The 54,835-nt window shown below is 72.1% G+C and carries 55 protein-coding genes (2 of these 55 only partly in view); 18 read left to right on the forward strand and 37 right to left on the reverse strand.

The genetic code is table 11. The features are described from left to right. A protein-coding gene (locus ACZ4VA_RS29595; RefSeq protein ID WP_355780062.1) for an NYN domain-containing protein crosses the window boundary here: on the reverse strand, window positions 1–786 show its 5' portion. The gene continues 120 nt to the left of window position 1, outside the view; the window shows 786 of its 906 coding nt (coding positions 1–786); it begins with the start codon at window positions 784–786; its stop codon lies off the left edge, out of view. 272 nt (window positions 787–1,058) lie between these two features. Between ACZ4VA_RS29595 and ACZ4VA_RS29600 the strand changes: the two genes are divergently transcribed. Then, window positions 1,059–1,211: a hypothetical protein gene (locus ACZ4VA_RS29600; RefSeq protein ID WP_121405831.1), complete on the forward strand. Its 153-nt coding sequence runs from the start codon at window positions 1,059–1,061 to the stop codon at window positions 1,209–1,211. 97 nt (window positions 1,212–1,308) lie between these two features. On the opposite strand, the gene ACZ4VA_RS29605 is transcribed toward ACZ4VA_RS29600, so the two are convergent. The 3 genes from ACZ4VA_RS29605 to ACZ4VA_RS29615 all read right to left on the reverse strand — a co-directional run bounded on the left by ACZ4VA_RS29605 (window position 1,309) and on the right by ACZ4VA_RS29615 (window position 4,160). Further along, complete coding sequence (locus tag ACZ4VA_RS29605) at window positions 1,309–1,914, reverse strand: MarC family protein (protein ID WP_355780069.1); 606 nt, start codon at window positions 1,912–1,914, stop codon at window positions 1,309–1,311. Window positions 1,915–2,435: 521 nt separating this feature from the next. Then, a complete protein-coding gene (locus tag ACZ4VA_RS29610) occupies window positions 2,436–3,305 on the reverse strand; it encodes a PHP domain-containing protein (RefSeq protein ID WP_356238221.1) in 870 nt (289 codons plus the stop codon). 213 nt (window positions 3,306–3,518) lie between these two features. Then, on the reverse strand, window positions 3,519–4,160 hold the full coding sequence (locus ACZ4VA_RS29615; protein ID WP_356171864.1) for a DUF6758 family protein: 642 nt from the start codon (window positions 4,158–4,160) through the stop codon (window positions 3,519–3,521). A gap of 164 nt (window positions 4,161–4,324) precedes the next feature. On the opposite strand from ACZ4VA_RS29615, the gene ACZ4VA_RS29620 reads away from it, so the two are divergent. Then, on the forward strand, window positions 4,325–5,596 hold the full coding sequence (locus tag ACZ4VA_RS29620) for an MFS transporter (RefSeq protein WP_355791583.1): 1,272 nt from the start codon (window positions 4,325–4,327) through the stop codon (window positions 5,594–5,596). A gap of 20 nt (window positions 5,597–5,616) precedes the next feature. Here ACZ4VA_RS29620 and ACZ4VA_RS29625 read toward each other — a convergent pair whose 3' ends face one another. Next, a complete protein-coding gene (locus tag ACZ4VA_RS29625; protein ID WP_355791585.1) occupies window positions 5,617–6,201 on the reverse strand; it encodes a suppressor of fused domain protein in 585 nt (194 codons plus the stop codon). Between the two features lie 540 nt (window positions 6,202–6,741). Here ACZ4VA_RS29625 and ACZ4VA_RS29630 point away from each other — a divergent pair. After that, a complete protein-coding gene (locus tag ACZ4VA_RS29630) occupies window positions 6,742–7,854 on the forward strand; it encodes a magnesium and cobalt transport protein CorA (RefSeq protein WP_355791588.1) in 1,113 nt (370 codons plus the stop codon). 44 nt (window positions 7,855–7,898) lie between these two features. Next, window positions 7,899–8,444, forward strand: a complete 546-nt coding sequence (locus ACZ4VA_RS29635) for a hypothetical protein (RefSeq protein ID WP_356171860.1) — start codon at window positions 7,899–7,901, stop codon at window positions 8,442–8,444. Window positions 8,445–8,459: 15 nt separating this feature from the next. On the opposite strand, the gene ACZ4VA_RS29640 is transcribed toward ACZ4VA_RS29635, so the two are convergent. Further along, window positions 8,460–9,218: a hypothetical protein gene (locus tag ACZ4VA_RS29640; protein ID WP_356171857.1), complete on the reverse strand. Its 759-nt coding sequence runs from the start codon at window positions 9,216–9,218 to the stop codon at window positions 8,460–8,462. 188 nt (window positions 9,219–9,406) lie between these two features. On the opposite strand from ACZ4VA_RS29640, the gene ACZ4VA_RS29645 reads away from it, so the two are divergent. The 3 genes from ACZ4VA_RS29645 to ACZ4VA_RS29655 are packed head-to-tail and all read left to right on the forward strand — an operon-like array spanning window position 9,407 to window position 12,451. Beyond that, window positions 9,407–10,705: a magnesium transporter MgtE N-terminal domain-containing protein gene (locus tag ACZ4VA_RS29645; RefSeq protein WP_355791704.1), complete on the forward strand. Its 1,299-nt coding sequence runs from the start codon at window positions 9,407–9,409 to the stop codon at window positions 10,703–10,705. Beyond that, on the forward strand, window positions 10,695–11,273 hold the full coding sequence (locus ACZ4VA_RS29650) for a DUF1003 domain-containing protein (protein ID WP_355791707.1): 579 nt from the start codon (window positions 10,695–10,697) through the stop codon (window positions 11,271–11,273). Before ACZ4VA_RS29645 ends, ACZ4VA_RS29650 begins: the two co-directional genes overlap by 11 nt. Window positions 11,274–11,317: 44 nt before the next feature. Continuing rightward, complete coding sequence (locus ACZ4VA_RS29655; RefSeq protein WP_356171853.1) at window positions 11,318–12,451, forward strand: Mrp/NBP35 family ATP-binding protein; 1,134 nt, start codon at window positions 11,318–11,320, stop codon at window positions 12,449–12,451. A gap of 99 nt (window positions 12,452–12,550) precedes the next feature. Here the strand turns inward: ACZ4VA_RS29655 and ACZ4VA_RS29660 are convergent, their stop codons facing one another. From ACZ4VA_RS29660 to sigE, 5 genes are all read right to left on the reverse strand, one after another. Beyond that, window positions 12,551–13,207: a hypothetical protein gene (locus tag ACZ4VA_RS29660; RefSeq protein ID WP_355794436.1), complete on the reverse strand. Its 657-nt coding sequence runs from the start codon at window positions 13,205–13,207 to the stop codon at window positions 12,551–12,553. A gap of 263 nt (window positions 13,208–13,470) precedes the next feature. Beyond that, window positions 13,471–13,920, reverse strand: coding sequence for a sec-independent translocase (locus ACZ4VA_RS29665; RefSeq protein ID WP_356238217.1), 450 nt, complete (start codon window positions 13,918–13,920; stop codon window positions 13,471–13,473). A gap of 193 nt (window positions 13,921–14,113) precedes the next feature. Further along, window positions 14,114–16,054, reverse strand: a complete 1,941-nt coding sequence (locus ACZ4VA_RS29670) for a S1C family serine protease (RefSeq protein WP_468083244.1) — start codon at window positions 16,052–16,054, stop codon at window positions 14,114–14,116. A 699-nt stretch (window positions 16,055–16,753) separates the two neighbouring features. Next, entirely contained in the window at window positions 16,754–17,731 is a 978-nt protein-coding gene (locus tag ACZ4VA_RS29675) for an anti-sigma factor family protein (RefSeq protein ID WP_468083119.1), read from the reverse strand. Next, the gene (gene sigE / locus ACZ4VA_RS29680) at window positions 17,728–18,429 is read right to left on the reverse strand and encodes an RNA polymerase sigma factor SigE (RefSeq protein WP_355783608.1); all 702 of its coding nucleotides are present in this window, start codon (window positions 18,427–18,429) and stop codon (window positions 17,728–17,730) included. The genes ACZ4VA_RS29675 and sigE overlap by 4 nt, the downstream gene beginning before the upstream one ends. 214 nt (window positions 18,430–18,643) lie before the next feature. Here sigE and ACZ4VA_RS29685 point away from each other — a divergent pair, with 214 nt between their 5' ends. Further along, a complete protein-coding gene (locus ACZ4VA_RS29685; RefSeq protein WP_355783612.1) occupies window positions 18,644–19,342 on the forward strand; it encodes an O-methyltransferase in 699 nt (232 codons plus the stop codon). A 143-nt stretch (window positions 19,343–19,485) separates the two neighbouring features. Here ACZ4VA_RS29685 and ACZ4VA_RS29690 read toward each other — a convergent pair whose 3' ends face one another. After that, window positions 19,486–19,653 (reverse strand): DUF3117 domain-containing protein, encoded by a 168-nt coding sequence (locus tag ACZ4VA_RS29690; protein WP_003966491.1) that lies wholly within the window; start codon window positions 19,651–19,653, stop codon window positions 19,486–19,488. 365 nt (window positions 19,654–20,018) lie between these two features. Between ACZ4VA_RS29690 and chcB the strand changes: the two genes are divergently transcribed. Then, entirely contained in the window at window positions 20,019–20,825 is an 807-nt protein-coding gene (chcB, locus tag ACZ4VA_RS29695; protein ID WP_452919806.1) for a 2-cyclohexenylcarbonyl CoA isomerase, read from the forward strand. A gap of 19 nt (window positions 20,826–20,844) precedes the next feature. Here chcB and ACZ4VA_RS29700 read toward each other — a convergent pair whose 3' ends face one another. Continuing rightward, window positions 20,845–21,423 (reverse strand): DNA-3-methyladenine glycosylase I, encoded by a 579-nt coding sequence (locus tag ACZ4VA_RS29700; RefSeq protein WP_452919809.1) that lies wholly within the window; start codon window positions 21,421–21,423, stop codon window positions 20,845–20,847. Beyond that, window positions 21,420–21,767 carry a DivIVA domain-containing protein gene (locus ACZ4VA_RS29705; RefSeq protein ID WP_356171840.1) on the reverse strand — a complete coding sequence of 116 codons (348 nt, stop codon included), beginning with the start codon at window positions 21,765–21,767 and terminating at the stop codon, window positions 21,420–21,422. Before ACZ4VA_RS29705 ends, ACZ4VA_RS29700 begins: the two co-directional genes overlap by 4 nt. A gap of 156 nt (window positions 21,768–21,923) precedes the next feature. On the opposite strand from ACZ4VA_RS29705, the gene folP reads away from it, so the two are divergent. Further along, window positions 21,924–22,784: a dihydropteroate synthase gene (folP, locus tag ACZ4VA_RS29710; protein WP_356171837.1), complete on the forward strand. Its 861-nt coding sequence runs from the start codon at window positions 21,924–21,926 to the stop codon at window positions 22,782–22,784. Window positions 22,785–23,017: 233 nt separating this feature from the next. Here the strand turns inward: folP and ACZ4VA_RS29715 are convergent, their stop codons facing one another. Both ACZ4VA_RS29715 and dapE read right to left on the reverse strand, forming a co-directional pair. Then, on the reverse strand, window positions 23,018–23,776 hold the full coding sequence (locus ACZ4VA_RS29715; protein WP_355792198.1) for an LOG family protein: 759 nt from the start codon (window positions 23,774–23,776) through the stop codon (window positions 23,018–23,020). Window positions 23,777–23,886: 110 nt separating this feature from the next. After that, window positions 23,887–24,966, reverse strand: coding sequence for a succinyl-diaminopimelate desuccinylase (dapE, locus tag ACZ4VA_RS29720; RefSeq protein WP_356171834.1), 1,080 nt, complete (start codon window positions 24,964–24,966; stop codon window positions 23,887–23,889). Window positions 24,967–25,050: 84 nt separating this feature from the next. Between dapE and ACZ4VA_RS29725 the strand changes: the two genes are divergently transcribed. Together ACZ4VA_RS29725 and ACZ4VA_RS29730 are read left to right on the forward strand one after the other, a co-directional pair. Beyond that, window positions 25,051–26,034, forward strand: a complete 984-nt coding sequence (locus tag ACZ4VA_RS29725) for a VldE C-terminal domain-containing protein (protein WP_468083122.1) — start codon at window positions 25,051–25,053, stop codon at window positions 26,032–26,034. Window positions 26,035–26,377: 343 nt separating this feature from the next. Further along, window positions 26,378–26,821 (forward strand): ATP-binding protein, encoded by a 444-nt coding sequence (locus ACZ4VA_RS29730; protein ID WP_355792461.1) that lies wholly within the window; start codon window positions 26,378–26,380, stop codon window positions 26,819–26,821. A gap of 82 nt (window positions 26,822–26,903) precedes the next feature. Here the strand turns inward: ACZ4VA_RS29730 and ACZ4VA_RS29735 are convergent, their stop codons facing one another. Both ACZ4VA_RS29735 and fdxA read right to left on the reverse strand, forming a co-directional pair. Continuing rightward, the gene (locus ACZ4VA_RS29735; RefSeq protein WP_356238212.1) at window positions 26,904–27,998 is read right to left on the reverse strand and encodes a bifunctional succinyldiaminopimelate transaminase/glutamate-prephenate aminotransferase; all 1,095 of its coding nucleotides are present in this window, start codon (window positions 27,996–27,998) and stop codon (window positions 26,904–26,906) included. 142 nt (window positions 27,999–28,140) lie between these two features. After that, the gene (gene fdxA, locus ACZ4VA_RS29740; RefSeq protein ID WP_019058397.1) at window positions 28,141–28,461 is read right to left on the reverse strand and encodes a ferredoxin; all 321 of its coding nucleotides are present in this window, start codon (window positions 28,459–28,461) and stop codon (window positions 28,141–28,143) included. Window positions 28,462–28,601: 140 nt separating this feature from the next. Here fdxA and ACZ4VA_RS29745 point away from each other — a divergent pair, with 140 nt between their 5' ends. Next, window positions 28,602–29,642 (forward strand): GNAT family N-acetyltransferase, encoded by a 1,041-nt coding sequence (locus tag ACZ4VA_RS29745; protein ID WP_356171827.1) that lies wholly within the window; start codon window positions 28,602–28,604, stop codon window positions 29,640–29,642. A gap of 17 nt (window positions 29,643–29,659) precedes the next feature. Next, window positions 29,660–30,511 carry a transglutaminase-like domain-containing protein gene (locus tag ACZ4VA_RS29750; RefSeq protein WP_355784579.1) on the forward strand — a complete coding sequence of 284 codons (852 nt, stop codon included), beginning with the start codon at window positions 29,660–29,662 and terminating at the stop codon, window positions 30,509–30,511. Window positions 30,512–30,591: 80 nt separating this feature from the next. On the opposite strand, the gene ACZ4VA_RS29755 is transcribed toward ACZ4VA_RS29750, so the two are convergent. The 8 genes from ACZ4VA_RS29755 to ACZ4VA_RS29790 form a co-directional block, all read right to left on the reverse strand. Next, entirely contained in the window at window positions 30,592–31,206 is a 615-nt protein-coding gene (locus ACZ4VA_RS29755; protein WP_355784576.1) for a response regulator transcription factor, read from the reverse strand. Continuing rightward, window positions 31,203–32,399 carry a sensor histidine kinase gene (locus tag ACZ4VA_RS29760; protein WP_468083126.1) on the reverse strand — a complete coding sequence of 399 codons (1,197 nt, stop codon included), beginning with the start codon at window positions 32,397–32,399 and terminating at the stop codon, window positions 31,203–31,205. Before ACZ4VA_RS29760 ends, ACZ4VA_RS29755 begins: the two co-directional genes overlap by 4 nt. Further along, a complete protein-coding gene (locus ACZ4VA_RS29765) occupies window positions 32,396–33,136 on the reverse strand; it encodes an ABC transporter permease (protein WP_355784570.1) in 741 nt (246 codons plus the stop codon). The genes ACZ4VA_RS29760 and ACZ4VA_RS29765 overlap by 4 nt, the downstream gene beginning before the upstream one ends. After that, entirely contained in the window at window positions 33,133–34,146 is a 1,014-nt protein-coding gene (locus ACZ4VA_RS29770; RefSeq protein WP_468083128.1) for an ABC transporter ATP-binding protein, read from the reverse strand. Before ACZ4VA_RS29770 ends, ACZ4VA_RS29765 begins: the two co-directional genes overlap by 4 nt. A 177-nt stretch (window positions 34,147–34,323) precedes the next feature. Then, window positions 34,324–36,471 (reverse strand): hypothetical protein, encoded by a 2,148-nt coding sequence (locus ACZ4VA_RS29775; RefSeq protein WP_356238209.1) that lies wholly within the window; start codon window positions 36,469–36,471, stop codon window positions 34,324–34,326. Between the two features lie 159 nt (window positions 36,472–36,630). Continuing rightward, complete coding sequence (locus ACZ4VA_RS29780) at window positions 36,631–37,050, reverse strand: DUF6113 family protein (protein WP_356238208.1); 420 nt, start codon at window positions 37,048–37,050, stop codon at window positions 36,631–36,633. Then, window positions 37,047–37,955 carry an N-acetyl-1-D-myo-inositol-2-amino-2-deoxy-alpha-D-glucopyranoside deacetylase gene (mshB, locus tag ACZ4VA_RS29785; protein ID WP_389390516.1) on the reverse strand — a complete coding sequence of 303 codons (909 nt, stop codon included), beginning with the start codon at window positions 37,953–37,955 and terminating at the stop codon, window positions 37,047–37,049. Before mshB ends, ACZ4VA_RS29780 begins: the two co-directional genes overlap by 4 nt. A gap of 52 nt (window positions 37,956–38,007) precedes the next feature. Next, window positions 38,008–38,880: a helix-turn-helix domain-containing protein gene (locus ACZ4VA_RS29790; RefSeq protein ID WP_389390517.1), complete on the reverse strand. Its 873-nt coding sequence runs from the start codon at window positions 38,878–38,880 to the stop codon at window positions 38,008–38,010. Window positions 38,881–39,239: 359 nt separating this feature from the next. On the opposite strand from ACZ4VA_RS29790, the gene ACZ4VA_RS29795 reads away from it, so the two are divergent. Further along, on the forward strand, window positions 39,240–40,118 hold the full coding sequence (locus ACZ4VA_RS29795) for a helix-turn-helix domain-containing protein (RefSeq protein ID WP_356171811.1): 879 nt from the start codon (window positions 39,240–39,242) through the stop codon (window positions 40,116–40,118). Then, window positions 40,115–40,324, forward strand: coding sequence for a DUF397 domain-containing protein (locus tag ACZ4VA_RS29800; RefSeq protein ID WP_356171808.1), 210 nt, complete (start codon window positions 40,115–40,117; stop codon window positions 40,322–40,324). Before ACZ4VA_RS29795 ends, ACZ4VA_RS29800 begins: the two co-directional genes overlap by 4 nt. Window positions 40,325–40,391: 67 nt before the next feature. Here ACZ4VA_RS29800 and ACZ4VA_RS29805 read toward each other — a convergent pair whose 3' ends face one another. Beyond that, a complete protein-coding gene (locus tag ACZ4VA_RS29805) occupies window positions 40,392–40,586 on the reverse strand; it encodes a hypothetical protein (protein WP_028801953.1) in 195 nt (64 codons plus the stop codon). A gap of 174 nt (window positions 40,587–40,760) precedes the next feature. Between ACZ4VA_RS29805 and ACZ4VA_RS29810 the strand changes: the two genes are divergently transcribed. Then, window positions 40,761–42,920 carry a S9 family peptidase gene (locus ACZ4VA_RS29810; protein WP_468083132.1) on the forward strand — a complete coding sequence of 720 codons (2,160 nt, stop codon included), beginning with the start codon at window positions 40,761–40,763 and terminating at the stop codon, window positions 42,918–42,920. Window positions 42,921–43,069: 149 nt separating this feature from the next. Here the strand turns inward: ACZ4VA_RS29810 and ACZ4VA_RS29815 are convergent, their stop codons facing one another. The 6 genes from ACZ4VA_RS29815 to ACZ4VA_RS29840 all read right to left on the reverse strand — a co-directional run bounded on the left by ACZ4VA_RS29815 (window position 43,070) and on the right by ACZ4VA_RS29840 (window position 49,573). Continuing rightward, window positions 43,070–44,257, reverse strand: a complete 1,188-nt coding sequence (locus ACZ4VA_RS29815) for an ABC transporter ATP-binding protein (protein ID WP_389390521.1) — start codon at window positions 44,255–44,257, stop codon at window positions 43,070–43,072. Further along, the gene (locus ACZ4VA_RS29820) at window positions 44,250–45,224 is read right to left on the reverse strand and encodes an ABC transporter ATP-binding protein (protein WP_355793003.1); all 975 of its coding nucleotides are present in this window, start codon (window positions 45,222–45,224) and stop codon (window positions 44,250–44,252) included. The genes ACZ4VA_RS29815 and ACZ4VA_RS29820 overlap by 8 nt, the downstream gene beginning before the upstream one ends. Window positions 45,225–45,229: 5 nt before the next feature. Beyond that, the gene (locus tag ACZ4VA_RS29825; protein WP_355793001.1) at window positions 45,230–46,210 is read right to left on the reverse strand and encodes an ABC transporter permease; all 981 of its coding nucleotides are present in this window, start codon (window positions 46,208–46,210) and stop codon (window positions 45,230–45,232) included. After that, a complete protein-coding gene (locus tag ACZ4VA_RS29830; RefSeq protein WP_355792999.1) occupies window positions 46,203–47,126 on the reverse strand; it encodes an ABC transporter permease in 924 nt (307 codons plus the stop codon). Before ACZ4VA_RS29830 ends, ACZ4VA_RS29825 begins: the two co-directional genes overlap by 8 nt. Window positions 47,127–47,181: 55 nt before the next feature. Continuing rightward, window positions 47,182–48,813, reverse strand: coding sequence for a peptide ABC transporter substrate-binding protein (locus tag ACZ4VA_RS29835; RefSeq protein ID WP_356171795.1), 1,632 nt, complete (start codon window positions 48,811–48,813; stop codon window positions 47,182–47,184). A gap of 256 nt (window positions 48,814–49,069) precedes the next feature. Next, the gene (locus ACZ4VA_RS29840) at window positions 49,070–49,573 is read right to left on the reverse strand and encodes a DinB family protein (protein ID WP_355795518.1); all 504 of its coding nucleotides are present in this window, start codon (window positions 49,571–49,573) and stop codon (window positions 49,070–49,072) included. 98 nt (window positions 49,574–49,671) lie between these two features. Between ACZ4VA_RS29840 and ACZ4VA_RS29845 the strand changes: the two genes are divergently transcribed. Beyond that, the gene (locus ACZ4VA_RS29845) at window positions 49,672–50,724 is read left to right on the forward strand and encodes an amidohydrolase family protein (protein WP_468083136.1); all 1,053 of its coding nucleotides are present in this window, start codon (window positions 49,672–49,674) and stop codon (window positions 50,722–50,724) included. 98 nt (window positions 50,725–50,822) lie between these two features. Here ACZ4VA_RS29845 and ACZ4VA_RS29850 read toward each other — a convergent pair whose 3' ends face one another. The 4 genes in view from ACZ4VA_RS29850 to ACZ4VA_RS29865 are tightly spaced (at most 11 nt apart) and all read right to left on the reverse strand, a layout consistent with a single transcriptional unit that may run on beyond the window. After that, a complete protein-coding gene (locus ACZ4VA_RS29850) occupies window positions 50,823–51,971 on the reverse strand; it encodes an ABC transporter ATP-binding protein (RefSeq protein ID WP_402380147.1) in 1,149 nt (382 codons plus the stop codon). Continuing rightward, the gene (locus tag ACZ4VA_RS29855) at window positions 51,964–53,013 is read right to left on the reverse strand and encodes an ABC transporter ATP-binding protein (protein WP_355781890.1); all 1,050 of its coding nucleotides are present in this window, start codon (window positions 53,011–53,013) and stop codon (window positions 51,964–51,966) included. The genes ACZ4VA_RS29850 and ACZ4VA_RS29855 overlap by 8 nt, the downstream gene beginning before the upstream one ends. Window positions 53,014–53,024: 11 nt before the next feature. Further along, window positions 53,025–53,981: an ABC transporter permease gene (locus tag ACZ4VA_RS29860; RefSeq protein ID WP_355781893.1), complete on the reverse strand. Its 957-nt coding sequence runs from the start codon at window positions 53,979–53,981 to the stop codon at window positions 53,025–53,027. Further along, a protein-coding gene (locus ACZ4VA_RS29865; RefSeq protein WP_355781897.1) for an ABC transporter permease crosses the window boundary here: on the reverse strand, window positions 53,974–54,835 show its 3' portion. The gene runs 71 nt beyond the window's last position; only the last 862 of its 933 coding nucleotides appear in the window; the start codon falls outside the window, past its right edge; the stop codon is at window positions 53,974–53,976. Before ACZ4VA_RS29865 ends, ACZ4VA_RS29860 begins: the two co-directional genes overlap by 8 nt.

The following is a 54,835-nucleotide window of genomic DNA, read 5'->3' on the forward strand; positions in this document are numbered from 1 at the left end:
GGACCCGGGCAGATACGGATGCCCGGGAAGCAGCTCGCCCAGCGACTCCCGCCCCCGCGCCGCCAGCCACTTCGCGGCGATCTGCGCACCCACGAACCGCACGTCGTCCCGAGCAGGGCGAGCCGTCCCGGCGGCGTCGTACGTGGCGGCGGTCCGCCGGGTCACGTACGGCTTGAAGAAGTCGAGGTCGAACGTCCGCTGGCTGTCGACCTCCCAGAGCAGCGGCTCGGCCTGGTTGCGGCCCTCGGGCGCCTCGATCCCCCAGAGGTGGACCCGCGCCCCGTAGCCCTGGGCCGCCTCGACGGCCGACACCAGGTCCTCGTCGCCGCCGAGCAGCGCGGCGTCGCTGATGGCGCGGTGCCGGGCGAGTGACTCCAGGTCGCTGCGGATGATCGAGTCGACGCCCTTCTGCTGGTTGTTGGCGTTGAGGTTGCCCAGGCGGACCTTGACGTCGGGCAGCTCGGCGATCGACTGCTGCTCGGCGGTGTGGATCCGGCGCCGCGCGCCGTCGTACCAGTAGACGCGCAGCAGCCTGCTGTCGGCGAAGATCGTGCGAGCCCGGTCGATGAGCGCCTCGATGAGGCCCTCGGCGTCGAGGTCGAAGGCCCGGCGGTCCTCGGTCCCGGCGACGAGCCGTCCGGCGGCGGCGTACAGATAACCGGCGTCGACGAAGATCGCGTGGGTCGAGGGCGTCTTCGCCACCTCGGCGAGCATGCGCTGGAGCAGCTCGTTCGTACGGTCGATGCGGCCGCCGAGCGCCGCGAGGTCGTCGTTCATTGCGTCCATTGTCCCGGCCGTCACGCTGCGAACACAACTGCTCCCGGTCGGTCCCGCCGCCGCCCGCGCCGCCTTCTGCCGCCTCGCCACGCCGTCGCCCCACCCGCCGGGGCCGATCGTTTACCCGTCAGTAATTAGGTTCTCGAAAATTTTCCTTAGCGTAGGGAATGTTTGTAACACGCATCCCGTTGAATCCGTATGAAGCGGAGGGGCACTGCTGCCTCACGCCTCACACATCAGTAGTTCTCCTCAGGAGGATGACCAGACGAAGGGAGAAGCCAATGCGCTTCGAAATCATGCGACTCGACGATGTCGACGGCACCCCCGTGGACACGACCGTCGTGGACGCCGCCTCCGTCAACCGGATCGTTCAGCAGGCAGCCGCCATCGGGCAGCGCCTCTGGATCCGCCCGGCCGACTCGACTGCCTCGTAACACGCGGGTGTTTTCCACGTAACCCGCAGACGCTTCGCAGACTTCGGAGCCCCCGTACGGCACATGCCGTACGGGGGCTTTGCACGTTGCGGGCGGCTCAGGCGCCCTGGATCACCTGCGTGACGCCGTTGATGATCTGCTGGACGGCGATGGCGGAGAGCATCATGCCCGCGAGGCGGGTCACCAGCACGACACCGCCGTCCTTGATGACGCGGATGATCAGCAGCGAGTACCGCATGACGATCCACAGCACGACGTGGATGGCGAGGATCGCGGACCACACGGACAGCTGGGTCGACGCGCTGTCGGCCTTCTGGACGGCGAGGATGACGGACACGATCGCGCCGGGCCCGGCCAGCAGCGGCATGCCGAGCGGGACGAGGGCGACGTTGACGTCCTTCGTCTGCTTGGGCTCGTCGGTCTTGCCGGTCAGCAGGTCGAGGGCGATAAGCAGCAGGAGCAGCCCGCCCGCGATCATCAGCGCGGGTACGGACACGTGCAGGTAGTTCAGGATCTGGTGCCCGAGCAGACCGAACACGGCGATCACGCCACCGGCCACGCAGACGGCCTGGAAGGCCATGCGCTTCTGCACCTTGCCGGGGCGTCCGGCGGTGAGCGCGAGGAAGATCGGGGTGATCCCGGGGGGATCCATGATCACGAAGAGGGTCAGGAAGAGCGAGCCGAAGACGGCGACGTCGAACACGGTGGTGCCTTGCTGTGTGCGGTGGAACGGGATGAACAGGACGAGGTGGCGCACCGCGACGAGGGCGGACGCCATGGGGACAGAAGTCGGGACGGAACGAACGAAGGGGGCCGCGTCGCGCGCGGGCACGGCGTCTCACGGCACGGGAAGCACTGAGCACGGGTCACGGACCGGCGGCGTACGCGCCGCAGCCACGACACGGACCGGATCGAGACGGCCCCGGCGACCGGCCGGACCGAGACAGCACCCGGCACCGGACCGCATCGAGAAAGCCCCGAATCACAACCGCGCCGGGCTGGAGCCCTCCGAGAGGACCCTGGACCGCAGCAACGGAGAGCAGCCGCACGCGAGCCGCACCACGACGGAGTGAACCGACCACCCGGCGGCGCCGGGATCCCCGGCACCCAGCCGAACCAGAACCACCACCGAGCGAACCAGGCACCCGGCAGTCCCGGCGATCCCGGGACCCCGAAGCGCACGACCGAGCGATTCAGCGATGGAGCGGCCGAGCGACCCTTCGCCTAGCGGGAGCGGCGGCTTCCCCCCGCCCCCGGGACGGGGAACGCCCCGGTGGCCCGCCGGGTGATCTCCCCGTAGACCTCGGGGTCGGTGGTGTACTCGCCGAGCGCGCAGCTCTTGCGGCTGCCGTGGTAGTCGGAGGACCCCGTGGTGAGCAGCCCCAGCTCGCTCGCCAGCCCGCGCAACCGCGCCCGGGTGGCCGGCTCGTGGTCCATGTGCTCGACCTCGATGCCGTCGAGGCCGGCGGCGGCGAGCTCGGCGATGGCGCTGTCCGGCACGGTCCGTCCGCGCTTGGCGGCGGCCGGGTGCGCGAAGACGGCGACGCCGCCCGCGCCCTTGATCAGCCTGATCGCCTCGAAGGGGTCGGTCTCGTGCTTGGAGACGTACCCCCGGCCGCCGTCGGCCAGCCACTCGCCGGTGAAGGCGTCCCCGACGCTCGGTACGACACCGAGCTCGACGAGGGCGGAGGCGACGTGGGGCCGGCCGACCGAGCCGTCGCCCGCGATCCGGGCGACCTGCTCCCAGCTGATGGGGACGCCCAGTTCGCGGAGCTTGGCGACCATGGCCTGGGCGCGCGGCACCCGGTCGTCCCTGACCAGCTCGCGCTCGGCGAGGAACGCGGGCTCCTCGGGGTCGAAGAGGTAGGCCAGGACGTGCATGCTGACGCCGTCGAGGCGGCAGGAGAGTTCGGCGCCGGTGACCAGCGTCAGCCCCTCGGGAAGGGCGGCGATCGCCTCGGCGTGACCCCGGGTCGTGTCGTGGTCGGTCAGCCCGACGACGTCCAGCCCGGCGGCCGCGGCCTTGCGGACCAGCTCGGCCGGGCGGTCCGTACCGTCGGAGGCGGTGGAGTGGGTGTGCAGGTCGATGCGCACGACGCGGACTCCAAGCGGTGACGGGGACGGAAGGGACTGCTCAAGGATAACGGGAATCCCACGCCCCCCTGTCACACCCGCAACGCCCGAGCACCCCCTACGCAGGCACCCTCCCGGCACCCCTCACCCAGAGCCCCGACCGCCGTCACGCGCCACCGCCTGAACCGAACACACCGCCCCTCACGCGCCATCGCGCGGACCGTGCCTCACACCTCAAGGCTCAAGAATCCGAGGTGACAGCGCCCCGCACGGCAGCAGGTCCACCTCGGCGCCCGCGTCGCGCAGATCCGTGAGTACGAGTTCGTCGTACATGAGCAGGCCCGACTGCTCCGGCCACACGACGGCCCACAGCCACAGTCCGAGCGCCTCGCCCGCGAACACGGCGCGGTCGTCCGGGGAGCCGGAGACGAGCCAGAGCGGGGTGGGCCGGCCGGCCGCGAGGACCTTGGCCTGGGGCGGCTTCTCGACGTTCATGTACGGGCCGGGATCGGGGCCGTCGACGCCCGCGTACCGGGCGCCGAGGCCGACGCCGAGCTCCTCGGCGACCAGCACCAGCTCCCCTATGCCGCCCAGCGGGCCCGGCCCCGAACAGGCGACGACGGTCGCGCGGCCGCCGTTGCGGTCGTCACCCGCGCAGCCCACGCCCGTGAACAGCCAGCCGACGGGCAGGGGCCACGGCATCCACACCGGGACCTGCGCGCGGTGCACCACGACGCTGAGAGCCTCGACGCTGGGCGGGATCACGGGCTGCAGTGGATGCACCGTCCCGTGGACATCGCACTGCCAGGAGTCGGAGAAGAGTCCGGGAGCCCTGACCCGGCCACCACACTTCGGGCAACTGGGTTCGCCCCTCATAGGCCCCAACGGTCCTCCCCGTCCTTCGCCGCGTCAAGGACGATCACCCGTCCGGCGTGTGCCCGTCACCCCGGGACAACTAGATGGTACTTGCATTAATTAGCTGAGCTAACTTATTGTGTGTATACGTCAACGATCTCCCTGCGAGCCTCGGAGGAGCAGGCATGAACAGCAGCACAGGAGGACCCGCCGAAGCGGACCCGTTCGACTCCGGGGCCGGCGGGATCCTGCGCCAGCCGAAGGCGGTCTGGGCGACCGCGGGCGCGTCCGTCGTCGCCTTCATGGGCATCGGGCTGGTCGACCCGATCCTGCCCTCCATCGCCAAGGGCCTCGACGCCACGGCCGGGCAGGTGTCGCTGCTCTTCACCTCGTACTTCCTGATCACGGCCGTCGCCATGCTGGTGACGGGCTTCGTCTCCAGCCGGATCGGCGGCCGTAAGACACTGCTCGCCGGGCTCGCCCTGGTCGTGGTCTTCGCCGGGCTCGCGGGCACCTCCGGCTCGGTGGGCGAACTGGTCGGCTTCCGCGCGGGGTGGGGCCTCGGCAACGCCCTCTTCGTCTCGACGGCCCTCGCGGTCATCGTCGGCGCGGCGGCGGGCGGCAGCGCCGCGGCGATCCTCCTGTACGAGTCCGCCCTCGGCCTCGGCATGGCGTGCGGGCCCCTGCTCGGCGCGCTGCTCGGCGACGCGAGCTGGCGCTACCCGTTCTTCGGCACCGCGTTCCTGATGGCGATCGGCTTCCTGTGCATCACCGTGTTCCTGAAGGAACAGCCGAGGCCCGCGCGCAAGACCTCGCTGCTGGACCCGATCAGGGCGCTGGGCCACGGCGGACTGGCCTCGGTCGCCGCCTCCGCGTTCTTCTACAACTACACGTTCTTCACGGTGCTGGCCTTCACGCCGTTCGTGCTGGACATGAGCCCCTACAGGTCCGGTGCCGTCTTCTTCTGCTGGGGCCTGCTGCTCGCCGTCTTCTCGGTGATCGTCGCGCCGCGCCTCCAGGCCCGGTTCGGCTCGCTGAAGGTGCTCGGCGGCTCCCTCGTGCTGCTCGCCGCCGACGTCCTGGTGCTGGGCTACGGCGACCACGCCACGGCCGTCGTCTGCACGGTCCTGTCCGGCGCCTTCATCGGCGTGAACAACACGGTCTACACGGAGCTGGCGCTGGGCGTCTCGGACGCGCCGCGCCCGGTGGCGAGCGCCGGATACAACTTCGTGCGCTGGTTCGCGGCCGCTGCGGCGCCCTACTTCGCGCCGAGGATCGAGGAGTGGACCGACGTCCACATCCCGTTCGTGGTCGCGGCGGTCACCGCGGTGCTCGGCGCGGTGGTGGTCCTCGTACGGCGCGGCGCGCTCACCCACGAGGCCGAGGAACTGGAGCCGCGCCACGCCACCGAGGACGGCGTCTCGGTCTTCGCCGACCGGGCGACGGCCGGGAACTGACGCGGCCTCAGCCGGTCGGCTCAGTCCAGGGCCACGGACCTGCGCAGCGGATCGCGCAGGTCCGTCCCGCCGTTCAGCCAGCGCTCCTGGAGGGCGCCCGCGCCGTGCACGCGCTTCCAGGCGGCCTCGTTCGGGGTCATCGGCAGCAGCGGCAGGAACCGTACGGGGTCGGCCGGCGCGTCCAGGTCCAGGTCCTCCACCAGACCGCCCGGCTCGGCCACCAGGACGGACGTGAACGGCGCCCCGGGCCACAGCGGTTCCCCCACGTCGAGCGAGGCGCCCGGGGCCACGACCAGGCCCTCCACCTGCGGGGACGCGGCGAGCACGGCGAGGGGGCGGAGCACCTTGTCGGTGTCGGCCTCCCCGGCGCGCACCGACAGGACCAGCTCGGCGCGCGGGCCCTTGACCGGGTCGGCGAGGGCCGCGGTGGGGTCGGTCATCGGCTGCGCCGACATGCCGAGCGTCGCGTAGCGGACGACGTCGCCCTCTGTGAAGCGCAGCACTTCGATGCGGTCGGTGCCGAGGAAGGTGACCGCGGCGCGCGCGTCCGGCTCGCCGAACGCGGAGCGCAACCGGGCCTCGACCAGGGGGAGAACATCTGCCATACGCCGAGCATAGGCGGCGCTTTCACGGCCGGGGCACCCCGGACCACGCGGTCAACAACGGGCAAAGCGGGGCCTTGACGCTTCGGTGCGCTGATAGTCTTGGCCGCTGGTCGGGGCAGCACGCAGAAGCGTCGCTCTCGAGCCTCGACGCATGAGACTCCCCTACGGGGGATGGATCGTCCCTCACGGGGGACCGGCCGGAGGAGGTGGGGCTGCAATGGACCGAAGTCGACCGTGCAGTACCACCCGCTCTTCCGGCCGCTGACGTAGCTCTGGCTCTGCCTGCTGCCGCCTCTCGCGCTCGCATCTTTGTCTGTCCGGTGCACCGACGGAAGAGCACTTCGTTCCGCCTGATCCATCCGACTGATCCGTCTGATCTGAATCAGTAGCGAAGCTGCCACCGCGACGGTGCGGTGCTCCCCGCTTTGTGGACGTGCCAAACATCCCTGCCGCACACGGCCGGGAGATCCCTGGTCAGGACGTCCCCATTCCGGGCAGTTCCACCCGTCGCCGGCGGCCTCCGTTGTTAAGGAGCCTGCCATGTCGATGATCCGTGACCTCCGTGCGGCGGTCCGTCCGCGGCCCTCCCTGCGCAAGGACGGTGGCTCGTACGACGCCACCCGCGACCCCGCCACCCCCTCCGCCGTGGTCGACTGCGCGGTCTACCTCGACGGCGCCCGCGTCGAGGCCTCCGAGCAGCTGACACCGCACGAGGCGATGCGCCAGGTGCGCCGCGACGGCGGCTTCGTCTGGATCGGTCTGCACGAGCCCACCGAGGCCGAATTCGCCGGTATCGCCAGCGAGTTCGGGCTGCACCCGCTGGCCGTCGAGGACGCGGTGCAGGCCCACCAGCGCCCCAAGCTGGAGCGCTACGACGACACCCTCTTCACCGTCTTCAAGACCATCCACTACGTCGAGCACACCCAACTCACCGCCACCAGCGAGGTGGTGGAGACCGGCGAGGTGATGTGCTTCACCGGACGGGACTTCTTCATCACCGTCCGGCACGGCGGGCAGGGCTCGTTGCGGGCGCTGCGCCACCGGCTGCAGGACGACCCGGAGCTGCTGGCCAAGGGGCCCTCGGCGGTGCTGCACGCGATCGCGGACCACGTCGTCGACGGCTACATCGCGGTCGCCGACGCCGTGCAGGACGACATCGACGAGGTCGAGACCGAGGTGTTCTCGCCGGGCCGCAAGGGCACGCCGCGCGGTACGGACGCCGGGCAGATCTACCAACTCAAGCGTGAGGTACTGGAGTTCAAGCGGGCGGTGTCCCCGCTGCTGCGTCCCATGCAGCTGCTGAGCGAGCGGCCGATGCGGCTCATCGACCCCGACATCCAGAAGTACTTCCGCGACGTCGCCGACCACCTGGCCCGGGTGCAGGAGCAGGTCGTCGGCTTCGACGAGCTGCTCAACTCGATCCTCCAGGCGAACCTCGCGCAGGCCTCCGTCGCGCAGAACGAGGACATGCGCAAGATCACGTCCTGGGCGGCCATCATCGCCGTACCCACGATGGTGTGCGGGGTGTACGGGATGAACTTCGAGCACATGCCGGAGCTGCACTGGCGGTTCGGCTACCCCGTGGTGATGGGCATCACCGTGGTCATCTGCCTGGGCATCCACCGCACGCTGAAGCGCAACGGCTGGCTCTGAACGGGCCGGCCGGCCGCGTGGCGCCGCTGGATAGTCTTGCCCCCATGACGGAGAAGCTGCTCGACCAGGCCCTCGTCGAGGAGGCCACCAAGAAGTCCGGGCTGATCTGGGTGACGGGCGGCGCCGCGCCGGCGCCGGAGCACCGGGAGGGTCCCGCGGCGCCCTCGCGGCCGCTGTGGCACGTCTGGCACGAGGGTGCCGCGTGCCTGGTCGGCGACGGACCCGGCGAGCAGCCGCTGCCGGCCCTGGCCGACGGGGGCGACGCGGTGGTCACCGTACGCAGCAAGGACAAGGGCGGGCGGCTGGTGTCCTGGGCCGCGAAGGTCGTGGAACTGACGCCCCGCTCCCCGGAGTGGGAGGCGGCCGTCGCCGACCTCAAGGGCAAGCGGCTGAACGCGCCCGACGGGGAGGCCGTGCCCGAGCGCTGGGCGGCCACGTGCCGGGTGCTGCGGCTGGAGCCGAGGGGCACCACCGGCGCCCTTCCGGACGGCTCCCTCGCGGCGCCGCCCGTCCCGACCCCGGCGACCACCCGCAGAGCGGCCCCCGCCGGTCTGCCGCGCCTCCTCTTCAAGAAGCGCAAGCGCTCCTAGAACGGCCGCAGCCGGCTACGAGGCGGGGAGCTGCTGCCCGTAGTCGACCGTCTCCTTCTTCGACGGCTCCTCCAGGGCGAAGTCCTTGCCCCAGTCGGTGAGCCGCAGGGTGCCGGCGTCCCCGGCGCGGACCAGGAGCAGCGGGTACGGCTTCCCCTCCAGGGAGACGTCGAGGCTGCCGCCCGAGCCCTTGTCCGCGGTGATCCGGACGGTGCGCGTGCCGTTCACCTCGTGGCGTCCGTCCGTCGCGAGCGCGCCGTGCAGCGTGAGCAGCCCGTCGAGGAGGACGTCCTTGTCGGTGAAACCGCTGAAGCGCTTGTAGGCGGGGTCCCCGGTCGGGACCTTCACGTACATGCCCTCCAGCTTGTCGGCGGCCTCGGCGTCCGAACCGGCGTCGTCGGCCGAGCCGTCCTGGTGGCTCCAGAACTCCGCGTCGGCCTTCAGGAACAGGTGCTCCCCCACCCGCAGCAGCCGGAACGTCGCGCCCTTGGAGGTGACCGACCCGGTGCCGCCGTCGCCCTTGAGGCGCATGTCGAGCCGGTAGGTGCGCCCGTTGGTCACCACGGTCCCCGAGAGCCGCACCGCCTCGGCCGCGTCCGCCGACGTGCGCGCTCTGCTCTGGATCTTGGCCGCGGGCAGCTTGCCCACCCCGTTCGTGCCCGCGTCGGGGTCCTCACTGCTGCACCCCGTCAGCCCCGTCCCCGTCACGACCAGTGCGCAGACCGCGCTCAGCAGTACTGCGCTGCGGGTGCGGCCCTGGGGAATTGCAGTCACAGGTGGGGCTGCCTCTCGTGCGGGGGTCCTCAACGGCGTACGGCAGCGTACCGGGGTCGGGCGAGCCCTTCGGAGGCAGTCCGTCCGCACCGCTCACCAGGGCGTATCCGACCGGGACGGGCTAGCCTGAAGCCCATCCGAGCGGACATCGCGACACATAGCGTCCAGTACGGGAAGGAGGTCCGGGCATGGCGGCAGGCGCCCCCAGGATCTTCGTCTCGCACCTCTCCGGCACCGCCGTCTTCGACCCGAACGGCGATCAGGTGGGCCGCGTGCGCGACCTGGTCGCCATGCTGCGCGTCGGACGGCGCCCGCCCCGGCTGCTCGGCCTGGTGGTCGAGCTGTCCACGCGCCGCCGCATCTTCCTGCCCATGACGCGGGTCACCGGCATCGAGTCCGGCCAGGTCATCACCACCGGTGTGCTCAACGTGCGCCGCTTCGAGCAGCGGCCGACCGAACGGCTCGTGTTCGGGGAGCTGCTCGACCGGCGGGTCACGCTCGCCGAGAGCGGCGAGGAGGTGACCGTCCTGGACGTGTCGGTCCAGCAGCTGCCCGCGCGCCGGGACTGGGAGATCGACCGGGTCTTCGTGCGCAAGGGCAAGAGCGGGACCTTCCGGCGGGCCAGGGGCGAGACGCTGACCGTCGAGTGGTCCGCCGTCACCGGCTTCTCCCTGGAGGAGCACGGACAGGGCGCCGAGAGCCTCCTCGCCACCTTCGAGCAGCTGCGCCCGGCCGACCTCGCGAACGTCCTGCACCACCTGTCGCCGAAACGGCGCGCCGAGGTGGCCGCGGCCCTGGACGACGACCGCCTCGCCGACGTCCTCGAAGAGCTCCCGGAGGACGACCAGATCGAGATCCTCGGCAAGCTCAAGGAGGAGCGCGCCGCCGACGTCCTGGAAGCCATGGACCCTGACGACGCGGCCGACCTGCTGGGCGAGCTGCCCGAGGCGGACAAGGAGCGGCTGCTCGCGCTGATGCGCCCGGACGAGGCGGCGGACGTGCGGCGGCTGATGGCGTACGAGGACCGCACCGCGGGCGGTCTGATGACCACCGAGCCGATCGTGCTGCGCCCGGACGCGACCGTCGCCGACGCCCTCGCCCGGGTCCGCAACGCCGACCTCTCCCCCGCGCTCGCCGCACAGGTGTACGTGTGCCGCCCGCCGGACGAGACGCCGACCGGGAAGTACCTCGGCACGGTGCACTTCCAGCGGCTGCTGCGCGACCCGCCCTACACCCTGGTCGGCTCGCTCGTCGACGACGACCTCCAGCCGCTGGCGCCGGGCGCGGACCTGCCCGTGGTGGCCGGCTTCTTCGCGACGTACGACATGGTCGCGGCGCCCGTGGTCGACGAGAGCGGCTCGCTGCTCGGCGCGGTGACCGTGGACGACGTACTGGACCACATGCTGCCCGACGACTGGCGCGAGACGGAGTTCCACCTCGACGAGACGCCGGCCGCCGAGGGCACGGGGGCCGCTCATGGCTCCTGACCGCGAGCGGACGCCCGCCGGGACGGCCGCGGCACCACCCCGGCCGCGCACCCGGCTCGACCAGCCGCTGCCGCGGCGGCGCAGGCTGCTGCCCGAGTGGGACCCGGAGGCGTTCGGGCGGCTCTCGGAGCGGATCGCGCGGTTCCTCGGCACCGGGCGGTTCATCGTCTGGATGACCGCGGTCGTCGTGGTGTGGGTGGTGTGGAACATCGCCGCGCCCCGCGACCTGCGCTTCGACCAGTACCCGTTCATCTTCCTGACCCTGATGCTCTCGCTCCAGGCGTCCTACGCGGCCCCCCTGATCCTGCTCGCGCAGAACCGCCAGGACGACCGCGACCGGGTCAATCTGGAGCAGGACCGCAAGCAGAACGAACGATCGATCGCGGACACCGAGTACCTGACCCGGGAGATCGCCGCGCTGCGCGTCGGCCTCGGCGAGGTGGCCACCCGCGACTGGATCCGCTCCGAACTGGAGGATCTGGTCAAGGAGCTGGAGGAGCGGCACGGGGACGGAAGGGTGGTGTTCCCGGCGGAGCACGTGCGGGGACGTGACGTAGACGACCGGTGAGAGGGCTTTCCGGCCCCCCGGTCCGGCGCCGTACCATCATGCGTATGGCTACGGAAGACGCGGTGCGCGAAGCGCTGGCGACGGTGAACGACCCCGAGATCCAGCGACCCATCACCGAACTGGGGATGGTCAAGTCCGTGGAGATCGGTGCGGACGGAGCGGTCGCGGTCGCGGTGTACCTGACCGTCTCCGGCTGCCCGATGCGCGACACCATCACGAAGAACGTGACCGAGGCGGTCTCGGCGGTCGAAGGCGTCACCCGCGTCGACGTCACGCTGGACGTCATGAGCGACGAGCAGCGCCGTGAGCTGGCGGGCGCGCTGCGCGGCGGCCAGGCCGAGCGCGAGGTCCCCTTCGCCAAGCCCGGCTCGCTGACCCGGGTGTACGCGGTCGCCTCCGGCAAGGGCGGCGTCGGCAAGTCCTCGGTGACGGTGAACCTGGCGGCGGCCATGGCGGCCGACGGGCTGAAGGTGGGCGTCGTCGACGCCGACATCTACGGCCACTCGGTGCCCCGCATGCTGGGTGTCGACGGCCGTCCGACCCAGGTCGAGAACATGATCATGCCGCCCTCCGCGCACGGCGTGAAGGTCATCTCGATCGGCATGTTCACCCCGGGCAACGCGCCGGTCGTCTGGCGCGGCCCGATGCTCCACCGCGCCCTCCAGCAGTTCCTGGCGGACGTGTACTGGGGCGACCTGGACGTCCTGCTCCTCGACCTGCCCCCGGGCACCGGCGACATCGCGATCTCGGTCGCGCAGCTGGTCCCGAACGCGGAGATCCTCGTCGTCACGACCCCGCAGCAGGCCGCGGCCGAGGTCGCCGAGCGGGCCGGCTCCATCGCCGTGCAGACCCACCAGAAGATCGTCGGCGTCGTCGAGAACATGTCGGGGCTGCCCTGTCCGCACTGCGGCGAGATGGTCGACGTGTTCGGCACCGGCGGCGGCCAGACCGTCGCCGACGGCCTCACCCGTACGACGGGCGCGACCGTGCCGGTCCTCGGCTCCATCCCGATCGACGTCCGGCTGCGCGAGGGCGGCGACGAGGGCAAGCCGGTGGTGCTCTCCGACCCGGACTCCGCGGCGGGCGCCGCCCTGCGGGCCATCGCGGGCAAGCTGGGCGGCCGTCAGCGCGGCCTGTCGGGCATGTCGCTGGGCATCACCCCGCGCAACAAGTTCTAGCTCCGTACGGGGCCTCCCGCCCCGCAGGGGAGCGAGCACGCACCACGAAGGGGGCGCCGTCGTCGGACGGCGCCCCCTTCGGTGTCCCCGACGGCGTGCCTAGGCGTACGCCGCGATGTCCTTGATCATCGAGAAGCCGAGCCCGTACGCGCTCATCCCCCGCCCGTACGCGCCCACGTGGACGCCCTCCTGGGTGGAACCGGCGAGGACCCAGCCGAACTCCGACTCCCGGTAGTGGAAGGGCGTGGGGACGCCGTCCACGGGCAGCGACAGCGTGGACCAGTCGGAGCCGGTCAGGTCGTCGGCGAGGACCCAGGCGGTCTCGGTCTGCTGGTCCAGCCAGTCGTCGCGCAGCGTGTGGTCCATCTGCCCGGGCCAGGTCAGCGACAGCAGGCCGACCCCGGCGAGCCAGGCCGCGGAGGACACCGAGGTGGCCTCCAGCATTCCCGTGCCGTCGGCGCTACGCCGTACGGGGTTGGCGGCGACGGTCACGACCACCGCGAACCGTTCCTTGTCCTCGGTGGACTCGCTGCGCACCGTGGGCTCGTCGCCGTGCCCGATCGACCCGTGCTCGACGGAACCGTCCGCCGAGGTGCCGACCTGCATCAGCCAGCGCGGACCCGTGAAGGCCTCGTCGAGGCCGTACCACGGGAAGGGCGCGAGCAGGTAGCCGTCGACCGTGCGCCGGGCGGAGGGGACCTGTTGTCCGCCCTCCGCGGCCGGCGCCTGCGCGCCTACCCGACTTGTCGTCTCCATCTCCCGGACGCCTCCTCGCTCTTGTTGGACCCGAGCGGCCCGCCCCCCGCGGGCGTCCTCGCTCACACCTGGTCCGCACAACAACTGGGCAGCATAGCCACACCGTTGCGGGCAGCCGGGAAGCCGCCCGGCGCGTGGACCGCGTGCGCGGCGGGTTCAGGCCGTGAACGAGGGCGTACGTGTATGACTCATATCACGTACGCCGAGGGCCTGCGGCCCGGACGCGCGACCGGGGGACCCCGTCCGGGGCGCCGGAGTACGGCTCAGGTGGCGTCGGCGTCGAAGGGCGGGCGCTCGTCGGCGTCGAGCTTCTCGCGCTTCTTCGTCATGTCGACGGAGCCGCCGCTGCTGCCGTTCGCGGTGACGGCGGGCACGTCCGGGGACTCGCTCTCGCGGCCGTGGACGGCGTCCGTGACCTCGGCCATCTCCTTCTTCAGGTCGAAGCCGTTGCGGATCTCCTTGAGCCCCAGGTCGTCGTTGTCCAGCTGCTTGCGCAGGAACGTCTTGGGGTTGAGGTCCTCGAACTCGAAGTCCTTGAACTCGGGGCCGAGCTCCTCGCGGATGTCCTGCTTCGCGCTCTCCGAGAACTCACGGATCTTGCGGATGGTGCGCGTGACGTCCTGGATCATCTTCGGGAGCTTTTCCGGGCCGAAGACGAGCACGGCGAGGACGACGAGCGTCACCAGCTCGAGCGGTCCTATGTCATTGAACACCTGAAGCTCCTTGCGATGTCCTCGGCCCTCGGCAGGTCTTCCGTGGTCCGGGCCGGATCCACGGTACCCGGCCATCGTGTCCGTCCGGTACTGTCCCGGGCCCTCCGGCTTCGTGTACACGGCGGGTTCGCCGGGATGTCCGCCGTCGGTCGCCGTACCGGGCGGGCCGCGGCCCGCCCGTGCGCGGTCGCCGTCAGTCGCCGTCGGCCGAGCCGAGGACCAGGGTGAGCGGCTTCTCGGTGCCGTCGCGCTCCAGCGTCAGTTCCAGACGGTCGCCGGGACGATGGGCGCGGATCCTGACGATGAGCTCCTCGCCGGAGTGGACGGGCCTGCCGTCGACCTCGGTGATGACGTCGCCCGCCCGGATGCCGGCCCGGTCGCCGGGGCCGCCGGGGGTGACCGGGGCCCCGCCGCCGTCGGCCTTGGTGCCGACGCGGGCGCCGTCGCCGCCGTAGTCCATGTCGAGGGTGACGCCGATGACCGGGTGCGTCGCCCTGCCCGTGTTGATCAGTTCCTCGGCGACGCGCTTGCCCTGGTTGACGGGGATCGCGAAGCCGAGCCCGATGGAACCGGACTGGCCGCCCTCCAGGTCGGAGCTGCTGTCGGCGGACCGGATGGCGCTGTTGATGCCGATGACCCGGCCCTTGGAGTCGAGGAGGGGACCACCGGAGTTGCCGGGGTTGATGGGGGCATCGGTCTGCAGGGCGTCCACGTACGAGACGTCGCTGCTGCCGCCCTTCTCACCGCCCGCGGTGATGGGCCGCTCCTTGGCGCTGATGATCCCGGAGGTCACGGTGTTGGGGAGGTCGAAGGGCGCTCCGATGGCGACGACGGCGTCGCCGACCTGCACGTTGTCGGAGTTGCCCAGCGGCAGCGGCTTGAGCCCGCTGACCGAGCTGACCTTGACGACGGCGAGGTCGTAGCCGCTGTCCCGTCCGACCACCTCGGCGGTGGCGCTCTCGCCCCCGCTGAACGTCACGGTTATCTCCCCGCCCTTTCCGGCGGGCTCGACCACGTGGTTGTTGGTGAGGATGTGGCCCGCGCCGTCCAGCACGAAGCCGGTGCCGGTGCCCTGGTCCTCCGAGCCGCGCACGTGCAGCGTGACGACGCCGGGCAGCGCGCCGGCCGCGATCCCGGCGACGGTGCCGGGCGCCCGGTCGTTCGGCTCCTTGCCGGCCTGCGGCAGCTCGACGTCCACCATCCCGCCATTGCGTTCCAGGTAGGCACCCACGAGGCCGCCGACGCCGCCGGACAGCAGCGCGATGAGGAGGGCGCCGCCGATCAGGATCCGCTTCGCCTTCCTGCGGCGCTGGGTCCGCGACGGGACGGCCGCCCCGTTCAGCTGGAGCGGCCCGGACGCGGCCCAGGGATCGTAGTTCCGCCAGGGCGCGGGCCCTTCGGCTCCCGCCCCGGCACCCCCGTCGGCCATCGGTACGTGCGGCGCGGCCCCACCCGTCCCGACGGCCGGCAGTGGCGCGGGTGCCACACCGGTCCCCTGCGGGACGCCCTGGACGGGGGCGGGTACGGGTGCGGCGACGCCCGGATCGGTTCCGTGCGGCACGGCGGGATGCGGCACGCCCTGGGCGACCGGCGGGGGCGCGATCTGGGATGCGGCGGGGTGCGGCGCCTGGGTGACCGGCAGGGGCGCGGAGGAGGCTCCCGGCGGTACGGCGGGCGGGGTCGCGGCGGCTCGCGGGTGCTGGACCGGCGGGGCGGGCGCCCAGGGGCCGGGCTCGCCGTACGGAGGGGTGCTGTAGGGGTCGGGAGCGTGCAGCGGCCGGGGACGCTCGGCGGGGGCGCCTACGGGGGCCACGGCGGCGTCGGCGGGCGGTGCGGGGTGGGGCACGTCGGCCGAGACGGCAGGAGAGACGGGGTCCGGCACCGGCGCGGACGCGGCCTCGGGCACCTGCACGGACGTCCCTGGGTCCGCCCCGGGCCGCGCCAGTTCGAAATCGCCGTCGGCACGGGCATCCGCCGCGGCGGGACGGCTCAGCTCGAAGTCGGCACCGGAGTCGTCACCGGACGCCGGGACGCCACCGCCCGATCCGGAGTCGCTGTCGGCAACGGACGCCGGAGCGGCACCGCGCGACCCGAAGTCTCCGTCGGCACCGGACGCCGGGAGGGGGCGGCTCAGCTCGAAGTCGTCGCCGGGGTCGGCGTCGGCGTCGGACGCCCGGACGGGACCGCCCGACTCGGTCTCGCTGTCGGCACCGGCACCGGTCGCCGGGAGGGGACGGCTCAGCTCGAAGTCGTCGCCGGAGTCGGCGTCGGACGCCGGGGCAGGACCGCTCGACTCCAAGTCGGAGCCAGCGTCGAGGTCGGCACCGGCTTCGGTCGCTCTCGGCAGGGGCCGCTCCAGTTCGAAGTCGCCGTCGTGGGCGGTCGCCGTCGCGAGGCCGGTTTCCGGGGTCCCCTCCGGGTCGGAGGGCACCGGCGTGACCGGGTCGCTCTCCGCACCGTCCGGCCGGGGCCTGCTCCACCACTTCGTCCTCGCGGGCTTCCCCTGGTCCATGCTCTCCCCACACCCGGCCCGCGGCACGACGGCACCGGCGGTCACCGCAGATTGTCGACTCCGCGCCCGGATCCCTCCCACGGCGCGGCCCACCCTGGATTCAACCAGGTTCACGGACCGCCGCGCAGAGATCGGCAGGTCCCGGTGCCTGCCCGGCCGGTCGCGAGCTTCCCGGAGGCCGGTCCGGCCGTCCCCGCGCGTCAGGCTCGCGGCGGCCCGGGAGCAGGGCACGGGACCTCGTACGGGACCGCACCCGGTCCGCGCGGTGCCGGGAGGAGTAGAAGCACGCGCGCGGGGCAGGCGTGAACGGGCGGACGAGGTCTAGGGAGTGCGCGAAGAGGACGGAGAGGGCGTGGGGGACGCGGTCTGCGGCGGCGCGGTCAGCAGGCCCGGTCTCACGACGTCCCAGTCCGCCGACCAGATGGCCGGCTCGACGGTCTGGGCCGTGGCGAGCGGACGTATCAGCGGGGACATGGCGGCCGCGCCGGCCACGATGGGCGTGGTCAGCGTGTGGATGGCCTCCTGTCCCGCGGACGGAGTGGGGACTCCGGGCAGCAGGGGCGCGGACAGCGAGGTCGGTATGACAGGGCCGTCACCCGGCGTCCGCTGCCCTTGGGCGAGCACCGGGCCGAGAGTCCGCCGGCGCTGGGAGTCGGGGGTCGTCGCACCGCCGGTGCCCTGGCTGCGCAGCGGTGTCACGTTGCTCCCCGAGCCGGAACCGCCTCGCGCGTCCGCGGTGTCGCCGGGCACGCCCGTGGACACCCCGCCGAGGGCGACGGCGGCCAGTGACACCGCGCCCGCCGCGGCGAACGCGAACCGCAGTCCGCGCGAGGCCGAGCGGTCGGTCTCGTGCCGGCCGACGTCGTGGATGCGGAAGCCGCGTCCGGACGAGGGGGGCAGCACGTCGGCATGCGGCCGGGCGGGCACGTAGCCGAAGGACTCAGCCGTCACTCCGAAGACCCCGGCGACGCCTGAGTGCCGGTCGGAGCCGGGAAGTCTTCCGAAGAACGCGCCGCCGCCGGGCGGGCCGCCGTCGCCGGAGTCGCCTCCGCCGGGGAGCCCCTGAAGACGGGCCAGGAAACTCTCGGAGGGGGGCGGGGGTGCGACTTCCGCGAACACGTTCTTGAGGCGGCGCTGGGCGTCCGCCTCGGCCTTGCACTTCGCGCAGGTGGCGAGATGGGCCAGGACGCGCTCGCGCGAGTCGTGGCCGAGCTCTCCGTCCACCAGGGCGGAGAGGCGGTCTCCCAGGTGCTGGTCTGCCACGCGCCGTTCGGCGGGGTCGGGCCGGATTCCACTCACGCGGTCGCGCCCCCTCCTCCCAGCGCGGGGACTCCCGTGACTGCGAAGCCGCGGCGCTCGGCGCGGGCTTCCGGAGAGCGGTGTGCGAGGGCCTTGCGCAGCTGGGAGCGGCCGCGGTGGATGCGGCTGCGGACCGTACCGAGCTTGACGCCCAGGGTCGCGGCGATCTCCTCGTAGGAGAGGCCCTCGATGTCGCACAGGACGACGGCGGCGCGGAACTCCGGCGCGAGGGTATCCAGCGCCTGCTGGACGTCGGCGTCGAAGTGCGCGTCGTTGAAGACCTGTTGGGGCGAGGGCTCGCGGCTGGGGAGGCGCTCGGCCGCGTCGTCGCCGAGGGCGTCGAAGCGGATGCGCTGCTTGCGGCGCACCATGTCCAGGAAGAGGTTCGTGGTGATGCGGTGCAGCCAGCCCTCGAAGGTGCCGGGCGTGTACGTCGACAGCGAGCGGAAGACGCGGACGAAGACCTCCTGCGTGAGGTCCTCGGCGTCGTGCTGATTGCCGGTCAGGCGGTAGGCGAGCCGGTAGACCCGGCCGCTGTGCGTGCTGACGATCTCCTCCCAGGTGGGCGGAGTCCACGCCTGCGGGTCCGCGTCGGAGGCGAAAGTCGCGGTCTGCGCGGACTCAGCGGTGTGGGAACGGTCAGCGGTGTCAATCACGGATTTCGGCTCACCCGCCGACCTGAGAAAGCGCCGCAGCACTCCTCCCCGATCCACAGGCGCTGCCGCACCTCCCCTGTCGGCTCTGGTGGTATCCAGCGGAGCCCCTACCATAGCCACCTCGCCCGTTAGCTCCGGATAAGCGGTTTTACGAGAATTTGATGCGGCCTTCTGCGGCTGCGTCAGCACTTGCTCGGTGTCCCGATCCATCAGCGTCCCCCCACTGCCTTCCCCACTCTCCTAAACGCCTGGTCCCATCTGCGGGTTCCCGACGGCAACGGATACAGTCACGGCCAGGCAACTACGGGGACAGGAGAGGGTCATTACCGGCAACCGGCAGACGAGCTGGGCGTTCGCCGACGCCTTTGTCGCCGAGGAAGAGGCGCTGCGCTGGGCCCGGGACCGGGCCCGGGAAGCAGGGCTGCGCTCGGTGTCGCCCGGCACGGGTGCCGCGCTGCGGTTGCTCGCCGCCACCGTGGACGCGAAAGCGGTGGCGGAGATCGGTACCGGGACCGGGGTCTCCGGTATTCATCTCCTGCACGGCATGCGGCCGGACGGGGTACTGACCACCGTGGATCCGGAGCCGGAGCGCCAGCAGTTCGCCCGCCAGGCCTTCCGGGCCGCCGGTTTCGCCAGCAACCGCGCCCGCTTCATCCCGGGCCGCGCCCTGGAGGTCCTGCCCCGGCTCGCGGACAGCGGCTACGACCTCGTCTTCTGCGACGGTGACCGTCTGGAGTGCCTGGACTACCTCGCTGAATCGTTGCGCCTGTTGCGGCCGGGCGGGCTCGTGGTCTTCGAGGGCGTCTTCGCGGACGGCCGCACGGTGGACTCGGGACCGCAGCCCGCGGAGGTCGGGCGGCTGCGGGAACTGCTGCGCGCGGTGCGCGAGAGCCAGGAGCTGGTGCCCTCGCTGCTCCCCGTGGGCGACGGGCTGCTCTGCGCCGTCAAGCGCTGACATCGCACCCCGCCGCAAGGCGCTGACCAGGCCGAACGTCACATCCGGAGCCTCGGGGAGGCGGCGCGGCACCCCTCGAAACACAGTGTCCCGGCACCGCGTACGATGCCGGGACAGCTGTAAAGATAGGGTCGCGTTCCGCGTCAGCCGACGACCTTCTTGAGGGCGTCGCCAAGCGCGTCGGCCTCGTCAGGGGTCAGCTCGACGACGAGCCGACCGCCGCCTTCGAGCGGAACGCGCATGACGATGCCCCGCCCCTCCTTGGTCACCTCGAGCGGGCCATCGCCCGTCCGCGGCTTCATGGCCGCCATGCTCGTTCCCCTTCCTGAAACCAGCTCATCGTCGCCGACGGCCCCTTAGGAGGGCACGCACGTCCCCTCATAGGACACACGTCACCGGCATCGAACACATTGCTTCCAGGCCATTATCCCGCATCTCAGGACCCGATGACCAACATCAGTCGGCATCGCTTGCGCAACGCGCTTGAGCAAAACCACTCAATTCGGCGGTGTGACTGCGATACTGCGCCGCCGCACGGACTTTCCCGCCGCGGAATTCTTTGACGCAGGTCACATGTCGGGCTCGCGCCACCGTCGGCGATCTCCGCCATGCTGTCCTCGGAAGCAGTGCGTACCGGCCGGTACGACGGAGCCGCGACACCGGAGGGGACCCCACCATGGCCGACACCGTGCTCTACGAGGTGAGCGACGGACTCGCGACGATCACGCTGAACCGCCCCGAGGCGATGAACGCGATGAACAACGAGGCCAAGGTCGCCCTCCGGGACGCCGCGCAGGCCGCCGCCGGGGACGACGCCGTGCGGGCCGTGCTGCTGACCGCGGCCGGGGACCGGGCGTTCTGCGTGGGCCAGGACCTGAAGGAGCACGTGGGCGGGCTGCTCACGGCGCGGGAGTCGGGCGCCGGCGACGGCGTCATGAGCACGGTGCGTGAGCACTACAACCCGATCCTGCGGGCGCTGACCGGTGCGGCGAAGCCGGTGGTGGCGGCGGTGAACGGCGTCGCGGCCGGAGCCGGCTTCGGTTTCGCGCTCGCCGCGGACTACCGGATCGTCGCGGACACGGCGACCTTCAACACCTCCTTCGCCGGTGTCGCGCTGACCGCCGACTCGGGCATCTCGTGGACCCTGCCGCGGGTCGTGGGCCCCAGCCGGGCCGCCGACCTGCTGCTCTTCCCGCGCAGCATCTCCGCGCAGGAGGCCTACGACCTGGGCATCGCCAACCGAATCGTGCCCTCCGCCGAGCTGGCCGCCGAGGGCGCCAAGCTGGCCCGGACCCTCGCCGAGGGCCCGACGCTCGCGTACGCCGCCCTCAAGGAGTCCCTCGCCTACGCCCTCTCCCACTCCCTGGACGAGTCCCTGGAGAAGGAGGACGAGCTGCAGTCCCGGGCGGGCGCGTCCGAGGACCACACGATCGCCGTGCAGGCGTTCCTCGCCAAGGAGAGGCCGAAGTACCTGGGCCGTTAGGCCGTGCTCCCGGGGCGGCTCAGCGGCCCCGGGACGCGCAGTCGGCGAGGTGGTCGTCGACCAGGCCGCACGCCTGCATCAGGGCGTACGCCGTCGTCGGCCCCACGAAGCGGATGCCCCTCTTCTTGAGCGCCTTGGACAGCGCGGTCGACTCGGGGGTGACGGCGGGGACGTCCGCGAGGGTGCGCGGAGCCGGGCGGGACGCCGGGTCGGGGGCGAAGGACCAGATCAGTTCGTCCAGCTCGCCCGGCGCCCAGTCGGCGAGCACGCGCGCGTTGGCGAGCGTCGCCTCGATCTTGGCGCGGTTGCGGATGATGCCGGGGTCGGCGAGGAGCCGCTCGGCGTCCTCGCCGTTGAAGGCCGCCACCTCGGCGATCTCGAAACCGGCGAAGGCGGCGCGGAAGCCGGGGCGCCGCCGCAGGATGGTGATCCAGGACAGGCCCGACTGGAAGGCCTCCAGGCACAGCCGCTCGTACAGGGCGTCGTCGCCGTGCACCGGGCGGCCCCACTCCTCGTCGTGGTAGGCCACGTACTCCTCGGTCGACAGCGCCCAGGGGCAGCGCAGCGTCCCGTCGGCGCCGGGTAGGGCGGCGCTCAACGGTCGTCCTCGGAGGGCTTGCGCAGCGACGTGGCGGCGGACGCGCGGGCGCCGGCGAGGGCGGCCTCAAGGTCCGCGATCCGGGCGTCCCGCTCGGCGATCTCGGCGCCGAGGCGGCCGAGGGCGTCGTCGACGTCGGCCATGCGGTAGCCGCGGACGGCGACCGGGAAGCGCAGCAGGTCCACGTCGGCGCGGTTCACCGGGCGGTGCGGCGGGAGGGGGTCCTCCAGCCGCTCGGGCGCGGGGTCGGTCAGGGGGCCGCTCTCGCCGCCGCCCACCACGGCCAGGGTGACCGCGGCGACCACGACGGCGAGCGCGACGACCAGGAACAAGAACATGAACATCGCTGAGGTCCCCACGCTCTGGTGCCGACGCGGGGCGCGCCGACGTGGAAAGTATCGGAAGTGTCAGGGTCCGATCGTGCCATGCGACTCTGACAGCTAGGGTCGCAGGCGGTCGAACTGCGGGAACCACGAGGACACGAGGAGAGGTCACAGGGGATGCTCAGGCTGGGCAGGCGTGAATTCGACACGCACGAGCCGGTGATCATGGCGATCGTGAACCGCACCCCGGACTCCTTCTACGACCAGGGGGCCACGTTCCTCGACGAGCCGGCGCTCGCCCGCGTCGAGCAGGCGGTGGCCGAGGGCGCGGCCGTCGTGGACATCGGCGGGGTCAAGGCCGGACCGGGCGAGGAGGTCACGGCCGAGGAGGAGGCCCGCCGCACGGTCGGTTTCGTCGCCGAGGTGCGGCGCCGGTTCCCGGACGTGGTGATCAGCGTCGACACCTGGCGGCACGAGGTCGGGGAGGCGGTCTGCGAGGCGGGCGCCGATCTGCTCAACGACGCCTGGGGCGGCGTCGATCCGCGGCTGGCGGAGGTGGCCGCGCGGTACGGGGCGGGGCTCGTGTGCACGCACGCGGGTGGTTCCGAGCCGCGGACGCGTCCGCACCGGATCACGTACGGCGACGTCATGGACGACATCCTGCGGGTGACCGTCGGGCTGGCCGAGCGGGCGGTGGCGCTGGGGGTGCCGCGGGAGTCGGTGCTGATCGACCCGGGGCACGACTTCGGGAAGAACACCCGGCACAGTCTGGAGGCGACCCGGCGGCTGGGCGAGATGGTGGACACGGGCTGGCCCGTGCTCGTCTCCCTGTCCAACAAGGACTTCGTCGGGGAGACCCTCGACAGGCCGGTCAAGGAACGGCTGGTCGGGACGCTGGCCACGACCGCGGTGTCGGCGTGGCTGGGGGCGCAGGTGTACCGCGTCCACGAGGTCGCGGAGACCCGGCAGGTGCTCGACATGGTGGCGTCCATCGCCGGCCACCGGCCGCCGGCCGTGGCCCGCCGGGGACTGGCGTAGCGCGGCCGTCCGGCCGGGGGTCCCGGCCGGACGGCCGCGCCGTGGAGCTAGGGTCTGTCGTTTGGATCAGGCCGGCCGTGACAGACGGTTTGTCCCAGCCGACCCGAGCGGGGTCTGGTGCGTGCAGCTGCAAGGCGGAGGAGGGAGTCGAAGCGGAGCTTCGGCGACCGACGACAACGCCGCAGATGTGCGTGCCAGACCCCGCGACACCGGCCTGATCCAAACGACAGGCCCTAGCGGCCCGCCTCCTTGGAGACCAGGGCGACCGCCTCGTCCACGTCGTCCGTGAGGTGGAACAGGAGCAGGTCCTTCTCGGAGGCCTTGCCCTGGGCGATCAGCGTGTTCTTGAGCCAGTCGACGAGGCCGCCCCAGTACTCCGTGCCGAAGAGGACGATGGGGAACTGGGTGACCTTCTGGGTCTGGACGAGGGTGAGCGCCTCGAAGAGCTCGTCCAGGGTGCCGAGGCCGCCGGGGAGCACCACGAATCCCTGGGCGTACTTCACGAACATCATCTTCCGCACGAAGAAGTAGCGGAAGTTCAGGCCGATGTCGACGTACTTGTTGAGCCCTTGCTCGAAGGGCAGTTCGATACCGAGGCCGACGGAGATGCCCTTGGCCTCGCAGGCGCCCTTGTTGGCGGCCTCCATGGCGCCGGGCCCGCCGCCGGTGATCACGGCGAAGCCCGCCTCGACCAGACCGCGGCCGAGCTCCACGCCCGCCGCGTACTCCGGGGAGTCCGCCGGGGTGCGGGCCGAGCCGAACACGCTGATCGCGGGCGGCAGTTCGGCCAGCGTGCCGAAGCCCTCGATGAATTCCGACTGGATGCGCAGGACCCGCCAGGGGTCGGTGTGCACCCAGTCGGACGGGGCACGCTCGTCGAGCAGCCGCTGGTCGGTGGTGCTCGCCTGCACCTGGTCCCGCCTGCGCAGCACCGGTCCCAGCCGCTGCTCCTCCGGTGGCCGCTTCTTGCCCTCGGGGTTGCCGGTAGCCATGTCCGCTCCCTCCGCTTGCGGTAGTTCCACCCCAGCGTAGATCTACGCGGGTTACGGAGGGGGGACCTGCGCATGTCCGCGGTGAACCGCCGTGGCGGCGGCCGGGGCTGTCAGGCCGTCAGCCAGGCCCGCAGCCGCTCCTCGGCCTCGGGGATCAGGGAGGCCGTGACCCGCTCGTCCGTCTTGTGGGCCAGGAGGGGTTCGCCGGGTCCGTAGTTCACGGCGGGCACCCCGAGCGAGCTGAAGCGGGCGACGTCGGTCCAGCCGAACTTGGGGCGGGCCTCGCCGCCGACGGCCGCGAGGAAGGCGGCGGCGGCCGGGTGCGTCAGGCCGGGGCGGGCGCCCCCGGTGTGGTCGTCGACGACGAACTCGTCGACCCCGCAGTCGGCGAAGTACTCGCGCACGAAGGCCTCCGCCTCCGCCTCGCTGCGGTCCGGGGCGTACCGGAAGTTCACGACGAGCGTGCAGGCGTCGGGGATGACGTTCGTGGCGACGCCGCCCTCGACGCGCACGGCGTTGAGGCCCTCGTGGAAGCGCAGGCCGTCCACGACGGGCCGCCGCGGCTCGTACGCGGCCAGCCTGGCCAGGGCCGGGGCCGCCGCGTGGATCGCGTTGGAGCCCATCCACGCGCGCGCGGAGTGCGCCCGCTCCCCCGTGAACCTGAGCAGCATCCGCAGGGTGCCCTGGCAGCCGCCCTCCACCTGGCCGTCCGTCGGTTCCAGGAGGATCGCGAAGTCGCCCGCCAGCCAGTCGGGGTGCGCCTCGGCCACGTGCTTGAGGCCGTTGAGGTGCGCCGCGACCTCCTCGTTGTCGTAGAAGACGAAGGTGAGGTCGCGGTTGGGCTCGGGGACGGTGGCCGCGATGCGCAGCTGCACCGCCACGCCCGACTTCATGTCGCAGGTGCCGCAGCCCCACAGGACGCCGTCCTCGTCGAGCCGGGACGGCACGTTGCCCGCGATCGGGACGGTGTCGATGTGGCCGGCCAGGACGACCCGCTCGGCGCGGCCCAGGTTCGTACGGGCCACCACGTTGTTGCCGTACCGGTCGACCGTCAGGTGCGGCAGGGCGCGCAGCGCGGCCTCGACGGCGTCCGCGAGCGGCTTCTCGCTGCCGCTCTCCGAGGGGAAGTCGACGAGCCGCGCGGTGAGCTCGGCGGCGTCCAGCGTGAGGTCAAGCGGGGTATCGGCCATGCGGCCGAGCCTAACGCGCCGCCCCCGGCCCCACTGTCCACAGGCCCATCGCCCGTCACAGCGGCCTCCAGTACCTTGTACGACGTGCCAGAGCCGTCCCCCACCTCCTCCCGGCGCGGCCGCCTCCTCCGGTTCGGGGCGGCCGTCGCGGTGCTGCTCGCGCTCGCGGGCTATCTCGTCGTGCAGTACGTCACCGGCGGCACGGGCGCGCCCCGCTGCAAGGTCGTCTCGGGCAAGGGCGACGGCGCCTCGTACGAGTTCACCCCGGAGCAGGCGGTGAACGCGGCGACGATCACCGCCGTCGGCACCACGCGCGGCATGCCGGAGCGGGCCGTCACGATCGCCCTCGCGACCGCCCTCCAGGAGTCGGGCCTGCGCAACATCCGGCACGGCGACCGGGACTCCATCGGCCTGTTCCAGCAGCGGCCCTCGCAGGGCTGGGGCACCCGGAAGCAGATCATGGACCCGACGTACGCGGCCGGTGAGTTCTACCGGCATCTGGCCAAGGTGCCGGGCTACTCGCGGCTGCCGCTGACGGTCGCCGCGCAGCGGGTGCAGCGCAGCGGCTACCCCCAGGCGTACGCCAAGCACGAGCCGGACGCCACGCTGCTGGCGGCGGCCCTGACCGGCCGCGCGGCGGCCACGCTGACCTGCGAGGGGCGGCCCGGCGCGACCCGCACGGGCGGTCCGGACGCCGTGCGGGCCGCGCTCGTGCGGGACTTCGGGCGGGACGTGCTCCAGGTCGCCGGTGCCGAGGTGGACGGCGGGACGGATGCCGGGTCGGGACAGGCGTCGCCCTCCGCGGCGGCCTCGCCGTCGCGGGGGCCGGGCACCGCTGTGACCGTGCCCGTGCCGGAGGGGACGGCGGCCGACGGCAGCCGCAGACAGCGCGGCTGGGAGCTGGCCCACTGGGCCGTCGCCAACTCCTCCGCGCTGCACATCGCGCACGTCTCGTACGCGGGACGCGAGTGGTCCGCCGGGCGGTCCGTGAGCGAATGGACCGAGAGCGGGAATTCCCGGAAGTCGGCGAAGTCGACCGCCGAGGTCCGGATCGTCACTGGTCAGTAGTACGGGCCCTCACCCGTTGGGGGGACGGGGCCTGAGCCGGATACGGTGTCGGCGCGGGTTTTCGCACGGTCACCCCCGAATCCGCCAAAACCCTTGAGAACAAAGGGCGGTAAGGATTCGGCAGACTTTCCGACCGGGTGGTCTTTGCCCGTTTTTATCCGCAGCCGATAATGCGACGCATTACCAACTCTTTACGTCGGGCCACCGCAACCTTCGCGGTCTTCGAGCGGTAGTCACTGCGTCCGGAGCCCGGGACGATCACAGCCGTTCGGTCGACAGCCAGTCGGTCAGCCACCGGGACACCTCGGACACACCAATGTTTTTCTCCCGTCTAAGGAGCATCATGTCCCTCCCCCTGACCCGCCGGATCGCCCGTGTCGCGCTGCTCATCGCAGCGGGGGCGGCGCCCGTGGTCGGTGCGGCCGGCTCCGCCAGCGCGGCGGCCGAACTGCCGGCCACCCCGAACCTCGGTGGGCTGACCGCTCTGGACGGCGCGCAGGCCGGCAACACCGTGGACAGTGCGGCGCAGAAGACCACCGGCCTGGCCGGCGAAGCCGGCAGCAAGGCCGTCAAGAAGGCCGTGCCCGCCGCGGGCAAGACCGGCGGCAAGGTCGCCAAGACCGCCGCCCCCGCCGCCCAGAAGACGGCCGGTGAGGCGGCCGGCTCCGCGGGCGGGCTGCTCGGCGACACCGCCAAGGCGACGGGTGGCGGCCTGCCGACGGACTCCGTGACCAAGGGCGGTCTGCCCACCCAGGGGCTGCCGACCCAGGGCCTGCCGCTCGGCTGAGACCGGTACGGCACGACGAGGGGGCCCGGGGATCTTCCCCGGGCCCCCTCGCCCGTGTCCGGGAGGTGCCGCCTGCCGGCGGTCAGGCCAGCCGGGCCACCGCCGCCGCGATCCGCTCGTCCGACGCCGTCAGGGCCACCCGTACGAAGGTGCCGCCCGCGGGGCCGTAGAAGTCGCCGGGGGCCACCAGGATGCCGAGGCCGGCGAGGTGGGCGACGGTGTCCCAGCAGGACTCGTCCCGCGTGGCCCACAGGTACAGGCTCGCTTCGCTGTGCTCGATGCGGAAGCCGTGCCCGAGGAGGGCGGCGCGCAGGGCCGTGCGCCGGGCCGCGTAGCGCTCGCGCTGCTCACGGACGTGGGTGTCGTCGCCGAGCGCGGCCACCACCGCGGCCTGGGTCGGCGCGGACGTCATCATGCCGCCGTGCTTGCGGATCTGGAGCAGCGGGCCGAGGACGTCGGGGTCACCGGCGAGGAACGCGGCGCGGTAGCCCGCCAGGTTCGACCGCTTGGAGAGCGAGTGGACCGCCACGATCCCCTCGTACGAGCCGCCGCACACGTCCGGGTGCAGCACCGACACCGGGTCGGCCTCCCAGCCCAGTTCGAGGTAGCACTCGTCGGAGAAGACCAGGACGCCGTGCCGCCGCGCCCAGGCGACGACGCGGGTGAGCTCGTCCTTGGCGAGGACGCGGCCGGTGGGGTTCGACGGCGAGTTGAGCCACAGGAGCTTCAGGTCCGTGGGGTCCAGCTCGGTCGGGTCGTCGTAGACGACGTGGTCCGCGCGGGCCAGCCGGGCGCCGACCTCGTACGTCGGATAGGCCAGGCGCGGATAGGCGACCGTGTCCCCCGGGCCGAGGCCCAGCTGGGTCGGCAGCCAGGCCACCAGCTCCTTGGAGCCGACGATCGGCAGCACGTGGCGGTGCGTGACCTCGCGGGCGCCCAGCCGCCGCTCCACCCAGCCCGTGATCGCGTCGCGCAGCTCGGGGGTGCCCCAGACCGTGGGATAGCCCGGCGAGTCGGCCGCGGCGACCAGAGCCTTCTGGATCAGCTCGGGCACCGGGTCGACCGGCGTGCCGACGGACAGGTCGACGAGGCCGTCCGGATGCGCGGCGGCCGTCGCCTTGTAGGGCTCCAGCTTGTCCCAGGGAAACGTGGGAAGCCGGTCGGAGACTGCGGACACGGGCTCGGACTCACTTTCTCGTACGGGCGACCCGGGCCGGCGGGTCGCGCTCACGGCGGGTGCGGACGGACCGCGCGCCAAACACCTCGGTCCCGCACGGCAGCGAGGCCGTACGGGACCGGGGCGGCGCGATCCGGGCCGCTTACTGGTTCTGCGGCGGAAGCGCTGCGACGAAGGGGTGGTCGCGCTCGATCAGTCCCAGCTTGCTGGCACCACCGGGCGAGCCGAGCTCGTCGAAGAACTCGACGTTCGCCTTGTAGTAGTCCTTCCACTCTTCCGGAGTGTCGTCTTCGTAGAAGATCGCCTCGACCGGGCACACCGGCTCACAGGCTCCGCAGTCGACGCATTCGTCCGGGTGGATGTACAAGGACCGGGAGCCCTCGTAGATGCAGTCGACCGGGCACTCCTCGATGCACGCCTTGTCCTTGACGTCGACACAAGGCTGCGCGATGACGTAGGTCACGCTGTCGTTCCTCCTCGATAGGGCGCTGGCGGGCCTCCTCAGGCTCCGCCGCCTGGCGCGCGGGAGCGCGGCGTCGTCGATGCCCGCCCCTAGTATCTCCGTTCCTGGGCATGATCCGAACAGGAGGGGTGAACTGACCTGTGGAAATCTCCGCGGCCGGCCGCCTTGAGGTCCGCATCACCGCTGCTGACGTGGGCAAACGCGTCTCCGTGCGACGCTTGAACGAGGACGGAGACACGGAAGAGAAGTTCACCGACACGGTCGGTGTTCTCACATCATGGGACGACGGTGTGCTGCTGATCACACGACGCACCGGCGAAAGCGTCCGCATTCCGGAATCCTCGCTGGTAGCGGGCAAGGTCGTGCCGTCCGCTCCGGCGCGGCGGCGGGGCCCCGCGGCCTCGTACGGGGAACTGGCGCGGATCGCCGCCAGGGCCTGGCAGCCGGTCGAGCGCGAGCCGCTCGGCGAGTGGGAGCTGCGCGCCGCCGCCGGGTTCACCCGGCGCGCCAACTCCGTCCTGACGCTCGGTGATCCGGGCCGGCCGCTGGACGAGGCGCTCGCTGCCGTCCGCGACTGGTACGCCGTCCGCGGGCTGCCCGCGTACGTGCAGACGGCGACCGGGGCCGAGGGCACCCAGGAACTGCTGTGCGCCGAGCTGGAGGCGCGCGGCTGGTCGCGTGAGGTGACGGCCGAGGTGTGGACCGGGGCGCTCGCGCCGATCGGGGACCGCGAGGCTCCCGGGGTGCTGCTGTCCCGGGATGCGGACGAGGCGTGGCTGAGCCGCTACCGGCGCAAGGGGCTGAGCGACGTGGCGCTGCGCGTGCTGAGCGGTGGCCCGTCCGTGTGGTTCGCGACGGTGCCCGGGGAGCCGGGCGAGCCGCCGGCGGCCATCGGGCGGTGCGTGGTGGACGGGCGCTGGGCCGGTTTCGCGGCCGTCGAGGTCGACCCCGCGTACCGGCGGCGGGGGCTGGGCACGGCCGTGATGGCGGCGCTCGCCCGGCGCGCCCTGGACGAGGGCGCCTCGGCGGCGTGGCTCCAGGTGGAGGCCGCCAACGCGGGGGCGCGCACGCTCTACACCGGGATGGGCTTCGCCGCGCACCACGCCTACCACCACCACCGGGCACCGGAGGCGCCGGAGGAACGGCCCGCGCCGCACGACGGCCGTCACCGGCCCGCGTGAGAGGCCCGGAGGCTGCCATGCGTCCCCCTCACCCCCCGGAGCCGGAGCGAGCCGCCGAGGTGCGGCGCCGGTTCGCCGACGAGGCCCGCTCCGAGCGGCCCGACCTGGCCCTGCTCTGTCTGCTCGTGGGCGCCGCCGCGGACGGGACGCTGAACGAGGCCGGCATGGACGCGGCGGAGATCGAGCTGGACCGGCTGGCGGGGCAGCTCCCGTTCCGGCCGGGCGGCCCCCGGTCCTGGGCGGCCGCGCTCGCCGAACTCCTCGGCGCCCGGTGCGGTTTCCACGGCACGCCCGGCGACTACCAGCGGCTGGAGTCGTCGCTGCTGCACGAGGTGCTGCGGCGCAGGCGCGGGCTGCCCATCCTGCTGTCCGTGGTGTGGATGGAGGTCGCCCGGCGGGCGGGGGCGCCGGTGTACGGGGTCGCGCTGCCCGGGCACTTCGTGGTGGGCTTCGGGCCGCCAGGGGACCAGGTGCTGGCCGATCCCTTCGACGGGGGCCGGGTGCTGACCGGGCCCGACGCCGAGCTGCTCGTCGCGGGGGCGACCGGCGCGCCGCTGGACCCGTCGATGCTCGCGCCCGCCGACCCGCTCGACGTCGTGCTGCGCATCCTCAACAACGTCCGCGCCTGGGCGGCCACCCGTCCCGAACGCTCCGACGTCGCCCTGTGGGCCGTCGAACTGTCCCTGCTGCTGCCCTCGCACCCGGCCCGGCTGCGCTACGAGCGGGCCCAACTGCTGGTGCAGCGCGGGGACTTCCTGACGGGCGCCGCCGAACTGGACGCGTACGCCGAGGTGGTGGCCGCGGTGGACGAGCCGGCCGCCGACCGGGTACGGCGACAGGCGCACGCCGCACGGTCGATGCTCAACTGACGTGAGGCTCGCGGCCCGCCAGGGCTGCGAGGGCGGGCGCAGCACCGGCACCGTCCACGGGGGCAGCTCCCCGAGGGGGTCTACAGCCAGCCCTTCTCCCGTGCCGTCCTGACGGCCTCAGCACGGTTGCGGACCGCGAGCTTCTGTATCGCCGTGGAGAGGTAGTTGCGGACCGTGCCCTGGGACAGGTGCAGGGCCGCGGCGAGTTCGGCGTTGGTGGAACCGTCGGCCGCCGCCCGCAGCACCTCGCGTTCGCGGGCGGTCAGCGGATTGGCGCCCTCGGCGAGCGCGGCGGCCGCCAGCGTGGGGTCGATGACGCGCTCCCCGGCGAGCACCTTCCGTACCGCCTCGGCGAGTTGGGCGGCCGGGGCGTCCTTCACCAGGAAGGCGTCGGCGCCGGCCTCCATGGCGCTGCGCAGATAGCCGGGCCGGCCGAAGGTGGTGAGGACGACCAGCCTGAGGTCCGGGAACTCCGCGTGCAGCCGGGCCGCGGCCTCGATGCCGGTGAGGCCCGGCATCTCGATGTCGAGGAGAGCCACGTCCACGTCGTGCGCCCGGGCCGCGGCGAGCACCTCGTCCCCGCGCGCCACCTGGGCGACGACCTCGATGTCCGGTTCGAGGCCGAGGAGGGCGGCCAGGGCCTCGCGGACCATCGACTGGTCCTCGGCGAGCAGGACCTTGATCGTACGGCTCATGTCCCGGATCCTACGGCGTCGTCCGCCGCCGTCCGGGAGTGGCCGGCCGGTCCCGCCGGGGCGGTCGCGGGCACCCTGGCGACCAGCCGGAACCCGTGCCGTGCGCGGCCGGCCTCCAGTGTGCCGCCCGCCTTCTCCAGCCGTTCCGTCAGCCCGGACAGGCCGTTCCCGTGGCCCTTGCCCGAACCGCCCGAACCGTCGTCCTCCACGATCAGTTCGAGGATCGGGCCCGTCAGGGTCTCGCGGCGGGCCAGGGTCACCGAGCAGCGCCGCGCCCCGCTGTGCCGTACGACGTTGGTGACCGCCTCGCGCAGCGTCCAGGCGAGCGCCGACTCGCTCTCCTCGGCCACCTCGCCGGGGCCGGGTTCGGCCGGCAGGTCGGCGACGATCCCGGCGGCGGTCAACGCGACCCGCGCCCCGGCCAGTTCGCCGGAGAGCCGGGGCCTCCGGTAGCCGGTGACCGCCTCGCGGACGTCGACGAGGGCCTGGCGGCTGACGCTCTCGATGTCGGCGACCTGCTGGGCCGCCTTCTCCGGCTGGCCGGGCAGCATCCGGCCGGCCAGCTCGCTCTTCAGCGTGATCAGGGAGAGCGAGTGGCCGAGCAGGTCGTGCAGGTCGCGGGCGAGCCGCAGCCGCTCCTCGTTCGCGGCGAGCTGGGCGACGGTGGCCCGGGCCTCGCGCAACGCGATGGTGGTGCGCAGGAGTTCACGCACCCCCGTCATGGCGAACCCGCCGAGGAACGCCGGGATGAGCAGGCCCGCCAGGTACGCCCTGCCGCCGGGGACGACGAGGGCGAGCACCGCCATCAGCGCGGACACGGCCGGGACGGTCAGGCGTGCCGTGCGCAGCGGCAGGGCGGCGCCGGACGCGATCGAGACGTACACGAACAGGACCAGCCACTCCCGGCCCAGGGTGAGGGCGAGGACGGAGGACTCCGCCGCCAGCACCGCCAGGGAGCCGAGGACCAGGCGCTCGCCCTCGCCCCGGCCGGTGCGGAAGACCAGGGCCCAGTACCAGGCCACGAAGACCACCAGGCCGAGCCAGCCGAGCACGGTGACGCCGGTGCTGTGGCCGCCGTGCAGCAGGTCGCCGACGGGTGCGCTCAGGTAGACGAGCCAGATGCCCGTCCACACGGACTTGACCAGCTTCTGCCTGCGGTTGTCGGGGCGTTGCCCGATGCCGACGCCGCTCACGCCTTCAGGGTGTCCTTCCGGTACAGCCATGCCGCCGCGCCCGCGAACAGGACGAAGGAGACGGCCAGGACGGCGACGTCCGCGGCGGCCGGTGCCTCGCCCAGTTCGATGGCCTGACCGAGGGCAGCGTACGCGTGCGTGGGCAGCCAGTCGGCGATGTCCTGGAGCCAGCCCGGGAAGGTGGTGGCCGGCATCCACAGGCCGCCGAGCACCGAGAGCCCGAAGTAGACGATCATCGTGATCGGACGGACCGCGTCACCGCTCGCCAGATAGCCGATGGCCACCCCGAGCGCGGCGAAGACGAGGCTGCCGGCCCAGATCGCGGCGGTGAGCGCGAGCCACTGCCAGGGGTCCAGGCGGACGTCCTTCACGGCGGCCGCCACGACGAACACGATCACGATGGACGGCAGCGCGACGACGGCCGCACCGGCGGTCTTCGCCAGCACGTAGCCGCGGCCCGGCAGCGCGGTGAGCCGCAGCTGCCGTACCCAGCCGCTCTCCCGCTCCTTGGCTATGCGTTCGCTGTTGCCCATCAGGACGGCGGTCAGGGCGCCGAAGGAGGCCATGGACACCATGAAGAAGGTGGGCAGGGTGAGTCCGGTGCCCTCGACCACGGTGGTGGCGTCCTGGCCGCCCGCGATGAGCAGGAACAGGCCCGAGGGGTAGATCACCGAGAAGAAGAGGAACTTGCGGTTGCGCAGGGCGCGGACGATCTCCAGCTTGATGAGGCTGTTCACTTCTCCATCGCTCCTTCGGTGGCGGTGGCCGCGGTGGCCGGGTCGGCGTCGTGCTCGGCGGCGGGGACCGTGCGTTCGGTCCCCTCGGCTTCCCGGGCCGCCTCCTCGGCCGCGGTGATGGCGACGAACGCCTGCTCCAGGCCGAGTCCGGTCACCTCCAGGCCGCGCGGGTACAGCCCGAGCCCGTACAGGGCGTGCACGGTCGCGTCCGCGTCGGTGGACCGGATGCGCACGGTGTGGCCCGAGACGTCGAGGGACGTCAGGAAGGGCAGCGTCCGCAGCGCGGCCTCGTCCACCGGCTCCCGCAGGTCGAAGGAGATCCGGCGGGCGCCCGCCCGTGCCTTGATCTCGGCGGCGGTGCCGTCGGCGAGCAGGCGGCCCCGGTGCAGCACGAGCACCCGGTCCGCGATCGCGTCGGCCTCCTCCAGGTAGTGGGTGGCGAACAGGACGGTGCGGCCCTGGTCGGCCTGCTCGCGCATGGTGGCCCAGAAGGCGCGGCGGGCGGTGACGTCCATGCCGGTCGTCGGCTCGTCCAGCACGATCAGGTCGCTCGCCCCGGCGGTGGCGAGGGCGAAGCGGACCCGCTGCTGCTGGCCGCCGGAGAGCTTGTTCACCCGGCGGTCCGCGATCCGGTCGACGCCCGCGCGGGCCATGACGTCGCCGGGCCGGTACGGCTTCGGGTGCAGCGCGCAGGCGAGGCGGACCAGTTCACCGACCGTCACCTCGTCCATCAGCCCGCCGCTCTGCAGCATGGCGCCCACCCTGCCCGCGACGACGGCCTCGCGCGGGCCGGTCCCGAAGAGCCGGACCGTGCCGCTGTCGGCGTGCCGGAGGCCGAGCAGCAGGTCCAGGGTCGTGGACTTGCCCGCCCCGTTCGGGCCCAGCAGCGCCACCGTCTCACCGGGGTGCAGGGCGAGCGTCAGGCCGTCCACGGCCCGCACTCCCCCGTAGCTCTTGCTCACCTGGTCGAAGGCGACCACCGGGGAGGTGGCCGTCGCAGTCGTCGTCATGGGGCCATCGTGGCCGCCGCGCCCGCCGCCCCGGCAGTGCGAGGTGTCCTCGGTCGCGCATGACGGATGTCATGTCCGGCGCGGCGACGGCGGCCGGACGGCAACACGAAAGGGGTGCCCGGCCGTCGGCCGGACACCCCTGTCACCGGCGCGGAACCGCGCCGTACGCTCCCGAGGTCAGCTCGGGTTCGTGTCGATCACCGCGATCCGGTCCGCCGCGTTCTTGGACATCAGCGCCGGACGCAGCGCGCCGATCACGTCCTCGACGGTGACCGCGGTCTTCTTGCCGGTGCCCCGCGTGACGAGCACGCCGTCGAAGGTGTTGCCGTAGAGCTTGGTGAGCTCCGCCCGGTCGTAGAAGTCGACGAGCTTGCCGTCCTGGGCCTTCACCCGCAGGAAACGCCACAGGGAGTTCTGCGGGCTGAACGAGACCGTGTGGGCAGCGTCCGTCCGCACCGTGACGATCCCGGACATCGCCGGCTCCGCGAACTTCTTCATCATCCGGTTGACCTCGGCGTCCGAGACCGTCGGCTGCTTGATGGTGGTCGGCACCTTCACCGGGGTGCTCGTGCCGGACTCCACCTGGCTGCGGTACGCCTCCCGGACGGCCTCGGCCGACGCCCCGACGTCGATGCCCTTGCCCGCCTTGCCGTACACGGCGACGGCCTTGCCGGGCTGGAACTTGATCGTGCCGTCGCCGGCCGAGCCGGAGCCGCCCGCGGCCCGTTCCAGCGCCGCCCGGAGCTTCTCCTCGTCCACGGGCATCACGGGTTCCACCACGCGCTGCCCGCCGAACAGGGATCCGATCACGGACATCGGGTTGTAGTCGCTGCGCGCGGCGGCGCTCGCCGTGGCCTTGGCGTCGAGCTGGAGGCCCGACTGGTCCGGCCTGAGCGCCACCGTGTCGCCGTCGACCGACAGCCGCAGCGGCTTGTTCGTACGGTCCCCGAAGGCGTCGTCGAGCTTCTTGACGGCCTCGTCGCGGGTGCCGCCGCCGATGTCGACGCCGAGCACGGTGGTGCCCTTGGGCACGTCCGAGTGGTTCATCAGCAGCCCGGCGCCGTACGCCGCGCCGCCGAGGAAGACCACGCCGACGGCGAGGAGCACCAGCTTGCTGCGCCCCTTCTTCTTGGCGGGCTTGGCGGAGGCGGCCGGTTTCGGGGCGGGGTCGGGCAGCTTCGGGGGCGTGTGCGGCAGCGGCCCGTCGGGGTGCCCGCCCGGTCCGAACGGCGAGTTCTGGCCACCGGGGACGACGGGGATGCCGCTGGTGACGGTGTGCCCGGAGACGTTGTCGTTGGGCCCGTAGCCGTGGCCGCCCGGTTCGGGGGCGGGCCGCTGCGGGGTGAGGATCGCCGTGTCGTCGCTCAGACCGCCGCCGGGACCCGCGCCGGGACCACCGGGGCCCGCGCCGGGGACACCCGGACCGCCGGAGCCGAAGGGGCCCGCGCCGGGGCCGGCGGGCGGCACCATCGGGCCGTCACCGGTGACCGGGCCGCCGGTCGGGCCGGCGGGTCCGCGCCGTCCGTCCGGGGCGCCCTGGCCGTTCTCCGCGAAGTAGGGCAGGTCGTCGCGGCGGGACTCGCCGCCGGACGGGGGGCCGGTGAGGGCCGCGGAGACGTCGAAGGAGCCGGTGCCGCCGCCGTGGCCGGGAGCCACGGGACCGGCGCCGGTGGCACCCGGCAGCCCCGCGCCGTTCGTGCCGCCGGGGCGGGCCTGGCCGCCCATCGGTCCGGGGCCGCCCGCTCCGGGGGGAGTGCCGGGTCCGCCGGGACGCGCGCCCGGGCCCTGCGGACCCGAGGACATGCCGGGGGTCGGCGCCGGGACCGCGGGTGCGCCGGCACCGGCGGGGGCCGAACCGGCGGGCAGACCCGCTCCGTTGGCCGGGCCGCCGCCCGATCCGCCCTTGGGAGGGCCGGACTTGCGTGGCGCGAACCAGTCGCTCGTCTTCTCCTCGGCCGACGGGGGCTCACCGGGGCCCTCCGCGGCGGGCGCGGTCGGACCCGAGGCGATCGCGGGCACGCGGACGGAACCCGTCGTCTCGGGGTCGGTGTCCGCGCCCTCGGCACTCTCGGCGGAGGTGTCGGCGTCGGCCATCGGCGTACGCACCACGACCGGCGGGATGGGCCGCGATCCGGGGATGTTGATCCGGATCCGGGTCGTCAGTGTGGTCTCGGTCTTGCGTTCCTCCGGCTGCGCGGCCGAACGGCCCGCGGCGGTGCCGTCTTCGGAGGCCGTGGGGGTCCCGTACGGCGGCGTCCCCGACGGGTACGCGGCTCCGCCGCGCCCGTTGGGCCCGGAGGACGAACTGTCAGTTTCACGACTCAAGGCAGGTTCTCCCGGTTGGCTCCGCCGCCCGTTTACTCGACCTCATCTCGGGCAGCTCGGCGGCGCGCACCACCATACTGGCCGTCTCACCGCCCGGACGGCGCCCGCCGGGGAAACCCCCACGGGACCCGCACCTGTCCGATACGGCGAAGTGGTACGTCATTTCCCAAGTCGGACGGCGGGACCGTCCGGTTGCCGCCCGAGACCGAGGGTGGCGCACATCACAGCGACCGCCATCCCGCCGAGCAGGAACAGGTAGGAGCCGATCCCCGCGCCGAAGAGGAAGTCCCCTTCGGGACGGCTGGCGGTGAGCAGCACGACGGCGACCGTCCAGCCGACGGCCGGAGCGACGGCCCCGGCACGGGTGCCCAAAGCACGCGAACCGCCCAGGAAGAGTCCCGCCGCGCCCGCCAGGGACAGCAGCAAGCCCCCGGGGAACCAGGCCGCTTGCAGCAGCGAACCGGCCACCCCGACCACGGCGCCCAGCACGAGGAGCCCGAGGCCCGCCGCCATGCGCCCGCCCGAAGGCCGCTGCAACGGCTGGGCCAGCGCGCTGCCCTGCCTGCCCGTCGTACTCATCGGCTCTCCGTCTCCCGCTGCCCGGTCCGGGTGTCCGCGAGGCCCGCGAACAGGTCGGTCTCCGGCGTCCCGCCGGGTTCCCCGCGCACCAACTCGTAGTACTCCGTGGTGAAGAGGGGCTGAGCCAGCTCGTTCGACAGGACGAACCAGGGCTCGGTGACCTCGATCTGGGTGGCGTGCGCCCGCATCGCGGCGGCCTTGGCGGCGGCGAACGCGGTGCCGTCGATCACCGTGGTGACCACCGCGTCGTCGACCACGCCCGGCACGTCGCCGGTGTCGGCCGCCTTCGCGTAGGGCAGGTCCGGCAGGGCGGCCCGGAGGCGGGCGAAGGCTTCCTCGGCCACCGAGCGCGGTACGCGGTTCCAGTACACCTTGGCGATGTGCCAGGGCTCGCCGAGGTCGGGGCGGAAGGCGGCCCGCCCGGCCAGTTCGGCGGCCCGGGTGGCGACCCGGTGGGTCTGGATGTGGTCGGGATGCCCGTAGCCGCCGTCGGGGTCGTAGGTGACGAGTACCTGCGGGCGGACCTCGCGGATCACCTCGACCAGGCGGGCGGCGGCCTCGTCGACGTCGGCCCGCCAGAAGCAGTCCGGCTCGTCGTTCTCGGGGCCGCCCATCATCCCGGAGTCCCGGTAGCGGCCGTCGCCGCCGAGCCGCCGGAAGTCCTCGACGCCGAGCGCGGCCATCGCCGTACGCAGCTCCCCCAGGCGGTGTTCGCCGAGGGCGGCACCGGTCAGGTGCGCGAGCCGCGGCGGGATGACCTCGCCCCGCTCACCGAGGGTGCAGGTCACCAGCGTCACCAGGGCGCCCTCGGCCGCGTACCGCGCCATGGTCGCGCCGTTGTTGATCGACTCGTCGTCCGGGTGCGCGTGCACCAGGAGCAGACGCCGGTCGGGCAGTTCCGTCATGGGCTCCACCCTACGAGGCGTCCGCCGCCGGGGTCGCGCCGCGGGCCCGCCGTCACTCCTCGCCGCCGGGCGGGGCGGCTCGCCGGCAGTCCCGGCAGCGGCCCGGTTCCGGGGCGCGGAAGGCCCGGTCGCAGTCGTCGCAGTTCCGCAGGGGGTGCCGCACGACGGGCAGGCGCCGGGCGGGCGGGCCGAGCGGGGGCGGGGGCGGCAGTTGGGCGCTGAGCCGGTGCGCGAGCAGGGCCGCGGGGCGACGCGGTCCGCCGGGTGGCAGGTCGGTGGTCAGCGCCCGGCGTACGGCGCCGGGGCCGACGTCCCGCTCCAGCCAGGCGGCGACGCCGGGCGCGAGGTGGGCGGTGTCCTGGGCGGACAGGAGCAGGCCCGGGTCGTGGCGGCGGAGGTCCGCGAGGAGGTCCGTGGCGGCCGCGAGGAGGGCGGGGGCGGGGTGCGCCGGGTGCGGGACGGCCGGGAGGGGTTTGCGGGGCTCGCGCCGCTCGGGTGGGCGCGGGGCCGCCGGGCGGTGGTCGTCGGCCGCCCGGCCGCGGTGTCCCGGCTGGTTGCACGAGACCGTGCGGGTGACGATGCGGCCGCCGGGGACGCGCTCGCGGGTGCGGCGCAGGTAGCCGTGGGCCTCCAGCTCGCGCAGGGCGGCGGCGATCCGGGTGGCGCCCTCGGGGAAGCGGGCGGCGAGGGTCTTGATGTCGACGCGGGCGCCCGCGGGCAGGGACTGGATGTGCACGCCCAGGCCGATCGCCAGGGCCGAGAGCTCCGGGTGCTGGGCGAGGTGGTTGCCGATCACCGTGAAGCGGGTGGCGTGGCGGGCGTTGTCGTGGGCGAGGCCGCCGGAGCGGGTGTGCCCGTGCGTGCGGTTTCTGCCCGCGTTTCCGGGCTGGGGGCGCGGGGGCGCGCTAGGGTTCTGCGTATCCATCGGGAAGGCTCCTGCTTCTCGGTGGTCAGGCCCTCGCACTGGGATTGCAGTCCCGGCGAGGGCCGTCGCATGTCTGGAGTTGTGTCGGGCCGAGCGTAGGGCAGCCAACCGGGCCGGAAGCCGGCCGAGTTGATGATGTTCACCCGCGCGAGTGAGGGACCGCTGCGGCACGGAAGGGCGGGGTAGGGCTTGGTGCGGTGCTTTCACCCTCGTGGTCCTTGGGGATGACCGCCCCTCGCACCGGAGCACGGGAAAGCGGGTTCCGGTGGACCGGCGTCTGTCCGCCCGTGTCCGGACTGCCGGCACCGGCCGCACGGGTAGGGGCGTCGCGGCAGGGTCGTACGACGGAGGGGTGCGGGATGGCAGGGGTGGACGGCGCGGCGGCCCGGCTCAAGGACGAGGCGGACGAGCCGGGTTGGGAGGTCGACCCGGACGACGAGTGGGGTGTGGCGGTCGTCGCGACGGTCGGGCGCCAGCTCAAGCTGCGCCGGGAGGCGGTGGGGATGCGCGCCGCCGACTTCGGGGAGGCCGTGGGATACGGCGAGGACATGGTCTACAAGATCGAGGGCGGCAAGCGGATCCCCCGGCCCGAGTACCTGGACACGGCGGACGAGGTGCTGCGCGCGGGCGGGCTGCTGTCCGCGATGAAGGAGGACGTCGCCAAGGTCCGCTACCCGAAGAAGGTCCGGGAGCTGGCCCAACTGGAGGCGCGGGCGGTCGAGATCGGTGTGTACGAGGGCAACATCGTGCCGGGTCTCCTGCAGACCGCCGCGCACGCGCGCTCACTGATCAGGGCGGCCCAGCCGCCGTACACGCCGGACGACGTGGAGCGGATGGTGGCCGCGCGGCTGGCCCGGCGGTCGGTCTTCGACCGGGACCCGGCTCCGTGTCTGCACTTCGTGCTGGAGGAGGCGGTACTGCGGCGGCCGATCGGGGGCAGGATGGTTCAGCGGGAGCAACTCGAACGACTGCATGACGTGGCCCGGCTCCACCACGTCGTGCTTCAGGTGATGCCGCTGAACTGCGAGGTCCACTCCGGTCTGGACGGAAGGATCGAGGTGCTGAAGTTCCCCGACGGCACGGCGGTCGGCCGGTCCGACGGCGCCTTCAGCGGCCGCCCGACATCGGACCCGAAACAGCTGCGCATCCTCGAACTGCGGTATGGCACCATCCGGGCGCAGGCTCTCTCACCACGGGAGTCGCTGGCCCTGATCGAGCAACTGGTGGGAGAAACATGATCCGCGCAACTGCTGCCATGGACGTCCCCGAACCGGCGTGGTTCAAGAGCAGTCACAGCGGCGGCAACGACGGCGAGTCCTGTGTCGAGGTCGCCACCACCCCCGGCACCGTCCACGTCCGCGACTCCAAGGACACCGCCGGCCCCCGGCTCGCGCTCACCTCGCGGGCGTGGGCCCGCTTCGTGGCGTACGCGTCCGAGGGCTGAGCGGGCGGACGGGCGGCGGTGGGCTCCCGCGACGGGTCGCGGAGCCCACGGCACGGGTGTCACGCGGTCAGAACTTGATACTGCCGATCATGCCCGCGATGTTCGTCGTCAGCTCGTTGATCGTGGGTGCCACCGTCGACGAGGCGAGATAGAAGCCGAGCAGGACACACACGATGGCGTGGGCGGCCTTCAGTCCTGACTTCTTGACCAGGATGAAGACGATGATCGCCAGCAGCACCACCGCCGAAATCGAGAGTGCCACGGCGGCTCACCTCCAAAGATCCCAGGGACTAGGGGGGGTCGAACGGGGTCGGAAAACCCTTACAGCAGCCAGCGGGTTCATACCCACGCAGCGCTAGTGATCATAACTATCCGTACGCGCGCATCGATCGGCGCACGGCCGCACAAGGGGGCGCATGGCCAATATGGTCAGGGCATGACGACGGAGCCCCTTTCCTTCCCGCGCATGCAGGCGCGCACCCAGCGGTTCACCCTCGGCGCACCCCGCGCCTTCACCGTGTCACCCGACGGTTCACGCGTCGTTTTCCTGCGGTCCCGGTCCGGCACGGACCGGGCGAACCTGCTGTGGGTCCTCGATGTCGAGGACGGCGGGGAGCGCGTCGTCGCGGACCCCGGGACGCTGCTCGGCGGCGGCACGGAGCGGTTGTCGGCGCAGGAGCGGGCCCGCCGTGAGCGCAGCCGCGAGGGCGGCGCCGGGATCGTCGGCTACGCCACCGACGCGGCCGTGGAGTTGGCGTCTTTCTCCTTGTCAGGGCGGCTTTTCACGGCCGAGCTGCGGGCCGGTACGGCGCGTGAACTCCGGGTCCCGGGGCCGGTGATCGACCCGCGCCCGGCGCCCGACGGGCGGCTGATCGCGTACGTGACCGGTGGCGCCCTGCGTGTGGTGGGGGCCGAGGGAGCGGAGGACCGGGCGCTGGCGGAGCCGGAGTCGGCGACGGTTTCCTACGGATTGGCCGAGTTCATCGCGGCCGAGGAGATGGGGCGTTCGCGCGGTTTCTGGTGGTCACCGGAGTCGGACCGGCTGCTCGTCGCGCGGGTCGACGACGCCCCGGTCGAGCGGTGGTGGATCTCCGATCCGGCGCATCCCGGGCGGGATCCGCAGCAGGTGGCGTACCCGGTGGCGGGCAGCGCCAACGCGGAGGTCCGGCTGTTCGTCACCGGTCTCGACGGGACGCGCACGGAGGTCGTCTGGGACCGGGCGCGCTACCCGTACGTGGCGCATGTGCACTGGTCAGCGGCGGGGGCGCCGCTCGTGCTCGTACAGGCGCGGGACCAGCGCAGCCAGCTGTTCCTGGCGGTGAACCCGGACACCGGGGCCACCCGGATGGTGCACGCCGACGAAGATCCACAATGGCTGGATCTTTTCCCCGGCGTCCCGTGCTGGAGCCCCGGCGGGCAGCTGGTGCGGATCGCCGACGAGGGCGGGGCGCGGGTCCTCGCGTACGGCGAACGCCCGCTGACCGGGCCGCAGTTGCACGTCCGCGCGGTGCTGGACGTGTCGGCCCACGACGTGCTGGTCTCGGCGTCGGCGGGCGCGAAGGCGGCCGAGCCGGAGATCGGCGAGATCCACGTGTACCGGGTGAACGAGCTGGGCGTGGAGCGGCTTTCGCAGGAGCCGGGCGTGCACTCGGCGGTGCGGGCCGGCGGCGTGACCGTCCTCGTCTCGGCGGTGCCGGACCGGCCGGGCAGCCAGGTGCAGGTGCTGCGCGACGGCAGGCGGACCGGGGCCGGACCGGCGCCCGCGGGAGCCTCGGCGAAGACGGCCACCGTGGCGTCATATGCCGAACGCCCTGGTCTGTCCCCGCGCGTGACCTTGGCACAGGGGGGCGCACGCCGAATCCCGTGCGCCGTGCTTATGCCGACGGACTACCACGGGGACACTCCCCTGCCCGTGCTCATGGACCCGTACGGGGGTCCGCACGGCCAGCGCGTGCTCGCCGCCCACAACCCCTACCTGACCTCGCAGTGGTTCGCCGACCAGGGATTCGCCGTGATCGTCGCGGACGGGCGCGGGATGCCGGGGCGCTCGCCCGCCTGGGAGAAGGCCGTCAAGGACGACCTGGCCGCCGTCGTGCTCCAGGACCAGGTCGACGCCCTCCAGGACCTCGCGAAGACCTTCCCGCTCGACCTCGGCCGGGTGGCGATCCGCGGCTGGTCGTTCGGCGGCTACCTCGCGGGGCTCGCGGTGCTGCGCCGCCCGGACGTCTTCCACGCCGGCATCCTGGGCGCCCCGGTCACCGACCAGCGGCTCTACGACACCCACTACACCGAGCGCTACCTGGGCGACCCCGGCAGCCGTCCCGAGGTGTACGCGGCCAACTCCCTGATCGACGACGACGGTCTGGTGGCCGCCGCCGAGCCCGCCCGGCCGATGATGATCGTGCACGGCCTCGCGGACGACAACGTGGTGGTCGCGCACAGCCTGCGCCTGTCCTCGGCCCTGCTGGCCGCCGGGCGGCCCCACGAGGTGCTCCCCCTGTCGGGCGTCACGCACATGACGCCGCAGGAACAGGTCGCGGAGAACCTGCTGCTGCTCCAGGTGGACTTCCTGAAGCGGTCGCTGGGCCTGGACTGAACATGCGACGGGCCGGGGCGACATGGCGCGCCCCGGCCCGTCTACGGCACCCGCACGGCCGTACGCTGTTCACCTTGCCGCGTCCGTATATCGGTACCGCTTCCGCCAAGTTGCCTGCGTGTAAACGACGTTCGCCCTCATTTGTGCGCTTATGCAACCCCGTTCGGCGGCCGTGACGGCGGTTCCCCGTCCTCCGGCGGCGGCACCGGACGCCCGCCCGGGGGCGAGCCCGGACGGTCTCCGCCGGGCGACTCCGGAAGGCCGCCGAGAGGCGAGGGCCGGTGCTCCTCCGGGGGCACCACGCGCTTCTCCTCCGCGAAGTGGCACGCCGAGTCGTGTGCCGCGGGCCCGTCCAGGAGCCGGAACTCGGCCGGCACCGCGAGCAGCGGGACCTCCAGGGCGCAGCGCTCGCGCGCCTTCCAGCACCGGGTGCGGAAGCGGCAGCCGGAGGGGATGTTGGCCGGCGACGGCACGTCTCCGGTGAGGATGATCCGCTCCCGGTGCTCGCGCGCCTCCGGGTCGGGCACCGGCACCGCGGAGAGCAGGGCCTGGGTGTACGGGTGCGTCGGATGGTCGTAGATCTCGGCGTCCCTGCCGGTCTCGACGATCCGCCCGAGGTACATCACGCCGATCCGGTCGGAGATGTGCCGCACGATCGACAGGTCGTGCGCGATGAAGACGTAGGACAGGTCGAACTCGTCCTGGAGGCGGTCGAGCAGGTTGATGACCTGCGCCTGCACGGAGACGTCGAGGGCGGAGACCGGCTCGTCCGCGACGATGATCTCGGGGCGCAGCGCGAGGCCGCGGGCGATGCCGATGCGCTGGCGCTGGCCGCCGGAGAACTGGTGCGGATAGCGGTTGATGTACTCGGGGTTGAGGCCGACCACGTCCAGCAGGTCCTGGACCCGCTTCCGGCGGTCGCCCTTGGGCGCGACCTCGGGGTGGATGTCGTAGGGCTCACCGATGATGTCGCCCACCGTCATACGGGGGTTGAGCGAGGTGTAGGGGTCCTGGAAGACCATCTGGATGTTGCGCCGTACGGCCTTCAGGGCGCGTCCGGACAGCTTGGTGATGTCCTCGCCCCGGTACTTGATCACCCCGTCCGTCGGCTTCTCCAGGTTGACCAGCATCTTGGCGACCGTCGACTTGCCGCAGCCGGACTCGCCGACGATGCCGAGGGTCTCGCCCGACCCCAGGGTGAAGTCGACGCCGTCGACGGCCTTCACCGCCCCGATCTGCTTCCTGAAGACGATGCCGCGGGTGAGCGGGTAGTGCTTGACCAGGCCGCTGACCTCCAGGATCGGCTCGGTCGTCGGCGCCTGCGTCGTCTCAGCCATGCAGGCACTCCCTCCAGAAGTGGCAGGCACTCCCGCGCTCGTCGGAGACCTCGTAGAGCGGGGGTACGTCGGTCCGGCACACGTCCTGGGCCATGGGGCAGCGCGGGTTGAAGGCGCAGCCCGGCGGGATGCGCATCAGGTTCGGCGGCAGGCCCTTGATCGCGTAGAGCTCCTGGCCCTTCTGGTCCAGGCGCGGGATCGAGTCCAGCAGGCCCCGGGTGTACGGGTGCGCGGGCGCCTTGTAGATGTCGTGGACGGGCGCCGACTCGACGATGCGGCCCGCGTACATCACGGCGATCTTGTCCGCGACGTCGGCGACCACGCCGAGGTCGTGGGTGATGAGGATGAGCCCCATGTTGAGTTCGCGCTGGAGTTCCGCCAGCAGCTCCATGACCTGGGCCTGGACGGTGACGTCCAGGGCGGTGGTCGGTTCGTCGGCGATGATCAGGGCGGGTTCGAGGGCCAGCGCCATGGCGATCATGATGCGCTGGCGCATACCGCCGGAGAACTGGTGCGGGTAGTCGCGTACACGCTGGGCGGCGGCCGGGATGCGGACCCGGTCCATCAGCTCGACGGACCTGGTCCGGGCGTCCTTGCGGGACATCCCGCGGTGCACGACGAACATCTCGCCGAGCTGGTCGCCCACGGACAGCACCGGGTTCAGGGACGAGAGGGCGTCCTGGAAGATCATCGCCATCTGGGCGCCGCGGACCTTGCGCCGCTCCTCCTCCTTGAACTTCAGCAGGTCCTGGCCCTGGAAGAGGATCTCGCCGCCGGTGATCCGGCCCGGGGGCATGTCCAGGATGCCCATGACGGCCTGCGCGGTGACGGACTTGCCGGAGCCGGACTCGCCGAGCACCGCGAGCGTCTCGCCCTCGTCGACGCTGTAGTTCACGCCGTTGACCGCCTTGGCGACACCGTCCCTGGTCCGGAACTCCACGTGCAGGTCGCGCACTTCGAGCAGCACGGCGGTCACCTCAGCTTCGGGTCGAGGGCGTCGCGGACCGCGTCGCCGAGCATGATGAACGCCAGGACGGTGACCGCGAGGGCGCCGGCGGGCCACAGCAGCATGTGCGGGGCCTGGCGGATGTACGGGGACGCGGCGGAGATGTCGATGCCCCAGGACACCGTGGGTGGCTTCAGCCCGACTCCGAGGTACGACAGCGTCGCCTCCAGCGCGATGTAGGTGCCGAGCGCGATGGTCGCTACGACGATCACGGGCGCGACGGCGTTCGGCAGGATGTGCCGCAGCATCAGCCGTGAGTTGGACGCGCCGAGGGCCCGTGCCGCCTGGACGTAGTCGTTCTGCTTGGTGGTGATGACGGATCCGCGCGCGATCCTGGAGATCTGCGGCCAGCCGAGCAGCACCATGAACCCGATGACCGGCCAGATCGTGTTGCTGGTGACCACGGACAGCAGCACCAGGCCGCCGAGCACCACGGGGATCGCGAAGAAGATGTCCGTGATCCGGGACAGGACGGCGTCCCCGGTCCCGCCGAAGAAGCCGGCGAGGCCGCCGAGCACCGCTCCGAGCAGGGCGACCCCGAGCGTGGCGCAGACGCCGACAGCGATCGAGACCCGGGTGCCGTACACGGTCCGCGTGTAGACGTCGCAGCCCTGGCCGTCGAATCCGAACGGGTGCCCGGGCTGGGAGCCCTCCTGGGCCTTGGACAGATTGCAGTTCAGGGGGTTCTGCGTGGCGATCAGGGACGGCCAGAGCGAGATCACGACCAGGAAGAGGATGACCAGCGCGGAGATGATGAAGACGGGGTTGCGCCGCAGGTCGCGCCAGGCGTCGGACCAGAGCGAGCGCGGCTTCTCCTGCGGTCCGGTGCCCTCCGGGCCGCCGGGCGTCTTCTCCAGGGTGGCGCCCTCACTGGTGGCGAGGTCCATGGCGCCGCCCATCCCGGTCGCCGCGATGGCGCCCTCCGGCTCGTACGGCTGCTCAGGCATAGCGGATCCTCGGGTCGAGTACGGCGTAGAGGAGGTCGACGAGCAGATTGGCGACCAGGAAGACGAGCACGAGGACGGTCACGAAACCGACGACGGTCTGGGTGTTCTGCCGCAGGATGCCCTGGTAGAGCTGGAAGCCGACGCCGTGGATGTTGAAGATCCGCTCCGTGACGATGGCGCCGCCCATGAGCGCGCCGATGTCGGTGCCGATGAAGGTCACCACGGGGATCAGCGAGTTGCGGAGCAGGTGACGGACGATCACGCGGCGCCGGGGCAGGCCCTTCGCGATCGCCGTACGGACGTAGTCGGACCGCTTGTTCTCCGCGATGGAGGTCCGGGTCAGCCGGGTCACGTAGGCCAGGGACACCGAGGCGAGGACCAGGCCGGGGACGATCAGCTCGCCGAAGGTGGCCTCCGAGGAGACCGACGGTTTGATCCAGCCCCACTCGACGCCGAGCAGCAGTTGGAGCAGCAGGCCGGTGACGAAGGTGGGCACCGAGATGACGACGAGGGTCAGCAGCAGGACGCCGGTGTCGACGGGGCGTCCGCGGCGCAGGCCGGTGATCACGCCGAGCACGATGCCGATCACGATCTCGAAGAGGATCGCGACGATCGTGAGCCGGATGGTGACCGGGAAGGCCGACGCCATCAGTTCGGTGACCTCCTGGCCGTTGAAGGCGGTGCCGAAGTCCCCGGTGAAGACGTTGCCCATGTAGGTCAGGTACTGCTGCCACACCGGCTTATCGAGGCCGAACTCCTTCTCCAGCTGGGCGGCGGTGGCGGGGTCGCACTGGCGGTCGCCGCAGAGGCCCGCGATGGGGTCGCCCATCACGTTCACCATCAGGAAGATCAAGAGCGTCGCGCCGATGAAGACCGGGATCATCTGCAGCAGGCGCCGGATCACATACCGTCCCATGAGGGCTCCGGAGGTAGGGGCGGGCGGCCCTGTCACAAGGGCCGCCCGGCGCGGCTCAGTTGACCTTGATCTCGTTGTAGACGGGGACGCTGAACTGGTTGAGCGCGACGTTCGAGAGCCGTTCCGAGTAGCCGGCGCTGCCGTTCTGGTACCAGAGCGGGATGGCCGCCATGTTGTCCCGGACGACCTCCTCGGCCTGCTGGAAGAGCTTGATCGCCTTGGCGGTGTCGGTCTCGGCGTTCGCCTGGTTCACCAGGTTGTCGAAGTCCTTGTTCGACCACTTGCCGTCGTTGGAGGAGGCGTTGGTGTAGTACAGCGGCTGGAGGAAGTTCTGGATCAGCGGGTAGTCCATCTGCCAGCCCGCCCGGAAGGGACCCGACATCTTCTGGTCGGTGATCTGGTTGCGGAAGTCGGCGAAGGTGCCGACGGGGTTGCCGACGCACGCCTTGTCGTTGCCGAGGGCGTTGTTGATGCTGTTGCACACGGCGTCGACCCACTCCTTGTGGGAGCCGGTGTCCGCGTTGTACGTGATCTTGACCTGTCCGCCGGGCAGACCCCCGCCGTCCTCGATCATCTTCTTGGCCTCGCTCGCGTTGTACTCGCAGGCGTCACCGCAGAGTCCGTCCTGGAAGCCGCCGTCCTTGCCGAGCACCGGCGAGGTCCAGTCGGTGGCCGGGGTACGGGTCTTCTGGAAGATCGTCTCGGTGATCTGCTTGCGGTCGATGGCCATCGACAGGCCCGTGCGGACCTTCTCCATCCCGGCCTTGTCCCAGTTCTTGTCGTAGAACGGGAAGGCGAGGGTCTGGATGATGCCGGCCGGGGTGTTGATGTACCGGTTGCCGAGGTCGCTCTTGGCGTTCTTGAGCTGCGAGGCGGGCACGTCGTCGACCAGGTCGAGGTTGCCGGCCAGGAGGTCGGTGTAGGCGGTGTTGTTGTCGGTGTAGACCTTCAGGTCCACCCCGCCGTTCTCCGCCTTGTCCTCGCCGGAGTAGCCGTCCCACTTCCGCAGGGACATCTGGGAGCCCTTGGTGTAGGAGTCGACCGAGTACGGACCGTTGCCGATCGGCTTCTTCAGCCAGTTCGCGTGGTCGTCGAAGAACGCCTGCGGCAGCGGCGAGAAGGCCGCGTAGCCGAGGGTGTCGGGGAAGGTCGAGAACTTCTGGTTGAGCTTGACCGTGAAGGTCTTGTCGTCCTTGACGACCAGGCCGGACAGCGTGTCCGCGCTCTGCTTGCCCGAGTCCGGGTGGACCTTGTCGTACCCCTCGATGTACCCGAAGAAGTACGCGTTCTTCTGGTTGTTCTTGAGGCTGGCGCCGTAGTTCCACGCGTCGACGAAGGACTTCGCGGTGACGGCCTCGCCGTTGCTGAACTTCCAGCCGTCCTTGATCGTGATCGTGAAGTTCTGCGAGTCCGAGGTCTCGATCTTCTCGGCCAGCATGTCGTCGGCCGCGCCGGTCTTCGCGTCGTACCGCTTCAGACCCCGGAAGATCATGTCGAGGACCTTGCCGCCCTGCACCTCGTTGGTGTTGGCCGGTTCGAGCGGGTTCTGCGGATCACCCCACGAGGAGCTGAGGACCCCGGTGCCGTCGCCGCCGCCGCTGTCACTCCCCCCGCCCCCGCAGGCGGTCGCCGCGAGGGCTACCGCCGCCGCGCATGCGGCCCATTTGGCGTGCGTCGCTCCACGCATGGAGTGCCTCCTCGGAAAGCTCTGGTCATTAGCGCCCAATATGACCCGTTACCACCCATACCGCACTCTCGCCCCGTCTGTACGGGTGGCCGCCGTCCGGGCGGCGGCCGTACGTGTGACACCGCGCCCCGCACGGCGGGGCGCGCGCCGGGCCGCAACATGCGTGCGGACATGCGGAACCGCCGGCCACGTGCGGGCCGGCGGTTCCTGGTGGTCTGTTCTGCGGAGCCCGTGGAGGAGGGCCGAGGAGGGGCCGCTACGAGCCCGTGCGGCCGTCGAGCAGTTCGCGCAGGATGTCGAGATGGCCGTTGTGCCGGGCGGTCTCCTCGATCAGGTGCAGCAGGATCCACCTGAGGTCGAAGTGCCGGTCGTCCCGGCCCGCGCGCTTCGCCGTGTCGTCCAGGCTGTGCCCGGCGACCAGTTCCCGGTAGCGGGCGCTCTGCTCCGCGTACTCCGTGAGGAGCTGCGCGAGCGGCACGTCGACGGCCATGCTCATCTCGCGGTCGGGTTCCTCGTCCGTCCACGGGCCCTGGTCGTCCTCCCCGAGGAACACCACCTGGAACCAGTAGTACTCGACCCACCGCAGATGGCTGATCAGTCCGCACAGGGTCATGAGCGGGGAGCCGGGCAGCGGGGCCCGGCGGGCGTTCTCCGGGGAGACGTCCTCGCACTTGGCCCGCGCCGTGTCACGGGCGTAGTCGAGGAAGGTGGTCAGCTGTGAGCGCTCGTCCCAGGCGGGAGGCGTGTCGGTTCGCGTCATCGGGGTGAAGCATCCCCGCCCGCCCGGCCGCTGTCGACCGAATATGGGCACGGCGGCGGGGACTTGGCCGCGCCCGCCCGCCGGGACAGACTGCCGGGATGATCCTCCACCTGCGCGGCACCGTGCTGCCCGACGGCGAACCGCGCGACCTCTGGCTGCTCGGGGACCGCGTCACCTTCGTCCGCCCCGCCGGCGCCGCCGACGTCGTCACCGTCGCCGACGGCGGCTTCCTGCTGCCGGGACTCGTCGACGTGCACACCCACCCGGGCTCGGGGGACGACGCCGGTGACCTCTCCTTCGACCCCGTCCTCTTCACCGAGCACATCGCCGCGCACCGCGAGGCGGGCACGACGGCGCTGCGCTTCCCCGGACTGCTGGGCGAGGTGCCCGCGGCCTTGCGCGAGGCCCCCGACGCGCCCCGGATGATCACCGCGGGCCGCTGGCTGGCCTGGGCCGGGCTCTCCAGGACCGCCGCGTTCCACACGGTCACGGACGACCTCGTCGCGTCGGCGGTCGCGGAGGCCAGGGCCCACGACGGCTGGTGCAAGCTCATGGGCGACTGGGACTTCGAGGCCGCCCCGGTCCCGTACGAGCTGCTGCGGGCGGTCGTCGAAGGCGTGCACGCGGCGGGCGGCCGGGTCGCCGTGCACTGCCAGTCCGCCGAGGGCGTGCTCGGCGCGGCCCGCGCGGGCGTCGACTCCGTCGAGCACGGGATGGGCATGCCGCAGGAGTGCGTCGCGCTCATGGCGGCGCACGGCACGGCCTACGTGCCGACCCTCACCGCCTTCGCCGGGAGCGCGCCGCTGCGCACCGGCGGCACCGCCCGGGACCGGCTCTGGCGCGAGGGGCACCGCACGATGGTGCGCCGGGTCCGGGAGGCGTACGACGCGGGGGTCACCGTCCTCGCCGGGACGGACTCGGCGCCGTTCGGCAACGTCGCCACCGAGGTGGAGCACCTGATCGCCGCCGGGCTGCCGGCGCACTCGGCGGTCGGCGCCGCGAGCTGGACCGCGCGCGCCTTCCTCGGGCTGAGCGGCCTGACCGAGGGCGGCCTCGCGGACGTCACCGTGTACGACGCGGACCCGCGGCTGGACCCCGGCACGCTGCGCCGGCCCCGACGCGTCGTGCTGCGCGGACGCGTTGTCCGCTGAGGGAGCCGTGCGGGACCGGCTTCCCCGGGCCCCGAGACGCCGGTTCCCGGCACCGCGAGGCGGGGCCGGGAACCGGTCGGGTGGGACGGGGTGCGGGATCAGACGGCGTGCACGACGTCCTTCTCCTCGGCGAAGTGGCACGCCGACTCGTGCGCCGCCGGGGTGTCCACGCCCTTGAAGAGCTCGGGCACCGCCAGCAGCGGCTCCTCCTGGGCGCACTTCGCCTGCGCCTTCCAGCAGCGGGTGCGGAAGCGGCAGCCCGACGGCGGGTTCGCCGGCGAGGGCACGTCGCCGCTCAGGATGATCCGGTCCCGGTGCTCGCGCGCCTCCGGGTCCGGCACCGGCACGGCCGACAGCAGCGCCTGCGTGTACGGGTGCGTCGGGTGGTCGTAGATCTGCTCGTCCGTGCCGATCTCCGCCATCCGGCCGAGGTACATCACGCCGACGCGGTCGGAGATGTGCCGCACGATCGACAGGTCGTGCGCGATGAAGAGGTACGACAGGTTGAACTCGTCCTGCAGCCGCTCCATCAGGTTGATGACCTGCGCCTGCACCGACACGTCCAGCGCCGACACCGGCTCGTCGCAGATGATGATCTCGGGGTTGAGCGCAAGGCCGCGGGCGATGCCGATGCGCTGGCGCTGACCGCCCGAGAACTGGTGCGGATAGCGGTTGATGTACTCGGGGTTGAGCCCGACCACGTCCAGCAGGTCCTGGACCCGGCGCCGCCGGTCGCCCTTCGGTGCCACCTCGGGGTGGATGTCGAAGGGCTCACCGATGATGTCGCCCACCGTCATACGCGGGTTGAGCGAGGTGTACGGGTCCTGGAAGACCATCTGGATGTTGCGCCGCACGGCCTTCAGCGCGCGCCCGGACAGCTTGGTGATGTCCTGGCCCTTGTAGAAGACCTCGCCCGCGGTGGCCCGCTCCAGGGTCATCAGGAGCTTGGCCACGGTGGACTTGCCGCAGCCGGACTCGCCCACGATGCCCAGGGTCTCGCCCTGGTACAGGTCGAAGGAGATGCCGTCGACGGCCTTGACCGCGCCGATCTGCTTCTTGAAGAGGATGCCCTGGGTGAGCGGGAAGTGCTTCACCAGGTTGCGCACCTGGAGGATCGGCTCGCCCCGCTCGACGGGCGCCTCGATGGCGGCGACCGCCTCCGTCTCGGAGTGGGCGTCCACGATCTCGACGTCGGAGACGTTCGGCGTGGCGTCCTGCGGCTCGTGGTTCTTGCTGAGCTCAGCCATGGAGCGTCTCCTTCCAGAAGTGGCACGCGGAGGCCCGGCCGGGCAGTTCGCCGCCGTCGAGCTCGGTGACCGGGAAGAGGGCCGGCTCGTCCGTGCGGCAGATGTCCTGCGCCTTGGGGCAGCGCGGGTTGAAGGCACAACCCGTCGGGATCCGCAGCAGGTTCGGCGGCAGACCCTTGATCGCGTACAGCTCCTGGCCCTTCTGGTCCAGGCGCGGGATCGAGTCGAGCAGACCCCGCGTGTAGGGGTGCGCGGGCCGCTTGTACAGCTCGTGCACCGGGGCGCGCTCGACGATCCGGCCCGCGTACATGACGGCGATCTTGTCCGCGACGTCGGCGACCACGCCGAGGTCGTGGGTGATCAGGATCAGCCCCATGTTGTACTCGCGCTGGAGCTCCGCGAGCAGGTCCATGACCTGGGCCTGGACGGTCACGTCGAGAGCCGTGGTGGGCTCGTCGGCGATGATCAGGTCCGGCTCCAGGGCCAGCGCCATGGCGATCATGATGCGCTGGCGCATACCGCCGGAGAACTGGTGCGGGTAGTCGTTCACCCGGGCCGCGGAGGCCGGGATCTTCACCCGGTCCATCAGCTCGATCGCCTTGGCCTTGGCGTCCTTCTTGGACAGGCCCTGGTGGACGCGGAACATCTCGCCGAGCTGGTACCCCACGCTGAGCACGGGGTTGAGCGAGCTGAGCGCGTCCTGGAAGATCATGGCGATCTTCTGGCCGCGGATCCGGCGGCGCTCCTCGCCGGACATCTTGAGCATGTCCTGGCCGCGGAACAGGATCTCGCCCTGCGGGATCCTGGCCGGCGGCATGTCGAGGATGCCCATGACGGCCTGCGCCGTCACCGACTTGCCGGAGCCCGACTCACCGAGGACGGCGAGCGTCTCACCGGCGGACACGCTGTAGTTGACGCCGTTGACGGCCTTGACGGTGCCCTCGCGGGTGTGGAACTCGACGTGCAGGTCCCGCACTTCGAGCAGGGGCCCGTCGTCGGTGCCGCGCGGCGAGGGCACGGTTGCTTCTTCGATGATGGTCACGTACGCCTCCCTCAGCGCATCTTCGGGTCGAGGGCGTTGCGTACGGCCTCACCGAGCATGATGAAAGCCAGCACCGTGATGCTGAGCAGGATCGACGGGTAGAGCATGATCCACTGGGCGACGCGGATCTGGTTGCCGCCGCCGGAGATGTCGTTGCCCCACGAGACGCCGTCGAGGCCGAGGCCCAGGAAGGACAGCGTCGCCTCGGCGGAGATGTAGACACCGAGCGAGATGGTGGCGACGACGATCACGGGTGCGAGGGTGTTCGGCAGGATGTGCCGGAACATGATCCTCGGAGTGCTCGCGCCGAGCGCCTTGGCCGCCTGCACGTAGTCGGCCTGCTTGGTGGTGATGACCGCGCCGCGCATCACGCGGGCGACCTGCGTCCAGCCGAAGAAGCCCAGCGCCCCGATGACGACCCAGGTCGTCCGGTTCGTGAAGGAGTTCAGGATGACCATGGTGCCGAGCAGGAACGGGATGCCGAAGAAGACGTCCGTCACCCGGGACATGAACGAGTCGATCAGACCGCCGAAGTAGCCGGAGATCATGCCGACCAGGCCGCCGAGGAGCGTGACGACGACGGTGGTGCCGAAGCCGACGGCTATGGAGGCGCGGGCGCCGTAGATGGCGCGGGCGTAGACGCTGCGGCCCTGCTGGTCGTAGCCGAGCCAGTCCGGCGAACCGACGTCGCTCAGCCGCGGCTTCTGCAGGTAGTGCTTGGACAGGTCGCCGAGGATCGGGTCCTCGCTGGTGAACCACCCGGGGAAGAAGGTGATGAGCAGCAGGACCAGGATCAGCACGCTGGAGATGATGAAGATCCAGCTGCGCCGCAGGTCGGCCCAGGCGTCGCCCCACAGGCTGCGGGTCTTCTCCGGCTTGGCCTCGGCGGCGTGCGGCGTCATGGAGGGCGTGCCGCCCACCGGGTCGATCGCGCCGGTCTTGACGTCGGTCTTGGTCACGTCAGGCATAGCGAATCCTCGGGTCAAGGACCGCGTAGAGCAGGTCGACGAGCAGGTTGGCGAGCAGGTACACGAGGACGAGGATCGTCACCAGGCCCACGAGGGTCGTGCCCTCACGGCGCACGATGGACTCGTAGATCGTGCCGCCCACGCCGTGGATGTTGAACAGGCCCTCGGTGACGACCGCGCCGCCCATCAGCGCACCGATGTCGGTGCCCAGGTAGGTGACCACGGGGATCAGCGAGTTGCGCATGAGGTGGACGCCCACCACTCGGCGCCGGGGCAGGCCCTTGGCGACGGCGGTGCGGATGTAGTCGGCGCGCACGTTCTCGGCGACGGAGGTCCGGGTCAGACGGGTCACGTACGCCAGTGACGCGGCGGCCAGCACAATGGCCGGCATCAGCAACTCGTTGTAGTTCGTCGCGTCGTTGACGTTCGGCTTGAGCCAGCCGAGGTTGAACGCGAAGACGGCCTTGAGGATGAACCCGAGGACGAAGACCGGGACCGAGATCAGCAGCAGCGAGACCAGCAGGGCCACGTTGTCGGTGATCCGCCCGGCGCGCAGGCCTGCCGCGACGCCGAGGGTGATTCCCGCGATGACCTCGATCACGAAGGCCAGCGAGGCCAGTCGGAGGGTCACCGGGAAGGCATCGCCGAGGACGTCCGTGACCGGACGGCCGGAGGCGATCTGCGTGCCGAAGTCGGCGTGCAGAAGGATGCCCTTCATGTAGTGGTAGTACTGCAGAAAGATGTTCTGATCCAGGCCGTACTCATGACGCAGCGCGGCGATCACCTGCGGGCTGCCGCCCTTGTCGCCGAAGAGCCCTCGCACGGGATCGCCGGGCAGGGCGTAGACCATGAGG

It is taken from the genome of Streptomyces sp. NPDC028308 (assembly GCF_055565855.1).

Excerpts from the sequence above, each read along its gene's own strand:
- ACZ4VA_RS29600 (WP_121405831.1), top strand. The coding sequence starts at position 1,059 with ATGCGCTTCGAAATCATGCGACTCGACGATGTCGACGGCACCCCCGTG.
- ACZ4VA_RS29615 (WP_356171864.1), bottom strand. The coding sequence starts at position 4,160 with ATGAGGGGCGAACCCAGTTGCCCGAAGTGTGGTGGCCGGGTCAGGGCT.
- ACZ4VA_RS29620 (WP_355791583.1), top strand. The coding sequence starts at position 4,325 with ATGAACAGCAGCACAGGAGGACCCGCCGAAGCGGACCCGTTCGACTCC.
- ACZ4VA_RS29625 (WP_355791585.1), bottom strand. The coding sequence starts at position 6,201 with ATGGCAGATGTTCTCCCCCTGGTCGAGGCCCGGTTGCGCTCCGCGTTC.
- ACZ4VA_RS29630 (WP_355791588.1), top strand. The coding sequence starts at position 6,742 with ATGTCGATGATCCGTGACCTCCGTGCGGCGGTCCGTCCGCGGCCCTCC.
- ACZ4VA_RS29635 (WP_356171860.1), top strand. The coding sequence starts at position 7,899 with ATGACGGAGAAGCTGCTCGACCAGGCCCTCGTCGAGGAGGCCACCAAG.
- ACZ4VA_RS29645 (WP_355791704.1), top strand. The coding sequence starts at position 9,407 with ATGGCGGCAGGCGCCCCCAGGATCTTCGTCTCGCACCTCTCCGGCACC.
- ACZ4VA_RS29650 (WP_355791707.1), top strand. The coding sequence starts at position 10,695 with ATGGCTCCTGACCGCGAGCGGACGCCCGCCGGGACGGCCGCGGCACCA.
- ACZ4VA_RS29655 (WP_356171853.1), top strand. The coding sequence starts at position 11,318 with ATGGCTACGGAAGACGCGGTGCGCGAAGCGCTGGCGACGGTGAACGAC.
- ACZ4VA_RS29660 (WP_355794436.1), bottom strand. The coding sequence starts at position 13,207 with ATGGAGACGACAAGTCGGGTAGGCGCGCAGGCGCCGGCCGCGGAGGGC.
- ACZ4VA_RS29690 (WP_003966491.1), bottom strand. The coding sequence starts at position 19,653 with ATGGCGGCCATGAAGCCGCGGACGGGCGATGGCCCGCTCGAGGTGACC.
- chcB (WP_452919806.1), top strand. The coding sequence starts at position 20,019 with ATGGCCGACACCGTGCTCTACGAGGTGAGCGACGGACTCGCGACGATC.
- ACZ4VA_RS29705 (WP_356171840.1), bottom strand. The coding sequence starts at position 21,767 with ATGTTCATGTTCTTGTTCCTGGTCGTCGCGCTCGCCGTCGTGGTCGCC.
- folP (WP_356171837.1), top strand. The coding sequence starts at position 21,924 with ATGCTCAGGCTGGGCAGGCGTGAATTCGACACGCACGAGCCGGTGATC.
- ACZ4VA_RS29715 (WP_355792198.1), bottom strand. The coding sequence starts at position 23,776 with ATGGCTACCGGCAACCCCGAGGGCAAGAAGCGGCCACCGGAGGAGCAG.
- dapE (WP_356171834.1), bottom strand. The coding sequence starts at position 24,966 with ATGGCCGATACCCCGCTTGACCTCACGCTGGACGCCGCCGAGCTCACC.
- ACZ4VA_RS29730 (WP_355792461.1), top strand. The coding sequence starts at position 26,378 with ATGTCCCTCCCCCTGACCCGCCGGATCGCCCGTGTCGCGCTGCTCATC.
- ACZ4VA_RS29750 (WP_355784579.1), top strand. The coding sequence starts at position 29,660 with ATGCGTCCCCCTCACCCCCCGGAGCCGGAGCGAGCCGCCGAGGTGCGG.
- ACZ4VA_RS29755 (WP_355784576.1), bottom strand. The coding sequence starts at position 31,206 with ATGAGCCGTACGATCAAGGTCCTGCTCGCCGAGGACCAGTCGATGGTC.
- ACZ4VA_RS29770 (WP_468083128.1), bottom strand. The coding sequence starts at position 34,146 with ATGACGACGACTGCGACGGCCACCTCCCCGGTGGTCGCCTTCGACCAG.
- ACZ4VA_RS29780 (WP_356238208.1), bottom strand. The coding sequence starts at position 37,050 with ATGAGTACGACGGGCAGGCAGGGCAGCGCGCTGGCCCAGCCGTTGCAG.
- mshB (WP_389390516.1), bottom strand. The coding sequence starts at position 37,955 with ATGACGGAACTGCCCGACCGGCGTCTGCTCCTGGTGCACGCGCACCCG.
- ACZ4VA_RS29790 (WP_389390517.1), bottom strand. The coding sequence starts at position 38,880 with ATGGATACGCAGAACCCTAGCGCGCCCCCGCGCCCCCAGCCCGGAAAC.
- ACZ4VA_RS29795 (WP_356171811.1), top strand. The coding sequence starts at position 39,240 with ATGGCAGGGGTGGACGGCGCGGCGGCCCGGCTCAAGGACGAGGCGGAC.
- ACZ4VA_RS29800 (WP_356171808.1), top strand. The coding sequence starts at position 40,115 with ATGATCCGCGCAACTGCTGCCATGGACGTCCCCGAACCGGCGTGGTTC.
- ACZ4VA_RS29810 (WP_468083132.1), top strand. The coding sequence starts at position 40,761 with ATGACGACGGAGCCCCTTTCCTTCCCGCGCATGCAGGCGCGCACCCAG.
- ACZ4VA_RS29815 (WP_389390521.1), bottom strand. The coding sequence starts at position 44,257 with ATGGCTGAGACGACGCAGGCGCCGACGACCGAGCCGATCCTGGAGGTC.
- ACZ4VA_RS29825 (WP_355793001.1), bottom strand. The coding sequence starts at position 46,210 with ATGCCTGAGCAGCCGTACGAGCCGGAGGGCGCCATCGCGGCGACCGGG.
- ACZ4VA_RS29830 (WP_355792999.1), bottom strand. The coding sequence starts at position 47,126 with ATGGGACGGTATGTGATCCGGCGCCTGCTGCAGATGATCCCGGTCTTC.
- ACZ4VA_RS29835 (WP_356171795.1), bottom strand. The coding sequence starts at position 48,813 with ATGCGTGGAGCGACGCACGCCAAATGGGCCGCATGCGCGGCGGCGGTA.
- ACZ4VA_RS29840 (WP_355795518.1), bottom strand. The coding sequence starts at position 49,573 with ATGACGCGAACCGACACGCCTCCCGCCTGGGACGAGCGCTCACAGCTG.
- ACZ4VA_RS29845 (WP_468083136.1), top strand. The coding sequence starts at position 49,672 with ATGATCCTCCACCTGCGCGGCACCGTGCTGCCCGACGGCGAACCGCGC.
- ACZ4VA_RS29850 (WP_402380147.1), bottom strand. The coding sequence starts at position 51,971 with ATGGCTGAGCTCAGCAAGAACCACGAGCCGCAGGACGCCACGCCGAAC.
- ACZ4VA_RS29860 (WP_355781893.1), bottom strand. The coding sequence starts at position 53,981 with ATGCCTGACGTGACCAAGACCGACGTCAAGACCGGCGCGATCGACCCG.